The sequence below is a fragment of the Sphingomonas faeni genome (assembly GCF_040407505.1).
Classification (GTDB): domain Bacteria; phylum Pseudomonadota; class Alphaproteobacteria; order Sphingomonadales; family Sphingomonadaceae; genus Sphingomonas; species Sphingomonas faeni_E.
Map to the genome: position 1 here is coordinate 111481 of NZ_JAPZPQ010000006.1, position 55848 is coordinate 167328.

Consider the following 55848-nt stretch of genomic DNA (forward strand, 5'->3'; position numbering starts at 1 on the left):
GCGCGTCGCTGCCCTCCGCGAAGTCAATCGCAACGGCCAGTGGGTCTCGTCGCCGGTGCAGGCCGCGACCACGCAGAAGCTCGAGGACATCATCCTGACCAAGGCCCGCGACCTGCGCCGCGCCTCGATCGCGGGCTGAGGACTGATATAATGGCGTCGCGTTTCAATGCGTTGAAGGCGGACGCGGCGTGGCAGAAGGTCTGGGACGAGCGCAAGACGTTCGCCGCGGACGACCTGTCGACCAAGCCGCGCTCGTACGTGCTCGAGATGTTCCCCTATCCGTCGGGGCGCATCCACATGGGGCATGTCCGGAACTACACGATGGGCGACGTGCTCGCGCGGTTCCGTCGGATGAAGGGCATGGAAGTGCTCCATCCGATGGGCTGGGACGCGTTCGGCATGCCCGCGGAAAACGCGGCGATGGAAAAGGGCGTGCATCCGGGCAACTGGACGCGCGCCAACATCGCGACGATGAAGGCGCAGCTGAAGCGCCTCGGTTTCGCGCTCGACTGGACGCGCGAGCTGGCGACGTGCGAGCCTGAATATTATGGCCACGAGCAGGCGCTGTTCCTCGACCTGTTCGCGGCAGGTCTCGTCTACCGCAAGGAATCGGCGGTAAACTGGGATCCGGTCGACATGACCGTGCTCGCCAACGAGCAGGTGATCGACGGTCGTGGCTGGCGCTCCGGTGCACTGGTCGAGCGGCGCAAGCTGTCGCAGTGGTTCCTGAAGATCACCGACTTCGCCGACGAGCTGGTCGACGGTCTCGGGGCGCTCGAGCATTGGCCCGACAAGGTCAAGCTGATGCAGGAAAACTGGATCGGCCGCAGCCAAGGCCTGCAGTTCAAGTTCGACCTCACTGCTCCCCTCCCGCTTGCGGGAGGGGTCGGGGGAGGGCCTGACACGAACGCGGCGGCAGCGTCCGAGGATGCCTCCCCTCCCCTAACCCCTCCCGCAAGCGGAAGGGGAATAGAGAGCGTCGAGGTCTTCACGACGCGTCCCGACACGATGTTCGGCTCCAGCTTCGTCGCCGTCGCCGCAGATCACCCGATCGCGCGCGCGATCGCCGAGACGAACCCCGACGCCGCGGCCTTCATCGAACTCTGCAAGCGTGGCGGCACCACCGCGGCCGAACTCGACACGCAGGAAAAGCTCGGCTTCGACACCGGCATCCGCGCGGTCCATCCGCTCGACAAGACGTGGGAACTCCCGGTCTACATCGCGAACTTCGTGCTGATGGAATACGGCACCGGCGCGGTGTTCGGCGTCCCGGCGCACGACCAGCGCGATCTCGATTTCGCGCGCAAATACGACCTGCCCGTCAAGCGCGTCGTCAGCGAAGGCGATGACGAAGCCCCCGTGTTCGTCGGCGACACCGCATGGACCGGCGCCGGCACCATCGTGAACTCGCACTTCCTCGACGGCATGGACATCGAAGACGCCAAGCGCGTCGTGATCGAGCGCGCCGAGGGCGAAGGCTGGGGCAAGGGCACGACCGTGTTCCGCCTGCGCGACTGGGGCGTCAGCCGCCAGCGTTACTGGGGCACGCCGATCCCGATCATCCACTGCGACGCGTGCGGCGCGGTACCGGTGCCGAAGGATCAGCTGCCGATCGTCCTGCCCGAGGACGTCAGCTTCGACATCCCCGGCAACCCGCTCGATCGCCATCCGACCTGGAAGCACATCGCCTGCCCGTCCTGCGGTGCGAACGCGCGCCGCGAGACCGATACGCTCGACACGTTCGTCGATTCGTCGTGGTATTTCATCCGCTTCGCCAGCCAGCCGAACGCGAAACCGTTCGACCGGACGGGCGCGGAGAAGTGGCTGCCGGTCAACCAGTATATCGGCGGTGTCGAGCACGCGATCCTGCATTTGCTATACGCCCGCTTCTGGACGCGCGCGCTGAAGCATATCGGCATGCTCGACATCGCCGAGCCATTTGCCGGGCTGTTCACGCAAGGCATGGTCACGCACGAGACCTATAGCCGAGGCGACGCCGGTGACGCGCAGCCGGAGGCCGACACCGACAACGACGACGACGATTCGAGCGACGCGCCGGTGAAGACGAAGTGGCTGTCTCCCGACGAGGTCCGCAAGACCGATGCGGGGTATATCGAGATCGCGACCGGAGGCCCCGTGACGGTCGGTCGCGTGACGAAAATGTCGAAGTCGAAGAAGAACACCGTCGATCCCGAGCCGATCGTCGACCAGTACGGCGCCGACGCGGTGCGCTGGTTCGTGCTCTCCGACTCGCCCCCCGAACGCGATCTCCCCTGGAGCGAGTCCGGCATCGAAGGCGCGTGGCGGTTCGTCCAGCGTCTCTGGCGCCTGATCGAGTCCGACGACGCAGCCAAGGCCGAGGGCGACGACATCGCCCTGCGCAAACTCTGCCACCGCACGACCGTCGGTATCGAGAGCGATATCAATGGCTTGCAGTTCAACAAGGCGGTCGCACGGCTCTATTCCCTGTGCAGCGCGATCGAAAAGGCAGCGCCCACCGCAGACCGCGAACAGGCAATCCGCACGCTGCTGCTGCTCGTCAGCCCGATGGTCCCGCACGTCGCCGAGGAAGCCTGGGCGACCGCGGGCAATGACGGTCTGATCGCCGACGCGGCGTGGCCGACCGTCGATCCGGCGATGCTGGTCGACGACGAAGTCACGATCGCGGTGCAGGTCAACGGCAAGCTCCGCGACACGCTCGTCTTCCCCAAGGGCGCAGCCAAGGACGAGGTCGAAGCCGCCGCGCTCGCCTCCGAGAAGATCGTCCGCCTGCTCGAGGGCAAGCCGCCCCGGAAAGTGATCGTCGTGCCCGACCGTCTCGTGAACATCGTCGCATGAAGCGCCTGGCTATCCTGAGCGCGTTGGCGCTCGCCCCCGCGCTATCGGGCTGTGGCCTGCACCCGCTCTACGCAGGCGGCAGCAGCGGTCCGGTCGCGGGCGCGCTCGGCCAGGTCGAGATCGCACCGATCGCGGGCAAGAACGGGTGGCTGATGGCCACCGCGCTGCGCGACCGCCTGCCCTCGAACGGTGCACCCGCGCTCTACCGGATCGACATCCGCCTCGACGACTCGATCAGCGGCCTCGGCGTCCGCACCGACGACAGCGTCTCGCGTGAACGTCGGACGCTGCGCGCGCGCTATCAGCTCGTGCGGATCGGCGACAACTCGGTGCTGCTCGACGCGACCGCCGGCTCCGACGCCGGCATCGACGTCGTCCGCTCCGAATATGCGACGATCGCCGCCGAGAACACCGCGCTCGAACGCCTGTCGCAGATCGTCGCCGACCAGATCGTCGCGCGTGTCGCCCTGTATGCGCGCAACACGCCTGCGGTCGCCGCGGCGCAGGCCACTCCGCCCGCCAAGTGAAGGCCAGCGCCGGCCAGATCCGCGGTGCGCTGGCCAAACCGGGCGGCGACATCCGCCTGTACCTGCTCCACGGCCCCGACGAGGCCGGCGCTAGCGACCTGGCGCGCGTGCTCGCCAAGGCAATGGGCGCGGATGCCGAGCGCGTCGATCTCGACGGCTCGATGCTCAAGGGCGACCCCGGCCGGCTGACCGACGAAGCCGCGTCGCTGTCACTATTTGCGGGTGCAAGGTTCGTCCGCGTCGCGTCAGCCGGCGAGGAAAGCCTCGAAGCTTTCACCAACCTCCTCGCGGCCGAACGCGTCGGCAACCCCGTCGTCGCGATCGCCCCGACCGTCAAATCCACCGCCAAGATCGTCAAGCTCGCGATCGATTCCCCGCGTGCGATGGCGTTCGCCTGCTACGCCCCGACCGCGCAGGACGCCGAACGCCTCGCGACGACGATCGCGAGCGAGAACGGCCTACGCCCCGCCCCCGGCGTCGCCCGCCGCCTGGTCGATACGACGGGAGGCGACCGCGCCGTCATTTCGCGAGAGATCGAGAAGCTGGCACTCTACCTCGACGCCGCGCCCGATCGGCCTGCGGACCTCGATCACCACGCACTCGATGCGGTCGGCGCAGACCTCGGCGATGCGGAGATGAGCCGTGCGATCGATGCCGTCATCGAAGGCCGGGTCGACGATCTCGGCGCCGAACTGGCGGTACTCGAAGAAGCCGGCACCTCGCCGATCCCGTGGCTCCGCCAGCTCGTCCGCCGCCTGATCGCGCTTGCCGACATGCGCGGCGAGATCGACCGCGGCGAAGCGGTCGACGCGGTGATGAAACGCCACCGCGTGTTCTTCAAGGAAGAGGCCAGCACGGCTAGGTCGCTACGCCGCTGGACCCCGACGATGCTCGCCACCGCGATCCAGCGCGTCCGAACCGCCGAGCGCGCGATCATGGCGTCCGGGAATGCTGGCGGGGTTGTGGCCGAGGCGGCCGTGGTGGCGCTATCGCAAGCGATCGCGCGCCGAAACTAACGCGCACCCGCATTTGCGTCTGCCTCCGCTTGCGCTTCCCTCTTCCCGCCCCCCACCTTCCGTCATCCCGGCGCACGCCGGGACCCATGGATAGGGTGCGATCACTAACGAAGCGGACCGCAACCGTGGGTCCCGGCTTCCGCCGGGATGACGGAGAGTATTGGTCCTCCCTTCACCCTCCACCCCCTCCTATCCCCCGTTCGTCCTGAGCGAAGTCGAAGGATGGTCCAGTACGCAGGTGTTTCGACTTTGCTCAGCACCAACGGGCGGCGTGCGATTGGATCAGGCCGGCGACTTAGATCGCCCCACCCGTCAACCGCTGACAAACCATATCCAGCTGGTCGAGCGTCGAGTAATTCAACGTCAACGTCCCCCCAGTCTCGGTATGCGCAACCCTAACCTGCAACCCGAGCAGATCCGCCAACTGCCGCTCCAACGCAGCAATATCCGCATCAGGCACCCGAGGCTCGGACGACCCACCACCACTCCGGCTCCGCCCAGGCTTCGCATCGCGCGCCAGCTTCTCGGTCTCACGCACCGACAGCCCACGCGACACGACCTGATCCGCGAGTGACTCCACATCCGGCGATCCGAGCAACGCCCGAGCATGCCCCATCGACAGCGATCCATCGACCACCTGCGACTGCACCTGTGCCGGCAGCTCCAGCAACCGCAGCAGGTTCGCGACATGGCTGCGCGACTTGTGGACGATCTTGGCAAGCACCTCCTGCGTGTGGCCATATTCGCCCGCCAGCCGCTGATAGGCTTGAGCCTCTTCGATCGCGTTGAGATCCTCGCGCTGGATGTTCTCGATCAGCGCGATCTCGAGCGTCTCGGCATCATCGAAGTCGCGGACGACGACCGGCACCTCGTGCAGCCGCGCACGCTGTGCAGCCCGCCAACGCCGCTCACCCGCGACGATCTGGAAATCATGCCCATGCGGCCGCACGACGATCGGCTGGATCAGCCCGCGCGACGCGATCGACGCCGCCAGCTCGTCGAGCATAGCCTCGTCGAAATGCCGCCGCGGCTGATCCGGATGCGGCGACAGCGAACTGACCGGCAGCATACGCACGCCCGACGATTGCTGCGCCGCACCATCGGTCGACACCGGCGTCTCGCGCGCCATCTCGCCAAGCAGGGCGTTGAGGCCCCTGCCCAATCCCGGCCGACCGCGTTTGTTACCGTCGCTCATGCCGCAACCTGCGCAGTTGCCGCAAGCCGCCCGATCAACTCACGCGCCAACGCGATATACGCCTGCGAACCCGAACACCGATGATCGTAGATCAACGCCGGCAACCCGTGGCTCGGCGCCTCCGACAGCCGCACGTTGCGCGGGATCACCGTCTCGAACACCACTTTGCCAAGAACCGCGCGAACGTCTGCCGAGACCTGGTCCGTCAGCCGGTTGCGCCGATCGAACATCGTCAGCGCCACCCCCAGAATCGACAGGCCCGGATTGAACCGCTGGCGGATCCGCTCGACCGTACTCAACAACTGCGACAACCCCTCAAGCGCGAAAAACTCGCATTGCAGCGGCACGAGCAGCGAGTCCGCCGCGACCATCGCGTTGATCGTCAGCAGCCCGAGCGACGGCGGGCAATCGATCAGCGCGATGTCCCACGGCCCCTGCGCCGCCTTCACCGCGCGATCGAGCCGGTGCGTGCGCGCATCGAAGTCGACCAGCTCGATCTCCGCGCCCGACAGGTCGACCGTCGCCGGAACGATATCGAGCCGCGGCACGCGCGTATGCACCACTGCTTCCTCGATCGACGTCTCGCCGACCAGCACGTCATAGCTCGACCGCTCGCGCTGCGAATGGCCGATGCCGAGGCCGGTCGATGCGTTGCCCTGCGGATCGAGATCGATCAGCAGCACGCGCATCCCCGTGGCGGCCAGCGCGGTCGCGAGGTTGATGGCGCTGGTGGTCTTGCCCACCCCGCCCTTCTGATTGGCGACCGCGATGGTGATCATCGCGCGCTTACCCGATCCAGAACCACGATCGACGACTCCGGGTTCGTGACGCTTTGTTCCACGTGGAACATAAACCGCCAATGCTGCTTGAGCGCGGCCAGCTCCTCCTCGTCGAAACGCCCCCGAGGAAGCAACCACCGCGTTTCCGTTGTGGCGCAGTGCGCCGCGCCACGCAAAAGGTTTTGCAGCGACGCGACCGCACGAGCGGAAATGATCGACGCGTCGGCCGTGGCATTCTCGACTTTGGAGGCATGAACGCGGACCTGCTCGCCAAGCCCAAGCCGAGCGACACACAGCTGGAGGAAGTCCGCACGCCGGCGCCGGGGCTCGACCAGATCGACCGGCCCCTCGCGAACCAGCGCGACGACCATACCAGGAAACCCCCCGCCGGTGCCGATATCAAGCCAATGCTTCGCGGAGGTATCTGCCCCTGCGAGCGCGACGAGCTGGAGCGAGTCGACCACGTGTCGATCCCAGATCGTCGGGATCGTCGACGGCGCAATCAGATTCTGATGCGGCGCTTCCTCGACGACCATTGCCACGAACGCGCTCAGGCGCTCGGTCGCCTCCGCCCCGAACCGCTCGGTCGTCCAGCTCTGCGCTTCGTCTTCGGTCATGCTGGCACTCGTTTCGTATGCAATAATACCGCGGACAAAGCCGCCGGGGTGATCCCCCGCACCCGCGCCGCCGCCGCAAGCGAGGTCGGCCGCGCCGCGCTCAGGCGATCGATCATCTCGTTCGAAAGGCCAGGCACGCGGTCATAGGCAAGGTCCTCGGGCAACCGGATCGCCTCGTCGGCCCGCAACCGCGCGACCTCCTGCGCCTGCCGCTCGATATACGGAGCGTAGCGCGCGTCCTCTAACACTTCGTCAACGACCGCAGTCGGGATCCCGACCGCCGCATTCGGTGCGACATGCGAGAGCGTCACGCCCTCAAACCGAAGCCAGTCGAACGCCGTCCGCCGCGCGCCATCTCGACCAATCGCCACACCCTGATCGGCTACATGGGTCGCATTCCGCTCGCAGTCGAGTGCCGAACGGAAACGAGCACGATCCTCGACCAGCGCATGCTGATGTGCCAACCGCTCGGGTCCAAGACACCCCGCCGCCTCCGCAATACCGCCCAACCGAGTCTCGGCATTGTCTGCGCGCAACGACAACCGAAACTCCGCGCGTGCCGTCAGCATCCGATACGGCTCGGTCACCCCTTGCAGCGTCAAATCGTCGATCATCACCCCGAGGTAACTCGAAGCGCGATCTAGGATCACCGGCGCCAGATCGCACGCATACGCCGCGGCGTTGAGCCCAGCGACGAGCCCCTGCCCAGCCGCTTCCTCATACCCCGTCGTGCCGTTGATCTGCCCCGCGCAGAACACCCCCTCGATCGCACCCAGGGCCAACCGCGTATCGAGCGCACGCGGATCGATATAATCATACTCGACCGCATAGCCCGGCATCGTCATCGTCACGCGCTCAAGCCCCGGAATGCTAGCCAGCATCGCCGCCTGAACCTCGACCGGCAGCGACGTCGACAGCCCATTGGGATAAACCGTCGCATCGTCGAGGCCCTCAGGTTCGAGGAAAACCTGATGCCCGTCCCGGTCGCCGAACCGATGCACCTTGTCCTCGATCGACGGACAGTAACGCGGCCCCGCTGCCTCGATCGCACCGGTGAACAGCGGCGACCGGTGGAAAGCGTCGCGGATGATCGCATGCGTCCGATCGGTCGTACGCGTTATGGCACATGCAATCTGCGGCAGCGGACGCGCGCGAGTCATTGGCGACATCGTCCAGGGATCAAGGTCCGACGGCTGCTCGGCAAGCGCGCCCCAGTCGATCGTCCGCCCATCGAGCCGCGGTGGTGTTCCGGTCTTCAATCGCGCCATCGGCAGATCCCGCGCGCGCAACTGGTCGGCGAGTGGCTTGGCGGCCCGTTCGCCGATCCGGCCCCCTTCCTCGCGGTCATCCCCCCGGAATATACGTCCCCCAAGGAACGTCCCGGTCGCCAATACAACCGCTCGTGCTGTGACGATCGAGCCATCCGCCAGCACGACACCCGCCAAGCGATCGCCGTTAAAGTGCAACGCCGTCGCCTCGCCCTCGACGATCGAAAGCCCCTCAGTGGCCGCAAGCATCGCCTGGATCGCACCGGAATAGAGACGCCGATCGGCCTGGACCCGAGGCCCCTGCACCGCCGAACCCTTGCTGCGATTGAGCATCCGATAGTGGATCGCGGCAGCATCGGCCGCGCGGCCGATCAGCCCATCAAACGCGTCAACCTCGCGAACCATGTGCCCCTTACCAAGCCCACCAATCGCCGGATTGCACGACATCGCGCCAATATGCGCAGCGTCGAACGACACGAGCGCGGTACGCGCGCCCCTACGCGCCGCCGCGGCTGCGGCTTCGGTTCCGGCATGGCCACCGCCAACCACCACTACATCGAACATGTCACGGCCGTAGAACGCCACGACCGACGCGTCAAAGATGTTCCACGTGGAACATCACTTCCCGATGCAGAAACGTCCAAACAGCGCGTCGAGCATTTCCCCGGTGGCGTCGAGCCCAAGCACACCAGCAAGAAGCGCGCGAGCCTGTCGAAGGTGTTCCGCGACGATAAGCGCATCAGAGCTTCGATACCGAAGAGCCTCGACTGCCAAACCACACTGCCGACGCTGATGCTGCTTCAATGCGATGTCATCGCCACGCGGCAGCATCGCAACCGCTCGTCGATGCAGTTCATCCCACAGTGAATCGAGCGATCCCTGGTCGTTCTGCGAGACCGCCAATGTCCGGTCAGCGGGCAACTCTCCGCGCCCCGGCAGATCGGCGCGCGCATGAATCCAGATCGCATCGGCGCGGGGCGGCGCGGTATCGGCTAGCCACATCACGATGTCCGCTACGGCGAGCGCATCTTCCGCACGGGTGACGCCGATCGCCTCGATCGGGTCGAGCGTGTCGATCAAACCCGCGGTGTCGGTCAGCACATAGGCGATACCGCTCCGCGTCACCGGCACGTCGATCCGGTCGCGCGTCGTTCCCGAGATCGGCGAAACGATCGCCGCATCGCGCTCGCCGAGCAGGTTGAGCAGCGTCGACTTGCCGCTGTTGGGAGGACCACCGATGACCACGCGCAACCCGTCCTTCAGCCGCTCGACCGGCGGGGCGTCGACCACCGCCTCGATCTGCGCAGCGAGCACGTCGATCTCGGAAACGATCGCGTCGAACGCAGCGGTATCGCTCGCGACGTCATCCTCGTCGGCAAAGTCGAGCACAGCCTCGATCCGCGCAGACAGCATCGCGACCGAGTCCATCCAGCCGCGGACCGCCTGGCTCACCCGCCCCTCCGCCGCCGTCATCGCAGCGACACGCTGGCTCTCGGTCTCGGCTTCGAGAAGATCCGCGAGCCCCTCCGCCTCGGTCAGGTCGATCCGCCCGTTGGTCAAAGCACGGCGCGTGAACTCCCCCGGCTCGGCGTGCCGCAAGCCTGGCATCCCCGACAACGCCCGTTCGACCGCCGCGATCACCGCGCGACCACCGTGGCAGTGAAACTCGGCCAGGTCTTCGCCGGTCGCCGTCGCGGGTCCCGGAAACACGATGACCAGCGCGCGATCGAGCAACGCCCCATCCCTGTCCCGCAGTCCCCGGAGGCTGGCATGGCGCGGCACCGGCAACGGTCCCGCGAGCACCTCGGCCGCGGCAAACGCCTGAGGCCCGCTTACGCGAACGACGGCGATCGCCGCTGGCGGTCGTCCGCTCGATACCGCGAAAATCGTCTTCACGGGAAACTTAGCCGCTTTTCGTCGCGCTGTCGAACAGCCGCTTCCACATCGCCATCCCCGCCTCGCCCATCGGCTGCCAGCCGCGCATCATCGACTCGAGCATTTCCGGCTTCATCTGGCCGTCCGGAATGGCCTCCATCATCATCGCGATATAGCGGTCGTGGATCGGCGTCAGGTCGGGCAGCCCGACCGCGCGGCGCGCTTCCTCGGGGGTGCATTCGATCTCGATATTCATCTTCATGTGACGCACCCTCGATGACGCTTGAGCGGTCCATCGCGGCGCTGCATAGCGGGGAATGTATGCGCGCGATGCCGCCTCGATCGCAACGCCTATCGGTCTGGTCCGCGTGAGCGGCACCGGGGACCGGATCGACGCGATCGAGATCGGCGTGGAGGATGGTTCGACCAGCGATGCCCCCGCGATCCTGGAAGCACTCCGCCAGCTCGACGCGTATTTCGCCGGACGGCTGACCGAGTTCGACCTGCCCCTCGCGCTCTCCCCCACCCCGCGCGGTGCCGACCTTCGCCAGGCGATCGTCGACATCGCCTACGGTACCACGGCCAGCTACGCCGCGCTCGCCAAGGCAATCGGATCGAGCCCGCGCGCGATCGGCCAAGCCTGTGCGCGCAATCCTTTTCCGATCATCGTCCCCTGCCACCGAATCCTTGGAGCCGGCGGCGCGCTTGGTGCGTACTCCGCGGGGGAAGGCCCGATCACCAAATCCCGGCTGCTCGACCACGAGCGGCCGCCAGGAGGACTGTTATGACGAACACTACCAAGATCGCCACGCTCGCGGGCGATGGCGAATTCACCGCGTATCGCGCGACTCCGGCAGGCACGCCAAAGGCCGCGATCATCGTGATCCAGGAGATCTTCGGCGTGAACGCAGGGATCCGCCGCAAGTGCGACACGCTCGCCGAGGCCGGCTATCTCGCGATCGCCCCCGACCTGTTCTGGCGCCTCGAGCCCGGCATCGAACTCGATCCGGACATCAAGCCCGAGTTCGACCGTGCGCTCGAACTGATGGGCCAGTTCGACCAGGACAAGGGCATCGCCGATATCGAAGCGAGCATCCGCGCGGCGCGCAGCGAACTGGGTGACGACGCCAAGGTCGGTGTGGTCGGCTACTGCCTCGGCGGGCGCTTGGCGTTCATGACCGCGGCACGGACCGACGTCGATGCGAGCGTCGGCTATTACGGCGTCGGGATCGACGGCCTGCTCGGCGAAAAGCACGCGATCGCGCACCCGGTGCTGCTGCACGTGCCCGAGGAGGATCACTTCGTCGACAAGGCTGCGCAGGCGGCGATGCACGCGGGGCTCGACGATCACCCCAAGGTGACGATCTACGATTACGCTGGCGAGGACCACGGCTTCGCGACCGAGTTCGGCGAGCGGCGGTCGGATGCGTCGGCCAAGCTGGCGGACGAGCGGACGGCCAAGTTCTTCGCGGAGAATCTGGGCTGACCACACCCTCCCCGTCCCCTTGTTCCGGGGCGAGGCGGTGCTGACGACAGACATGAAAAAGGCCTCGTCGGACGATCCCGGCGAGGCCTTTTCTTATCCCACTCGCACCGCGATCAGCGCAGCAGCGAGATGATCCCGAGCGTCTCGCCGGTGCCGACCCAGCCTTCGTAGATCATCTTCAGCGCGACCACGAGGATCACGGCGAGGCCGATATACGCGATCCAGCGATACTTGTTGATGACGCGCGCGATGTAGTTCGCCGCCAGACCCATCATCGCGACCGACAGCAGCAGGCCGATAACCAGGATGCCGGGATGCTCGCGTGCCGCGCCAGCGACCGCCAGGACGTTGTCGAGGCTCATCGAGACGTCGGCGACGGCGACGGCCCAGGCAGCGCTCGCAAAGCCCTTCGACGACCGAATACCTGAGCGCTCGTCGCCCTGGATTTCCTCGGAGCCCGCGTTCTCCGCGCCCTCGCGGATTTCGCGCCAGAACTTCCAGCTTACCCAGAGCAGCAACAGGCCGCCCGCGAAGATCAGCCCGACGATGCCCATCAGCCATGTCACGATCAACGCGAAGAAGATGCGCAGCACGAGCGCGGCGCCGATGCCGATCAGGATGACCTTCTTGCGCTGGTCGGTCGGCAGCCCGGCGGCGAGTGCGCCGACGACGATCGCGTTGTCGCCGGCGAGGACGAGGTCGATCATGAGGACCGATCCGAATGCGGCGAGCGCCTTCGGGTCGCCCAGGTTGGAGAAGTCTGCGACGATGTGCTGCCAGATTTCCAGCGGCGAGCCGGGGCCCGCGGTGCTCGATGCGGCGGCGGCCAGCATGGCGATGATACTCAAGATGTCAGCTCCCGGTGACGTGGCCACGCCGCGGGCGGAGTGGCGGTTTTCATAGTGATTAATAGCAAAGCGGCACGCGAAAGCCATGCTCTCGCGTGCCGCCTTGGGTGTTCTTGGCGGACATGGGCAAAGCCCATGTCGTCGGTCGGGAGGCTTGCGCTCCCGCCGGCCGAACCGGTGCGAGTCCTGCGCCAGCTTGGCGCAGGACTCGCACTCGGTTATTGATTCATGCTGTCGAAGAAATTCTCGTTGGTCTTCGAATCCTTCATCTTGTCGAGCAGGAACTCCATCGCGTCGATCGTGCCCATCTGCATCAGGATGCGGCGCAGGACCCACATCTTGCTGAGCTTGGCCTTGTCGACCAGCAGCTCTTCCTTGCGCGTGCCCGACTTGCCGACGTCCAGCGCCGGGAAGATGCGCTTGTCCGCGACCTTGCGATCCAGCACGATTTCCGAGTTGCCGGTGCCCTTGAACTCCTCGAAGATCACCTCGTCCATGCGGCTGCCCGTATCGATCAGCGCGGTGGCGATGATCGAGAGCGAACCGCCCTCCTCGATGTTGCGCGCAGCACCGAAGAAGCGCTTGGGACGCTGCAGCGCGTTCGCGTCGACACCGCCGGTCAGGACCTTGCCCGACGACGGCACGACGGTGTTGTAGGCACGACCCAGACGCGTGATCGAGTCGAGCAGGATCACCACGTCCTTCTTGTGCTCGACCAGGCGCTTGGCCTTTTCGATCACCATTTCTGCGACTTGCACGTGGCGCTGTGCGGGTTCGTCGAAGGTCGAGCTGACCACCTCGCCCTTCACGCTGCGCTGCATGTCGGTGACTTCCTCGGGGCGCTCGTCGATCAGCAGGACAATCAGGAACACCTCGGGGTGGTTGTCGGTGATCGCCTTGGCCATGTTCTGCAACATGACCGTCTTGCCGACGCGCGGCGGCGCGACGATCAGCGTGCGCTGGCCCTTGCCCTGCGGCGAGACGATGTCGATGACCCGCGCGCTCTTGTCCTTGACGGTCGGATCGGCGGGATCGAGCGTCAGCTTGCTCTCGGGATAGAGCGGCGTGAGGTTGTCGAAATTGACGCGGTGGCGGACGACGTCGGGGTCGTCGAAATTGACGGCCGTGAGCTTCACCAGCGAGAAATAGCGTTCGCCATCCTTCGGCCCGCGAATCTCGCCCTCGACCGTGTCACCGGTGCGCAGGCCGAACTTCCGGACCTGGTTCGGCGAGATGTAGATGTCGTCCGGACCGGCGAGATAGTTCGATTCCGGCGAGCGCAGGAAGCCGAAGCCGTCGGGCAGCACCTCGATCGTGCCGAGCCCCATGATCTGGTCGCCATTGTCCGCCTGAACCTTCAGGATCGCGAACAGCAGGTCCTGCTTGCGCAGCGTCGAGGCGCTCTCGACCCCCAGTTCCTCGGCCAGCTGGACCAGCTCGGCGGGTTTCTTTTTCTTCAGGTCTTTGAGATGCATGGGGATTTCCGGATAGCAATCAACGGGAGAACGCTCGGTCGGCGGTGCGCTTGGGAAGCGGAACTGGGCGAGACGAGTCTACTGGAACCCACGACCGGGCAGGACGCCAGGAGGCCGTGTTGGGAGAAGGGGTTAGAATTGGGGGGCGGGTTAGTCAAGCGGGAGTGCGTACCCCGCTCTCGCCGTTCCCCTGCGAACGCAGGGGCCCAGGATCACGAACGCGATCGCCTGTAACCCTGGGCTCCTGCGTTCGCAGGAGAACACGCGTTCAGAACGGCTTAACGATCACCAGCACGACGATCAGCGTCACCGCCAGCGCAGGCACCTCGTTGAGCATCCGCAACTGCTTCCCCGCCAGCGTCGGCTTCCCCGCGGCGAGCTTCTTCGCATAGCCGACCGCCCAGCCGTGATATCCCGTCAGCAGGAACACCAGCGCAAGCTTCAGGTGCAGCCACCCAAGCCCCGGCGCGCCATCCGCCAGCCCGAGGTTCAGCGCCAACGCGATCCCCAGCACCCACACGACGATCATCGCCGGCGTCAGGATGATGTGGCGGATCTTGCTCTCGCGCTCGACCCAGTTCGCCGCCTCGGTCGTGTTACCGGCCGCTAGCGCCTCCTGATGATACACGAGATAGCGGGGCAGCATGAACAGCCCCGCCATCCAGAAGATCACGAAGATCAGATGCGCCGCCTTCACCCAGTCATACGCAGCGCCAAGAAAACCGCTCATGTCGTGCTCCTTACGCGGGCGATCAGCTGCTCGACATGCGCGATCGGCGTGTCGGGCAGGATCCCGTGGCCCAGGTTAAAGACGTGCGGACGCTCGACGAACGCCGCGAGGATCCGGTCGATCGCCGCATCGAGATCCGCCCCGCCCGCGATCAACGCCAGCGGATCGAGATTGCCCTGCGCCGGCATGTCCGCAGGTAGCGACGCATGTGCCCAGACCGGATCGACGGTCTCGTCCAGCCCGATCGCGTCGACGCCCGTCTCGCGCGCATAGGCGGGCAACTTGCCCCCGGCCCCCTTCGGAAAGCCGATGATCGGCACGCCGGGGCAGCGCGCGTGGAGCCGCTCGACGATCGACGCGGTCGGCGCGATCACCCAGCGCTCGAACTGCGCGGGCGAGAGCGACCCTGACCAGCTGTCGAACAGCTGCACCACGTCGACGCCCGCCTGGACCTGTCGCGCGAGATACTCGACCGTATTGTCGGCGATCGCATCGATGATCGCACCGAACGCCTCGGGATCGCGATACGCGAAACGCCGCGTCTCGGACTGATCCTTCGAGCCCTTCCCCGCCACCATATACGTCGCGACCGTCCAGGGAGACCCCGCAAAGCCCAGGAACGTCGTCTCGGGAGGCAAGGCAGCGGCGACCTTCGCGACGGTGCCGTAGACCGGCTCCAGCCGCCCCATCACCGGCTGCAACCGATCGAGCGCATGGTCGACCAGCGCCGGCTCGAGCCGAGGCCCCTCGCCGACCCCGAAGCTCAGATCCTGCCCGAGCGCCCACGGGATCATCAGGATGTCCGAGAACAGGATGGATCCGTCGAACCCGAACCGGCGGATCGGCTGGAGCGTGACTTCGGCCGCCGCGTCAGGATCGGTGGCGAGCGCGAGGAACCCGCCCTTCTCCGCGCGGAGTTCGCGATACTCGGGGAGATACCGCCCCGCCTGCCGCATGAGCCATAGCGGCGGCACGGCCTGACGCTCTCCGCGAAGAGTCGCCAGGAGAGGCTTGAAGGTCGGCGAGTTGGGAGTCGGATCGGTCAGCGGAGCACCCTTCTTCTACTATAAGAAGATTCAAGAAATAGGTTGTTGCAGTGGTTGGGCGGTTGAACCCGGGACTTATGCGGTGATCCCCGAATTGCCAACAGCTTGACCCTCGCGCACCGCCACAAACGCGCTGATTCGATTCAAGGCTCCCCGTTACCCACAGCCTGTGGATAAAATACGGCCCTGTGCGCGGCGGTGTGGATAGAATCGGTGTTATCCACGGCGCACCGTCGCTTGGCGAGGCGGGCGAGTTACGCTAGCCGTTCTCCCCATGTTATCCACAGATTCACGCCCAGCCAGCCTCCCGCTGGGGATAAAACGCCAATGATGCGGCTCCACCTACATTTGTTGTCAGATTCGACCGGCGAGACGCTGGAGAACATCGCGAAGGCGGCGCTGGCGCAATATGACGACGTCGAGACGGTCCGCCATTTCTGGCCGATGGTCCGCACCGAGGCGCATCTCGAGCGCATCCTCCAGGAAATCGCGCAGAATCCGGGGCTGGTAGTATTCACCCTGGTGAACCCGGCGACGCGGCGGATCCTCGAGCAGCGGTGCCTCGCGCTGGGGCTGCCCGCGGTAGCCCCGCTCGACCCCGTGAATGACGCACTTTCCGGGTTACTGGGACAGCAGGCGAAGGCGCGACCGGGCCGTCAGCATGTCCTAGATGCGGCCTATTTCGCGCGCGTCGACGCTATCCAGTGGACGATCGCCCATGACGACGGGATCGCCTCGGAAGAATGGGAGGAGGCCGATATCGTCCTGGCGGGCGTGTCGCGTTCGTCGAAGACGCCGACCTCGATCTACCTCGCCAACCGCGGCTACAAGACCGCGAACATCCCGATCGTCGTGGAAAGTCCACCACCGCTGAACCTCTACAAGCTCGCCAACCCGCTGATCGTCGGCCTCACGACCAGTGCCGACCGCCTGATCCAGGTCCGCCGCAACCGCCTGCTGTCGCTCAACCAGCAGCCCGACACGTCCTATGTCGAGGAGGAAGCGGTGATGCGCGAACTCGCCTTTGCGCGCCGCATGTTCGCCGACAATGGCTGGCCGGTGATCGACGTTACGCGCCGCTCGATCGAGGAAACCGCGGCGGCAATCATCGCCTTGTGCAACCAGCGCCGCGCCGACGCGGCTCCGAAGGTCGAGTCATGAGCCTGATCCTCGCCTCGCAAAGCGCCTCGCGTCGCGCGATGCTGACCGCCGCCGGTGTGCCGTTCGAGGCGACGTTCGCCGGCGTCGACGAGGATGCGGCGAAGGCTGCGCTCCGCGACCTGTCCCCGCGCGATCTCGCCGATGCGCTGGCCGAACTGAAGGCGCTCAAGGTTTCCGCGAGAATGCCAAGCTATCTCGTCCTTGGCAGTGACTCGCTGGTCGCGCTGGAAGACGGCACCATCCTCGACAAGCCCGTCGACCGTGCCGACGCGGCGACGCATCTGCGGCTGATGTCCGGCAAGCGCCACGACCTCTGGAGCGCCGCGGTCATCGCCGAGAACGGCAAGGCGATATGGCGCCACGTCGAGCGCGCGAAGATGCACGTCCGCCCGCTGTCCGACGCGTTCATCGAGACGTACCTCGATGCGGAATGGCCTGCGATCGCGGGCTGCGTCGGCTGCTACCGCATTGAAGGCCCCGGCGCGCAACTCTTCGCCAGGATCGAGGGGAGCCAGTTCACGGTACTCGGCATGCCGCTACTCAACGTCCTCGACTTCCTCCGCGTGCGAGGCGAATTGCCAGCGTAATCTAAAAACGGGAGGGCGCACGTAATCCTCCCCCGCCAGGGGGAGGTGGCTGGCTCTTGCCAGACGGAGGGGGGGCATCCGACACGTTTGTTCCGTGTCCTCCCCCTCCGTCACCTTCGGCGCCACCTCCCCCTTGCGAGGGAGGATTGAGTAGGTGCTGCACATGGCAATCCGCCCGCGCTAGACTAAATCTTGTTCACCCGCGAAGGCGGGTGCCCAGACTGGATCCCCGCCCCCGCGGGGAAACACGGAGCCTCGAATGACCCGTCCCTACGCAGAAGTGATCGGCGATCCGATCGCGCAGTCGAAATCACCGCTGATCCACGGCTTCTGGCTAGACGCGCTCGGGATCGACGCGGAATACCGCCACAAGCTCGTCACCCCGGACGCCCTCCCCGTCTATTTCGCCGAACGCAAAGCCGACCCCGCCTGGCGCGGGTGCAACATCACGATGCCGCACAAGCTCGCCGCGCTCGACCACGTCTCCGACCCCGGCAACGTCCGCGGGACGATCGGCGCGATCAACACCGTGTTCCGCAACCAGGCGGGCGACTGCATCGGCACCAACACCGACGCCGCCGGTTTCTGGGCACCGATCGACGACCTCGATATCGCCGGCCAGCCCGTCACGGTGATCGGCGCCGGCGGTGCCGCCCGCGCGATCCTGTTCGCACTGTCGCGGATGGGTGTCGGCCCCGTCACGATACTCAACCGCAATCCGCTCAAGGGCGCAGCGCTGCTGTCGACCTTCGGCCTCAAGGGTCAGGCGCTCCCGATCGGCCCCGCCGCCCCGCCATCGCGCCTGCTCGTCAACGCCAGCGTACTCGGCATGGCCGGCCAGCCACCGCTCGATATCGATCTCGGCGCGCTCGAACCCGACTCGCTGGTCTACGACATCGTCTATTCCCCGCTCGAAACCGACCTCCTGAAAGCGGCGCGCGCGCGCGATCTCGAAACCGTCGACGGCCTGGAGATGCTGATCGGCCAAGCGGCAGTCGCGTTCGAGATATTGTTCCACGTGGAACCACCACGCGATCGCGACGACGAACTTCGCGCGTTGCTGACGAAATGATCATCGGCCTCACTGGGTCGATCGGCATGGGCAAATCCACCGTCGCCGCGATGTTCGCCGACGAGGGCGTCCCCGTGTTTGACGCCGACGCGACCGTCCACCGCTTGACAGGTGTCGGCGGGCGACTAGTCCCCGCGATCGAAGCCGCCTTCCCCGGCACTACAACCAACGGCGCAGTCGACCGCGCGAAGCTCGGCGCAGCGGTGTTCGGCGACGACGCCGCGATCAAGCGACTCGAAGCGATCGTCCACCCCGCCGTCGGCAAAGAACGCGCCGCCTTCCTCGCCAAGCACACGGGCAAGCGAGTCGTGTTCGACGTCCCCCTGCTGTTCGAGACCGGCGGCGATCGCAACGTCGACGTCATCGTCGTCGTCTCCGCCGCCCCCGACGTCCAGCGCGCCCGCGTCCTTGCCCGCCCCGGCATGACCGCGGAGAAGTTCGCGTCGATCCTCGCCCGCCAGACTCCGGACGCCGAAAAACGCGCCCGCGCGGATCACGTCATCCACACCGACACCAGCTTCGACGCAACACGCGCGCAAGTCCGGGCGGTGCTTGCATCCTTGGAAATCTGAGCCGATACCACCTAGATGCGTGAGATCGTCTTCGATACCGAAACCACCGGGCTCAGTTTTTCCGGCGGCGACCGCATGGTCGAAATCGGCTGCGTCGAGATGCTCAACCGGGTCGAGACCGGCCGCACCTTCCACGCCTATTACCACCCCGAGCGCGACATGCCGGTCGAGGCGTTCAACGTCCACGGGCTGAGCGCGCAGTTCCTCTCCGACAAGCCGAAGTTCGCCGACGCGGTCGAGGATTTGCTCGAATTCGTCGGCGACGCGCCGATGATCGCGCACAATGCCGGCTTCGACTTCTCGTTCCTCAACGGCGAGCTGACCAAGTGCGGGCGCCAGATCATCCACATGAAGCGGATGGTCGACACGCTGCAGATCGCGCGCAGCCGTCACCCCGGCGCCAAGCATTCGCTCGACGCTCTGTGCTCGCGGTTCGGAATCGATCGCAGCCACCGCGTCCTGCACGGCGCGCTACTCGACGCGCAGTTGCTCGCGCAGGTCTATGTCGAGCTGATGGGCGGTCGCCAGATCGGCCTCGGCCTGCTGAGCGATACCGGGAGCACCGCGTCGACTCCGATTGTCGCACAGGCGCCTCGGGTCGTTCGCCCGCCCCGCGTTTTCGCGGTGAGCGAGGGAGACCTTGCGGCCCATGCTGCGTTTATGAGGGGGATCAAGGATCCGATCTGGGGGGCCGTGGCGTCCGGATGACGCTGGCAGGGTGGAGCCAATAGGACCGCCTCGAACTACGTAACGCCGACAAGGAGACGACAATGGATATCCGGATTTCTGGTCATCAGGTTGACACTGGCGAAGCACTCAACAGCCACGTGGAAGACCGACTCCAGGGTATCGCCGACAAGTATTTCTCGCGCGCCATCTCGGCGGAAGTCACGTTCGGCAAGGGCCCGCACGACGCCGGCTTCAAATGCGACATCGTCTCGCACGTGATGAAGGGCCTCGTGATCAAGGGCCACGGCGACGCCTATGACGCGCGCGCCGCGTTCGATGCCGCCGCCGCCAAGATCGAGACTCAACTCCGCCGTTACATGCGCCGCCTGAAGGATCGCCACGCCGGCGAAGCGGTCGCGATCGCCGAGAGCAACGGCTACGACAATGCTGGCTACACGCTGTTCCAGGAGAGCATCGAGGAAGACGATGTCGCGGACGCACCGCTGATCATCGCCGAAACGCGCGTCGATATCCCCGAGGCCAGCGTGTCCGACGCAGTGATGATGCTCGATCTGCGCAACACCGCCGCGTTGCTGTTCATGAATGCGGGCACCGGCGCGCACAACATGGTCTATCGTCGCGGCGATGGCACGATCGGCTGGGTCGAGCCACAGCGAGCAGCGGCCACCCCGGCCCAATAAAGAAGGGTCCATAAAGGCGCGGGTCTCAAGGCCGCGCCTTTACGCCCCCGCGCAACCCGCTAAGGCGGACGCGCGCGGGGGCGCTTGAGACATTGAACACAATGACCGATTTTAGTGACATGCTGCGTCCCGACGCAGTGCAGACAGGCGTCATCGCCAAAAACAAGAAGGCAGTGTTCCAACATCTCGCCACGGTTGCGTCTGAGATACTCTATGCAGACCCCAAGATGATCGCCGACCGGCTGGCAGCGCGCGAGAAGCTCGGCTCGACCGGGTTCGGCGGCGGCGTCGCGATCCCGCACGCCAAGCTCGAAGGGCTCGCGCAGGTAACGGGCGTGTTCGCGCGGCTGGCAGAGCCTGTCGACTTCCAGGCGGTTGATGATCTCCCCGTCGATCTCGTCTTCATGCTGCTCTCCCCCACAGACGCTGGCGCGGTCCATCTGAAGGCCCTCGCCCGCGTCTCACGTCGGTTGCGCGACAAGGCGTTCCTCGAGAAACTGCGCGGCGGCGGTTCGCCCGACGCGGTCTACGCGCTGTTCACCGCCGACGAGGTCCGCGATGCAGCCTGAGTCGACCCCTAGCTCGGCAGGCGCAGACGCGCATTTCCGCGCACTGGAGTCGCTCTACGCGCAAGCCCCGATCAACCGCTTCTTCGACTCCTCGCTGGAAATCCCCGAAGCCGGCGTCGCGCGCATCCACTTCACGATCGACGAGCGCCACTATCACGCAGGCGGCGCGGCGCATGGCACCAGCTATTTCAAAATGCTCGACGATGCCGCCTTCTATGCCTGCAACAGCCTGGTGACCGACCGTTTCCTGCTCACCACCGCCTTCAACCTGCTCCTCACCCGCCCCCTCAAGGCTGGTCCGGTGATCGCCGAGGGACGCTGGATCAGCGGCAAGCGACGCGTGTTCGTGGCGGACGCGCGCCTGATCGATGCCGACGGCGAAGAGGCGGCAAGAGGCACCGGCACCTTCATGCGCTCGCGAATCGCACTTGCCGGCCTCCCCGGATACCGCAGCGCAGCATGAGCGGGCGTCTCCCCAGCGGCGTGCTTGTCAGCGCGCTGCTGCGGCGCGTCAACGACGCGGGCGGTTTCGGCGCGGTAATGGCAAAAGGCGATCCGCAAGGCGGCGCGATCCTGGTCATCGCGATCGACAAGGGCGCCCCTCCCCGCCTGCTGGAACGCGGCATCGGACCCGACGGACGGACCGCGCTGATCGACTCCACCCCGCTCGAAGACCTCGACGGGTATTGGCGTCGTCGCCGCGCAAGCGACCCGGATCTATGGGTAATCGAGGTGGACATCGCAGCGGCGGAACGGTTCGCCGCTGAAACGATCCTCGACGATTGACTCGAAAGCCCCCCCAATAGAGGGGAATTGCAACATTGATTGGCGTTGTGCTGGGACGGGTGCGATCCGGATCAGTTACGCAGTCGGGGGGATGCCTGGACGATCGGCTCGTACGATTGCTTCCGCGGTCCAACCGCATCTGAATAAGTTTGAATGACGATTCTTCAGCGGGCTGCGACGATCGCAGTCATGACCTTCTCTCTCGCCGGCCTGCTCGGCAACAGCGCTCCCGGTCAGGCAACCGGTATCGATCGCTCGACCACCAATCTCACTGCTCTCAATCTAAACGCGCTCTCGCCGCAGAATGTTCCGCAGATCGCTCCAGTTGCCACGCCAGTCGCACCTGTCGAGACGAACGCCGAGAACACCGCAGTCAGCCCTGTCGTCGCAGAAGCCGAAGAATTCGACACGCTCGCCCAGGCCGTTGCCGCGCAGGATAGCGCCGCCGCCGACGAAGCGCTCCAGTGCCTTGCCGGCGCGATCTACTTCGAATCCAAGGGTGAGCCGCTGACCGGCCAGCTCGCGGTCGCCGAAGTCATCATCAATCGCGCCAAGTCGGGTCGTTTCCCCGCCAACGTCTGCGCCGTCGTCAAGCAGCGCGGCCAGTTCAGCTTCGTTCGCGGTGGCCAGATCCCCAACATCAACGCCGGCACCGCCTACCGCACCGCGGTCGCAGTCGCCAAGGTTGCCCTCGCCGACGCGTGGAACAGCCCGGCCAACAAGGCGCTCTACTTCAACACCCCCGATCGCCGCCCCAGCGTCCGCGCGATCAAGGTCGCCTCGATCGGCAACCACATCTTCTATCGCTGATATCCCCGGATATCGCTGAAGTCCGCCCCCGTCCCGCACCCAGCGGGGCGGGGTTTTTTATATCCGCTGACGTCTCAGCCTACCGCAGCACTCGTGCCGCCAACCCCGAACAGTCCGCATCGCTAGCCGTCGGTCCCTGCTTGCCGGTGATCGCCCGGCCGATCGCCTTGAAGATATTGCCCACGGATTTCACCTCCGGCGGGATCGTCACATTCGGCTGCTGGATCGTCCCGGTCATGTACGCCGACCCCGGCAGTTGGAGCAACGCATGCTGCTTCGGCGACCCACTCAGCCGAATGTTGAGCGCTTCGGACGGAAACACCACGCTCCCCTGCCCGCGCAACTGGCTGGCGGTGGTATCGACGATCATCGGATCGACCCGCCCTCGCCCCCGCGTCACGGCGAGTTTCACCACCACACAGCGCAGCCCCGCGCGCTCGCCATCTTTCGCCAGCAACGCCCGCGCCGCATCGAACCCCAGCGCCGCAGCGATCCCCTGCGGCAACTGCCCGTCCCGCGCGACGAACCCGATGCTGCCATCGGCATTCCCTACCGCAGCCCGGATCGTCTCGCCCGGCCCCTTCAGCCGCACCCGCGCGCTCACATTGCCGCTGAAGTCGCCGCGCCCGCCTGCCAGCGCCTGAACGCTGCTGCCCCGCAACCTCAGGTCGATCGCGACGGTCGGCGTCTTGCGATCGCCCCGTTGGTCGACGGTGACCTTGCCGGTGACGGTCCCCTGCGGCAGCCTCGCGACGAGCTGGTCCAGCGTCAGCAACTGGTGATCGATCGCGATCGTCCCCTTGGCCGACACGATCGGCGACGTCCCCTTGGCCGCGACGATATGCTGGATGCGGAACCCGAACTCGGCATCGGTCGTGTCGATCTTGCCGATGTCGATCCGCGTATTCGGCACCAGTCTCGGCCCGATCGCACGCTCCAGCGCCGCGCCCTTAGCCTGCGCCTCGTCCGACGACAGGTCCGCGAAGTCGAACTGGCGCGACACGATATCGCCGTTCACCTTGCTTCGTCCGTCCCGCTTGTCGACCGTCACATAACCTGCAAAATCCGACCGCCCGACCACGCCCTTCAGCTGCGTGATGGTCCATTTCGGCGCATCGTGACGGACGTGCGCGCTGAACGACACCGGCTGCGTCCGGAACAGCCCCGCCTCGATCACCGCGTCGATCAGCTTCAGGTCGGTCGCGCGCGCCGTCACGTCGAGCGTCATCGCGTCGGTATCGAGCGGCCGGTCCATCACGCCCTTCGCCGAGATCGACAGTCTGTCGCCGTCGATCGATGCGGTGAACGGCCACGGCTTGCCCTGCGATCGCTCGATCGACGGCCCCGAGACCGCGATCCGCACCGCCGCCCCACGCACGGTGCCGGTGCCGTTCGCGCGGATGCCCGCAACCGGATCAGACGAGAACCGCGCGGTGATCTGACGCCCCTGCTTGGCATCGCGGTAGGAGATCACACTGTTGCGGATGACAAGCCCTTGCAGGTCGTTCGAACTACCGCCGCTCTTGGCCTTGCCCGGCCGATCCCAGTTGGTCCGCCCCTGCTTGTCACGCACCAGCGCCAGGTACAGCCCGGACGCCTTCACGTCGCGCGGCCCGAACCCGCCCTTCAACAGCGACAGCGCGGAGAACGTCGCCTCCGCCTCGCGCAACCGCACGAAATCGCCCGTCCCGGCCCAGGCTGCCTGCGGAATACGCACCTGCGTGATGCGGATCGTCGGCGAGAAACCGAACCCGTCGACGCGCTCGATCCCGCCGATCGTCACCGGTCGCCCGAAGCGCGCGGTCAATTGCCGCTCGATCACGCCTTTCAGCGATCCCCAGGGGAATACGGCGAGCCCGATTATGACCGTGGCCATCACGGCCACGACGACGATGCCGGTGACTTTCACCCAGCGCTTGGCGACCCATGTTCTCATCTACTGCGGCGACGCGTCGAAACGGGAAACGTTCCGCAAGCGTCAGGACCGCTGCCGCAGAATGACCGCGGCGCGTCTGGCTCGCTAGACCCGCACGCTCTTCGGCGCCAACCTGCGGATATCGAGGACATCGACCTGCGCGAGCATCACCGCGCCCAGCGTCTTGTCCCCGGTCTCGACCAATATCCCCTCGTGCGTCGCGCGCACCGTCCGCCACGACACCTCGCGCACCGTCAGCGTCTTGCCTATCCGCTTCACCGCAGCAACGCGCCCGTCATCCGCGATCGCCAGCGCGCCCTGCCCGTCCGCACCGACAACGGCACCCGCTACCGCAAACCCGCGAAGCTGTGCCTGCGCCGCGTCCGCCGCCTCTTCCGGTGTCTCGATCTTCACGACCCGTCTCATCCGCACGACCACCCATCCCAAGGCGGCGAGCAGCAGCACAACGACGGCCACGATGCCGCCGACGATGGCAGGCGTCATCGCGGCCCTGCGAGCGCGTCCAGCATCGGTCGGATTCCGCGCAGGTCATACCCGGCGTCCTCGGCCTGCGCGAGCAGCAGGTTCGGGTTCCGCCCCGCCTTCGCCGCTGCGAGCGCCCACAGATTGCAACTCCGGGTCCCCGACCGGCAATAGGCCAGCACGGGCCCGTCCGAGTCGGTCAGCGCCTGAGTCATCGCGTCGATCTGCGGATGCGAGAACCCCGCATGCGTCACCGGGATCGAGACGTATTTCAGCTCGGCCGCTTCCGCCGCCGCGCGGATCGCATCACCCGAAGGCTGCCCCGCATCCTCGTCGTCGGGCCGATTATTGACGATCGTCTTGAACCCCGCCGCAGCGATTTCCGCGACTTGCTCGACCGCGATCTGTGGCGCGACCGAAATACTTTCGTTTATTTGCCGTATCATGCGGACTCGCGGATGACCTGGAGGAAGGCATCCCCATAGGCGTCGAGCTTGCGCGCGCCAATGCCTGATAACAGGCTCAACTCGGCACGCGACGCCGGCCGCTGCCGCGCAATGTCACGCAACACCGAATCGTGGAAGATCACATACGGCGGAACGCCCGCTTCCTTCGCCAGATCGCGCCGCCGCACGCGCAACGCCTCGAACAGCGGATCGTCCACGGGGTTCGGCGTGGCGCCAACCGCCCCCTTGCGCCGCCGCTCGCGCTTGGGCGGCACGACGATCGACACCGCCGCCTCGCCCTTGAGGATAGCCTTCGCCGCCGGCCCGAACTCGAGGCCCCCATGCGGATTGGTGCGCAACGCATCCTTCAGCATCAGCGCCCGCGACACCGGCTTCAACAACGCCACCTCGTCGCCCTCGACGATCCCGTACACCGACAGCGCCTCATGCCCGTTCATCAGACTGCGCTCCGACGACACCCCGGTCAGGATGCCCTCGATATACCCCACGCCGAACATCTGCCCGGTGCGGAACACTGCCGACAGGAATTTCCGCGCCGTCTCGGTCGCGTCGACCGCATCGACATTGCCCAGGCAATTGTCGCAATTCCCGCAATCCTCGAGCCGCTCCTCGCCGAAATGCTTGAGCAGGATCCGCCGCCGACACCCGGCCGTCTCGACCAGCCCGCCCATCGCGGTCAGCCGCTGCCGTTCGCCCGCCTGCCGCTCGGGCTCGACCTCGCCGATCCGCTGCCGAGCACGCGCGAAATCCTCCGCGCCCCAGAACAGATGCGCGATCGCCGGGTCGCCGTCACGCCCCGCGCGGCCCGTCTCCTGATAATAGGCCTCGATCGATTTCGGCAGCCCGGCATGCGCCACGAACCGCACGTCGGGCTTGTCGATCCCCATCCCGAACGCGACCGTGGCGCAGATCACCATGTCCTCGCTCGCGACGAAATCCGCCTGGTTCTTCGCGCGCACCTGCGGATCGAGCCCCGCATGATACGCCCGCGTCGGCCGCCCGCTCCGCCCCAGCGCTTCCGCCAGCTTCTCGGTAGCCGCACGCGTTTGCGCGTACACAATGCCCGGCCCCGGAATCTTCTCCAGGATGTCCGCGATCTGCCGGTTGACGTTGTCGCGCCCCGAAATCGCATAGCGGATGTTCGGCCGGTCGAACCCCGACACGATCAAACCCTCCTGCGAAATCCCCAACTGCTCGAGAATATCCGCGCGCGTATGCGCGTCCGCCGTCGCCGTCAGCGCGAGGCGCGGCACGTCCGGAAAGCTGTCGAGCAGAGGCCGCAGCAACCGATAGTCCGGCCGGAAATCATGCCCCCACTCGCTGACGCAATGCGCCTCGTCGATCGCGAACAAGCTGAGCTTGGCTTGCGACAGCAGATTGCGAAAGCTCTCGTTCGAAGCCCGCTCCGGCGCAACGTAAAGCAGGTCCAGATCGCCCGCGCGGAACCGCGCGATCGTCTCTTCGCGATTGGTATCGACCGACGTCAACGTCGCCGCCTTGATCCCGACCGCGGTGGCGGCCCGCAACTGGTCATGCATCAGCGCAATCAGCGGAGAGACAACGACACACGTCCCCTCCAGCATCGTCGCCGGCAACTGATAGCACAGCGACTTGCCCGCCCCCGTCGGCATGACCGCCAATGTCCGCTGCCCCGCGAGCACCCGGTCGACGACATCGCGCTGCACGCCACGAAAATCAGGAAAGCCGAAGATGCGCTGGAGATCGGGAAGAGGGTCGAGTGCCATTGCCATGCGATCTAGGCGTCGCGCAGTCGCCCGTCGAGGGGCGAGCCTGCATTGGTTATCCAATCATTACCGATCATAAATTCGTTGCGAATACGATATGACGCGGCAAGATCGCGGCGCCTGACGCCGGAGACCTCACGATGATCGCCAATATCCTTAGAACCGGCGTGGCCGCATCGGTGCTCGTGAGCAGCGTCGCGCTAGCCGGCGACACGGTCACGACCAGCCGCGACGTCCCGGTCGGCGGGATGATCGCCGCAACGATCGACGGCAAGCCCGTCACCCTGCGCGTCGATCCCGCCGCGCCCGGCTTGGTCTTCGTCACGACCGCGGTCGCCGAGCGACTTGCGCTGAAGGGCGGCGCGTTGGGCCTCGGCTATTCGGTCGGCGGGCAAGGCGCGATGCAGGCGACGACGGTCCGCCCGATGACGTTCGGGACCAATGCGGTAAAGCGGCGGATCGGCTTTCCGAGCCGTAAGCACGAGACCAAGGGGAAGGCTGCCGACCCGCGCTGGGTCGGGCGGCCTTATGCCGATGTGGGCGACGGCAGCATCGGCCCGGCGTCGCTGCCCGAACCCGTCGTGCGCATCCTCCTGAACGCGCCGCGTGCCGGCGAGCGGACCGTCGCTTTGCCGATGATCGACGGCGGCGGCCTGCTAGGCAAGCTCTCCGGGACCTTCGCGCAGATCATGATAGGCGGCCAGCCGATCCGGGTCCGCTTCGATCCCTATCATCCACGCACGACCGTCACCGCCAACGCCGCCACGCTGATCGCGCAGGCGCAGCGCGGCACGCTGGCCGGCCTCACCGCACCGGTCGAGATCGCCTTCGGTATCGCCCGACCCGTCCGCACGATGACGCTCGCTACCCCGCTCCTCGTCGGCCCGCTCGCGCTATCGTCGCTCGGCGTCCGCACCACCGACGTCGGCAACGCCGCCGCGATCCCCGATGCCGACGCGCCACCACCCGACCCCGACGAGATCGTCGTCACCGCCAAGGGCAAGCGTGATTTCAAACGCGATCGCCTGACGATCGGCGCCGACCTGCTCGACCGCTGCTCCGCCATCGTCTTCGACAAACCCGCCAAGCAGATCCGCCTGACCTGCGGGTAGACTCGGTCGATATCCGGCCAGTCTATCGCGGTCCGATCATGGACCGCGACCCTCCGTGCCTGCATTCTCCCACGTTCAATCCGGGGGGAGACGCGCATGGAACTGAATATCAGGCTGGCCGAGCTGCAAAAGCGGACGATCGAACACCGCGAAGTCCTGCTGACCGAAGAGGCGGCGAAGACCGCGCTCGTCATGCCGTTCCTCCAGTCGCTCGGCTACGACGTCTTCAACCCGTCCGAGGTCGTCCCCGAATTCACCGCGGACGTCGGCACCAAGAAGGGCGAGAAGGTCGACTACGCGATTTGCGCGGGCGGGAAGGTGTCGATCCTGATCGAGTGCAAGCCATCCTCGGTCCAGCTCAACGTCAACCACGCCGGGCAGCTGTTCCGCTATTTCAGCGTCACCGACGCGCGTCTCGCGGTGCTCACCAACGGCGTCGTCTACCAATTCTATTCGGACATTGAGCGCCCGAACAAGATGGACGACAAGCCGTTCTTCACCTTCACGATGGACGCGATCAAGCCCGGCGACATTCGCACGCTCGAGAAGTTCACGAAGGCCGCGTTCGACATCGACAAGATCGTCCAGGAGGCCGGCAACCTCAAGACGCAGTCGCTGATCCGCCTCGAACTCGAAAAGGAGTTCGCCGAGCCGTCCGACGAGTTCGTCCGGATGATGGCGCAGCGCGTCCATGGCGGGCGCCTGACGCCGGCGATCAAGGACGGATTCGCCAAGCTGCTCGCGCCGGCGATCGCCGCGCTGATCCGCGATTTCGTCAACGAACGGCTGTCGTCGGCGCTGAAGGCATCGAGCCCGGTGGAGGACCTGCCGCCAGGCGCGTCCGACGACCCCTCCGACGGCGACGGCATCGTCACTACGCCGGAGGAGATTTCCGGCTTCCACATCATCCAGGCGATCGCGTCGCGGCTCGTCGACCCAAAACGCGTGATCGTCCGCGATGCGAAGTCGTACTGCGCGATTTTGCTGGACGACAACAATCGCAAGACGGTCGCGCGAATGCATTTCAACGGCATTACGACCAAGTATCTCGGCATGTTCGCAGGCAAGGACGAGACGCGGCATTTGCTGTCCGACCTGACCCACATCTACCAATATTCGGAAGCGATCGAGGCAAGGTTGCGCGAGTTGGATCCCTCGATCCCGGCGTAGGGCGCGCTCTTAGTCCCCGCTCTCCTTCCGTTCCCCCGCGAAAGCGGGGGCCCAGGATCAAGCAGCGCTACCGCCCGTGTTTCTTGGCCCCCCGCGTTCGCAAGGGAACGGAAGCGTTAGCGCACTCCGCGCTGCTCGCCGTTAATGCTCCACCCGGCACCCAACCACCACCCACCCCGGCGAAGGCCGGGGCCCAATTGGAAAGGTGGCAATGACGACGCGCTGTCATCGGTTAGCAACGTCCCCCAATTGGGCCCCGGCCTTCGCCGGGGTGGCGTTTGACGGGGGAACACCCGAGTTCCAAGACGCTGTCGCCAATCTTGTTTCCCCGCGAAGGCGGGGACCCAGGCTGGGCTCCCGCCTTCGCGGGAGAACAAGGAGGGGTAAGCTACCGGTGAAACGCGGCGGCCCCGGTGTTTACGAGCCAAATGCCGCAAGCATCTGACGTTACGTAGGGCGTGCCGAGCATTCCTCACCGACTACCCCAACCCCTACTCCGCCGCCAGCGCCCCATCATCGTCCCCGGCCCGCTCCTGCGCCTGCCGGTTCCACATTTCCGCATACACGCCGCCCTGCCGCAGCAGGTCCGCATGCGTGCCCTTCTCGACGATCCGCCCCGCCTCCAGCACGACGATCTGGTCCGCATGCACCACCGTCGACAACCGGTGGGCGATCACGATCGTCGTGCGCCCGCGCTCGATCGCCTCCAGCGTGTCGAGGATTTCCGCCTCGGTCCGGCTATCCAGCGCCGACGTAGCCTCGTCTAGGATCAGGATCGGCGGGTTCTTCAGCAGCGTCCGCGCGATCGCCACGCGCTGCTTCTCGCCGCCCGACAGCTTCAACCCACGCTCGCCGACCCGCGTCTCATACCCCAGCGGCTGACGCTCGATGAACCCGGCGATCGCCGCGCCCTTGGCGGCAACCTCGACCTCAGGCATCTCCGCACCCTCACGCCCATAGGCGATGTTGTACCCGATCGTGTCGTTGAACAGCACCGTATCCTGCGGCACGATCCCGATCGCAGCCCGCAGCGAAGCCTGCCGCACCTGCGCGATATCCTGCCCATCGACGGTAATCCGCCCGCCCGTCAGGTCATAAAACCGATACAGCAACCGCGCGAGCGTCGACTTGCCCGCCCCCGACGGCCCAACGACGGCCAGCGTGGATCCGGCAGGCACGTCCAGCTCCAGGTCGCGCAGGATCGGCCGTCCGGCGTCATAGCCGAACGACACGTTCTCGAACCGCACATGCCCCGCGCTCACCGCCAGCGCAGGCGCACCCGGCGCATCGACGACCGTGGCAGGCGTATCGATCAGGTCGAACATCGCCGCCATGTCGAGCGCACCCTGCCGGATCGTGCGATACACCATCCCCAGCAGGTCGAGCGGCCGGAACAGCTGCGCCAGTAGCGTCGACACGAACACGACGTCGCCCGCCGACGCCTCGCCGCGGCTCCACCGCCACACGACGAAGCCCATGCCGCCCGCCAGCATCACGTTGGTGATCAGCGCCTGGCCGAGGTTCAGCCACGCGAGCGAATTCTCGCTCTTCACCGCGGCCTCGGAATACGCCGTGATCGCGCTGTCGTAGCGCCGCGCCTCGCGCTCCTCCGCGCCAAAATACTTCACCGTCTCGAAGTTCAGCAGCGAATCCACAGCATGCGCGACCGCCCCGGTATCGAGGTCGTTCATCCGCGCCCGCAGCGCATTGCGCCAGTCGGTCACCATCCGCGTGAAAACGATGTAGCCGACCACCATCACCACCGTCGCGACGACCAGTGGCCAGCCGAACTTGGTCCAGAACAGCCCCAGCACCAGCACCAGTTCGAACACCGTCGGCGCGATGTTGAACAGCAGGAAGTACAGCATCGTGTCGATGCTCTTGGTCCCGCGCTCGACCACCTTGGTGACCGCACCCGTCCGCCGAGACAGATGGAAATCGAGGCTCAGCGCATGCAGATGGCGAAACACCTGCGCCGCGAGCCGCCGCGACGCGTCCTGCCCGACGCGTTCGAACACCGCGTTGCGCAGATTGTCGAACAAAGTCGTCCCGAACCGCGACGCGGCATACCCGACCACCAGCAGCACGACGAGCGATAGCGCCCCGCGATCGTTCCCCGCCATCCGGTCGACCGCGTATTTCAGCGTGAACGCCGCGCCGAAAACCTGGATCAGCTTCGAGGCGATCACGAGCAGCATCGCGACGACGATCCGCGCCTTCAGCTTGGGCTGCCCCGCCGGCCATAGGAACGGCAGAAAGCGCCGGAGCGTCGGCAGCAAGGGCTGGTCCGCGCGGGTGGAGGTGTAGGTATCGGGTGGCATGGATCGATGCGATGTAGGCGCAGTCAAGCCCCGGCGAAAGCAGTTGGGGGAACAATCCTGCCACTTCGTCGCTTTTGTTATCGTGCCCGATGTCGGCCACCGCGATCCACTGGAGAATGAAATGGAACCGCTGTTCTACGTCATGGCCATCATGGGCTGCGGTGACGGCAATGTGAACTGCACCGAGGCACGGGTCATTTCGGCGCGCTACGAGACGATGGCCCAGTGCCGCGCAGCGCTCCCGGACCAGTTGGCGCAGAACACCGATGTTCCGTATCCGATGATCGGCGCGAACTGCCGTGCGCAGGGCCAGTTGATGGCGAAGGCCGGCAAGGCTAAGCCACAGGGCTAGACTGTTTCCCCGCGAAGGCGGGGACCCAGACTGGACTCCCGCTTTCGCGGGAGAACAAACTAGACGCCGGTAGTCAGCGAGGCCGCGTCCACAACCGCGAATCGCGCACCGTCCGCGGATACAGCGTGTCCCGCCGAGCCGCCTTCCGCGCCGCGGTCACGATAAACCCCAGCTTCTGCATCCCCGACGTCGTCACCCGGTGATCCCACGCGTGCTCCCCGCGCGCCGCCACAGTCCGCCCGATCGCCCCATAAATCCCCGCCGCCGACAACACAGCCCAGGCAGACCGGAACGACAACGCCGGCGTCCCCTCCCGCGCACTAGCCTCAAACGCCGCAGCCCGATCCGCCATCCGCTTCGTCAACACCGCGAGGCGCGAGCGAAACGGCGGCTTCATGTGCTGACCCGGCGGAAAGTCCATCTCGACTAGCCACTCCTCGGGCAGATAGCACCGCCCGACCCGGTCATCCTCCTCGACATCGCGCGCGATATTGGCGAGCTGGAACGCCATCCCCAGGTCGCACGCACGGTCGAGCGTATCCTCGTCGTCGGGATCGACCCCCATCGCGATCGCCATCATGCACCCGACGACGCCCGCGACATGGTAGCAATATTTATAAAGGTCGTTCTCCGACCGCGGCCGCCACTCGCGCGCATCCAGCGCAAACCCCTCGACCAGATCGCGCGCAAACCGCTTCGGCAGGCGAGTTTCAGCCGCGAAGATCCTGAGCGCATCGAACGCCGGCTCGCCGACAACGTCGCCCGCCAGCGCCTGCTCGGTCATCGCCGACAACGCCACCAGCCGCGCCGGCGCATCCTCGACCACGGTCATCCCGTGCCCATGATCCTGCCCATCGGCGATATCGTCGCACCGCCGGCACCACGCATACAGCAGCCACGCTCGCTCCCGCGTCGGCTTGTCGAACAACAGGCTCGCCGCAGCAAAACTCTTCGACCCGCGCGAGATCGACTCATGCGCGGTAGCAACGATCGCCTCGCGCGAGGGCAGGGCATTAGTCACGAGATCATCCCGCCAACTACCACCCCGGCGAAGGCCGGGGCCCAATTGGAAAGGTTGAAGTAACTGTGCGCAACGCAAACCAATTCACGGCCCTCAATTGGGCCCCGGCGTCCGCCGGGGTGGAGCAGGGTGTCGGGGTGTGGTTCGAAGCTCACAAATCCGACGCGTTCATCCGCACGATCGGCTGCGTCGGCACATGGCTCGCCATCCGGTCGAGCAGCACATCCAGCGTATCCGCCACAATCAGCAGGTCCCGGTGCTGCGGCCGCAGGAAGCCAACCTCGCCCATCTTCTCCCAGAACGTGATCAGGTGATCGTAATACCCAGCGGTATTCAGCAACCCGACCGGATCCGCATGATACCCAAGCTGCGCCCAGCTCAGCGCCTCCCACAGCTCGTCCATCGTCCCCGTCCCGCCCGGGATCGTCACGAACCCGTCGGAGAGATCGGTGAACATCTGCTTCCGCTGATGCATGCCGCTAACGACGTGCAACTCGGTAAGCCCGCGATGCGCGACCTCCGCATCGACTAGCGCCTGAGGAATGACCCCGATAACCTCGCCGCCGCCCTCCAGCGTCCCATCCGCGACCGCACCCATCAGTCCGGTCCGCCCGCCGCCATAAACGAGGCCGATCCCCCGCTCGGCAAAAGCCAATCCCAGCGCCCGAGCGCCCTCGATATAGACAGGATCAGCCGGCGTCGCCGACCCGCAATACACAGCAAGACGTTTCATGTGCCCGCGTTAGGGGATGTGATACCCCGTCACAAGCAGGTACCCGGCTTGGGTATTTGGGTGCCGCCGCGATGGCGGCACCCGCATACTATCTCAGCACTGGCTCCGACAAAAATCACCGGCCTTCTCGGCGGCAAAATTGCAGACCGTGCTCGCAGGCCAAGGCAGGAGGCTACATGCGGCCTGGGCGGCCTGCTGCGCGATAGAGCAGGCCGTCGTGCAGGCGTTGCCGTTGTTTGCCTCCAGGGGCGTTTCGCCGACCTCGACCGTCTGTCCGTCGAAGTTCTTGCCAATGATGTCGCGGATCTTCTGCTGCTCGTCGCTGCTAATACCGTTCCAGTCCACGCTCTTGACAGTAATGGCCATGATGCATCCCCTCTTTTGCTGACCGAAATCCGGTCTAAAGGGATGCTAGAATGATGGCTGCCGGCATCTACACTCGATGCCGCCATTACGGAGTTAGTCACGACCTTCCGAGGAAGTATCGTCAAATAACAGATGTCAATCGCACCGTTTTGGATAACTCTATCAGACGATAAAAGCTTGTTGAGCCTATTGTCCGCCGAGCATCAGTGCCGCCGTAGCCTTCGCACTTCCCACGACCCCCGGAATACCAGCACCCGGATGAGTCCCAGCCCCCACGAAGTACAAATTCGGAATATGCTCGTCGCGGTTGTGCACCCGGAAATACGCGCTCTGCGTCAGCACCGGCTCCAGCGAGAACGCCGATCCCAGATGCGCGTTCAGATCCTCCGCGAAATCCTTCGGCGCATACGAGAACTTCGTCACGATCCGCTCATGGATGTCCGGGATCAACCGTCGCCCGATCTCGTCGAGGATGCGCTTCTCCAGGATCGGCGCGATCTCGTCCCAATCGACCGGGAACTTGCCCAGATGCGGCACCGGCGCCAGCGCGTAAAACGTCGAATGCCCCTCCGGCGCCAGCGAAGGATCGGTCACGGTCGGGTGATGCAGGTACAGCGAGAAATCCTCGCTCAGCACGCCGTGGTCGTAAATGTCCTCGAGCAGCCCCTTATAGCGTGGCCCGAACAGGATCATGTGGTGCGGAATACCCGGCCACGTGCCCTTGATCCCGAAATGCACCACGAACAGCGACGGCGAATATTTCTTCCGCTCGAGCGACCCCGTCTTCCGCTTCGCACTGCGCGACGTCGCCAGCAGATCGCGATAGGTGTGCATGATGTCGCTGTTCGCCGCGATCGCATCCGCCTGACCCGACCACCCGCTCGCCGTCGTCACGCCGGTCGCACGATCGCCCAGCGTCTCGATCGATGTCACCGGATCGTCGAGCCGCAGCACGCCGCCCAGCCGCTCGAACTGAGTCACCAGCGCGGCCACCAGTCGATTGGTCCCGCCACGCGCGAACCACACCCCGCCATCACGCTCCAGCTTGTGGATCAGCGCATAGATCGCGCTCGTCGTCATCGGGTTGCCGCCGACCAGCAACGTGTGGAACGACAACGCCTCGCGCAGCTTCTCCGACTTCACGAAGCTCGACACAATCGAATAGACCGACCGCCAAGCCTGGTATTTTGCCAGCGCCGGCGCCGCCTTGATCATCGACCCGAAGTCGAGGAACGCGACATGGCCGAGCTTCTCATAGCCCTCGTGGAACACCCCCGCCGAATATTGCAGGAACTTCTCGTATCCCGCCCAGTCGCCGGGATGCAGCTTCTCGATCTCGGCGCGCATCTGCACGTCGTCGTTGGTATAGTCGAAATTCGTCCCATCGGGCCAGTTCAGCCGGTAGAACGGCAGCACCGGATCGAGCGTCACGTCCTCGCTCATGTCGCGCCCGGTCAGCGCCCACAGCTCGCGCAAACAATCCGGATCGGTGATGACCGTCGGCCCAGCATCGAACGTGAACCCGTCGCGTTCCCAGAAATACCCGCGCCCGCCCGGCTTGTCGCGGCTTTCGACGATCGTCGTCTGCACGCCCGCGGATTGCAGCCGGATCGCGAGCGCCAGCCCGCCGAAACCTGCGCCGATGACTATTGCGGTCTTCATGATGACATACTGCCTGCGATGGCGCGGACGGCGCGCACGATGGGGACGGGGGGCTTGCCGGTCAGAACGCGCGCCTTGTCGGAAAGCGTCGAGCGTCCGGCGTAGAAACGGCCGATGAGCGAGGGGGAGAGGCGGTAGAAGCGCTCGAGTATGCGGTAGCGTTCCTCCGGCTCGGCGGCGCGGAACAACATCGTGTCGAGCATCCGGTAGAAGCCGCGTGACTTCCACGTCGCCCGCGCCATCGCATGCGTCGCGTCGTGAAGCTTCGCGCCCGAGAAATCGCTCAAGCCTGCCAGCATCGCCGCAGTCCGAACCGCGTCCGGCAGCGAGTACCCCGTAGTCGGATGAAACATCCCCGCGCGCATGCCGGCCTTGGCCACCCGGGCGCCGCCCGACCGCCAATACGCCTCGAAATCGCCCCCCATCGCGACTGGAAGCACGCCGGACTCTTCGCGCACGACGCTCTCGACCGACCAGCCGCGCGCCGTGACATAGTCATCGATCCGCGTGCCGATCACTGGCACATCGAGATCGGGCGTGTCGCTGTAATAGGTGTCCTCGACGAACATCCGGTCCGCGCTGAACGGCAGGCAGTACACGAACCGATACCCGTCGATCTGCGGAATCGTCGCGTCCATCACCATCGGTCGCGGGCTTTCGTGCGGCACGACCAGTGCCAGTTCGCGCCCGAGAAACTTCTGCCACGCCAGGTCGAGCAGCGACAGGTCGCCCGCCCCCCGCGCGTCGATCACGCCAGTCGCCTCGATCCGGTCGCCATCGGCCAGCACCACAGCCGTCGCACTAGCCCCCGACACTTTCCGCCCGAGCATCAACGCATCCGCAGGCAGCACGCGCCGCACCTCGCGATCGAGCCGCGTGCTCTCGATCGAATAATAGGTCGCATCGATCGTCCGTTCGTGCGCCGGAAAGCGAACGTCGTATCCGCGCCAAGCATGCACCACGAGCGGCGCGACGATCCAGCGATCGCCTTGCGCCACGTCGCTGCCGAAGAACGACCAGAGATGATTGCCGCCGACGACTGGCGCAGCGTCGATCAGCCGCACGTCCAACGCCGGATGCTTTGCTTTCAGCGCCAGCGCGATCATCCCGCCGGCCAAACCCGCGCCAACGATCGCAACGTCGCAGGAGATCGTCGATGCCATGCCTCCGACTAGCGCAAAGCGGAGGACACGAAAACAACCTTTCCGAACCAATCGCCTGCGAAGACAACCTGCGTTGCCGGAGGTGGGGGGAGGGGCAGGGCTCCCTTAGTATCCTCCCCCGCCAGGGGGAGGTGGCTGGCCCTAGCCAGACGGAGGGGGAGGAAAGGGAAACATGGGTTCCGCATCCTCCCCCTCCGTCACCTCCGGCGACACCTCCCCCTGGCGGGGGAGGATCAAACGATCGAAAATCGCAACGTCTGAACCGTGCGAACCATACGAAGAGAAAAAGCTCAACCTGCCCCCCTCCCTGAAAGGGAGGGGCTGGGGGTGGGTAGGCTTCCGCAAGTCCGAACGCGCGTATCTAAGGTTTGACTGGCTTCCGCATACCGGAACGCGAGCGCTCAAGCTGGCCGACCCACCCCCGACCCCTCCCTTCCAGGGAGGGGAGAGTGCGCGGCGACGGATACCCTTCCACCAAGATCGCTCTTAGACAGCACGAATGCCCACATCCGCCCCCACGCTAACCACCGACCGGCTAACCCTAACCGCCCACGCCGCCACCGACCTCGAAGACTGCGCCGCAATGTGGACCGACCCGCGCGTGTACACGATGATCGGCGGCCAGCCCCGATCGCGCGAGGACGTCTGGATCCGCCTGCTCCGCTCGATCGGCCAATGGGCGCTGTTCGGCTACGGCAGCTGGATCACCCGAGACACCGCCACAGGTCACCTCATCGGCGAACTCGGCCTCATCGAGGCACGCAGAGCCATCGACCCCTCGATCGACGCAACGCCAGAAACAGGCTGGACCCTAGCCGGTGACGCGCAAGGCAAGGGCTACGCCTCCGAAGCGCTCGCCGCGATCCTCGCCTGGACCGACGCGCGCATCCCCGCGACGACCTGCATCATAGACCCCGCCAACGCCCCCTCGATCCGCCTCGCGGAACGGCTAGGCTACCGCCTGCGCACCACGGGCACGTACCGAGACGCCCCGATCCTGATCTTCGACCGAGCCGCGGCGTCGCAAAGTCCCGGCGCTATTTCTGCGCCGTAACCACCGGAGTCTGCACCGACGCGATCGGCATGGGATCGCCCGCCCGGTCGTAGAACGCCATCAACACCAGCCCCAACGCCAATATACTCCCCGCGATCACATAGATCAGGCTCTTGTGATCCCTGCCGAAATGGGCGCTGGTATTCGTGCCGGTATCCCCGCGCGCGGCGTTTTGATGTGCCATGCATCTCTCTCCGTATTGGCAGGTCGTCCTGCTCTGGAGAGGGAGGCTATCAGGTTTCGCCGCACTGCATAGAGGCTATTGCAACCGCATCGAACGCGTCGGGACTACACCCTCCGACCTACGCCAATCCCGGCGCGATCGGCCAGTAGGTCGCATACCGCTCATGCGCGACGCGGAAATACGGCACCATCCGCACCGGCTGCCGGTCCGCCGCGAGGGTCGTGAACTCCAGCGGCCTCTCCCCCGCGCGCATGCCCCGCGCGATCGTGTCGGGATCGCCCGCCAGCGTCGGCGGCGTGAACGGCGCGGCATTATACTCGCCATATTTGCGCTCGTTGACGATGATGTCCGATCCCGGCGCCAGCCCCTCGCGCCCGAAGCTCCCCGCCATCACCAGCGGCCCGTAAGTGAACGCGACGATATCCGGCGCGGCCGGCGACCGCTCGACCCCGGCGCGCATATCCAGCCGCATCTCCACCGTGTCGCCGTCGCGCCACCCCCGCGCCAATTCCAGATACCGCCCCGGACTGGTCGACCGCACCGCCTCGACCCCGTTCACCAGCACCACCGCAGTCCGGCTCCACCCCGGATGGCGCAGCTTCAGCGTCAGCTCGGCCGGCCGCTTCAGAGTCCAGCGCAGCGTCGTCGTCGCCGTGTCGGGGAACGCCGTCACCTGCGTCAACACCGCGTCCTTGTCCTTCCAGCGCACGGCGGAGGGCACGAACAAATTCACGTACAGCGCGCGGTCGTCGTGGAAATAGATCGAGTCGCGGTATTTGACGTGGTTCTCCATCCCCGTGCCGGTGCAGCACCAGAACGAGTTCTCGGGCGTGTGATACAGCTTCATGTAGCCCGGCCGCGCACCCTGGAAGTACGTCGCCATGCCGCTGTCCGGGTCCTGCGACGCAAGGATCCCGTTATACAGCGTCCGCTCGTAGTAATCGGCATAGCCCGCCTGCGGATCGTGCAGGAACAGCGCCCGCGTCAGCTTCAGCATGTTGTGCTGGCAACACGTCTCCGATCCCTTCGCCGACAGGACGTGCTCGGCGAAATCGGCGACCGGAAAGAAATGCTCGTTGTCGCCGTGCCCGCCGGTCGCGAACGACCGCGTCAGCGCCACCGTCTTCCAGAAGAATTCGGACGCCTCGCGGTATTCGGGCTTCCCCGTCACCTCCCACACCCGCTGGAAGCCGATGATCTTCGGCACCTGCGTATTGGCATGCAGCCCGTCGAGATGGTCGCGGCTCTTCGCGAGTGGCGCAAGGATCGCCTTGTGCGAGAACCGCTCCGCCATCGTCCGATACTCGGCGGTCCCGGTCATCGTGTAGAGGTCGGCAAACACCTCGTTCATGCCGCCATGCTCGGTATCCAGCATGGTCTCGAACTGCGCATCGCTCAGCGGCCGGCTCGCGACCACCGCCCAGTCGGCCAGCCGCAGCAGCACCGCACGCGCCGTGTCGCTGTCCGCCAGCAGCGTCGCATCGCGCAGGCCCGCATACACCTTGTGCAGCGTGTACCACGGCACGCCGGTGATCGGATCGCCGCGCAGATGCGCCGCCACCAGCGCCGGCCCGTCCGGGAACGCACAGACCAGCCCGGTCCCCGACGCCGCTTGGCACGCCGCCAGTTCGCGCGCGATATGGTCGATCCGCGCCTTGAACCGCCGGTCGCCGGTCGATCGATAGGCCAGCGCACACGCCGACAGATAATGTCCCAGCGTATGCCCGTGGCAGTTGATGTCCGCCCACAGCGGATCCGATTCCCAGCCGCCATAGACCGGTGCCTTCGGTGCCAGCCCGGCATTCACCCGGAAATTGTGGAGCATCCGGTCGGGTTGCAGCGCGAGCAGATACGCCTCGGTCTTGCGCTGCGCATGCAGGAACGGCCCCTCGCCGAGCGTGACGTCGGCCAGGTCGAACGCTTGCAATGTCGCGGTCGGCACCGTCGCCGGCACCACCTCTGGCGGCACGAACGCGAACGCCTGAGGTCCGATCGACAGGGAGCCCATTGTCATCGCCCCGGTCGCGACACCCGTCAGGAATTTCCGGCGGGATTGGCCCCCGCGGCATAGCTCGACCATAACGACACCCTCTTATGTTCTCATTATTTGTCTGAGTAGCAGGCGTGTCGTGCAGGCGAAAGAGGCAGAGGGTCAGGGTACCCGGTGCGCGCACACATAGCTGGCGAACCGGGACACGAGCCGCGTGGCCTGCATCGCACCCATCGTCGCCGAGGTCTGGCACGCCAGCCCGTCGCGGTGGGCGCAACGCCGGTCCGCGGTATTGACGGCAGCCAGCCGCGCGCGGTCCAGCCGCGACAGGCTCCGCTCGAACCCGTCCTGGAGATAATCGAGGTCGCCGGGGGTAATCGTCCGTACATGGCGTGCCGGGCACAGCCTGTCGGTACGCCGCCCCAGCGCCTCGAACCCTGCACGGGTCGCGGGGGGCATACCGGAATACCCGGTTACGGTCAGGGTCAACGCGAGCAGAACCATCAACGACTCCATCATGCTGTAATCGCCCGAGACTATCACGCGCCTGCGACGACGTCTCGCGGCCTCCCTGGTCGAGGCGATCCGATCGCGGCGATCACCGGCGCTGTGGTAATTCCGCTACGGGTGCTGTTGATTCCGATCAACATCGGCGCGCCGGGTCTGGTACTGACGATCACGACGGCTATGGGGTAACCATCGCATGAGATGGGGAGGTTTTCCCCTGGTTCATGTGGCGGGGCGCACGGGGCGGCTGGCTGATCACGGCGAGCCATCATCGGCGACATCACGAACGACACGGGTGCAACTATGGCCTATATTTCCGCTTCTGGGATCGGCTCTGCGGCACCGACAAGCAACGTGGCGATCTTGCCAGCGCGCCTGCGAAAGCGGCTGCTCGTCGTGGCGGCAGCAACGACGTGGGCGATGCTGTCGGCGGCGGCGCCCGTCACGCGGCTCGACGTCCAGGTCGACAATCTCCGCTCGTCGAAGGGGATGATCCGGATCTGCCTCACCGCGGACCCCGACAATTTCCCCGCCTGCGTCGACGATGCCAAGGCACTGACGCGCACGCTGCCCGCCAGTGTCCACGCCACCAGCTTTTCGGGCCTGCCGCAGCGCGGCTATGCGCTCGCGATCATCCATGACGAGAACAGCAACGCGAAGCTCGACACGATCGCCGGCATCCCGCGCGAGGGCTATGGGTTCTCGCGCAATGCCGCCGTCCGCTTCGGCCCGCCGCGTTTCGATGCCGCCCGGTTCATGCTTGCCGGTGATGCCGAAATGCAACAGGTAAAAATGCGTTACATCTTCTGACCGATCGCAGCGGACCGAAAACGGTTTTACCGCGTTGCGACGTGGAACCTTTTTCTCCGGAGCATTTCCTTGCGCGCATTCACCCTTCTCATGTCTGCCGCAATTGCGGTGCTCGCGACCGCCACCCCGGCGCTCGCCCAGACCGATCCGAACCCGTCGCCGACGATTACCGACCCTCGCGACAACAACCGCATCACCATTGCGCTGGGCGCGGTGTCGATGCCCGATTACGAGGGTGCGGACAGCAATTCCTTCACCCCCGCCGGCGCGATCGTCGGCACGGTGCGCGGGCATGACTTCTTCCTCCGCGGCACGCAGCTCTATTTTAACCTGATCCCGAACACGGGCGAAGTCGGCATCAACTACGAAGTCGGCGTCATCGGCGGTATCCGCCGCGATCGCACCGGCGACATCGACAACCGCCAAGTCCGCGCACTCGGCAAGATCGATACCGCGTATGAGCTCGGCGGCTATGTCGGCATCGGCAAGACCGGCGTCATCACCAGCGACTACGACACGATCACCGCGCGCGTCGCGTACGTCCACGACGTCTCAGGCACCTATGACAGCTACGTCATCACCCCACAGGTGAACTACACCACGCCGCTGTCGGTCCGCACGCTCGTCTCGCTCGGCGTGTCGGCGGACTATGCCGGCAAGGGCTTCGGTCGCACCTACGCGGCCGTGACGCCGATCGGCTCGCTGAACAGCGGCCTGCGCACCTACGATATCAACGACAGCGGCTTCCGTCGCGCGAACGCCTCGCTGTTCGTCGTGCAGAGCCTCTCGGGCGATCTGCGCCACGGCTTCGGCGTCGGTGCCGGCGTGCTCTACGGTCGCATGCTCGGCAAGTACAAGAACACGCCGATCGTCGCCGACGTCGGCGATGCGGACCAGTGGCTCTACGCCCTCGGCCTGACCTACACATTCTAAGCTATCGATTTCGGCGGATCCGGCTCGGCCCGATCCGCCGAACGCGTTACCTTTTCTCTCTCTCCGGTAGGGAGAGAAAAGAGGGCCTGCCGGGCGTTTTCCCGGAGGACCAAGAAAAGGTGAAGCCGGCATCCAGCCGCCACCAAAACCCCAATCATCGCAAGCAGGTAAGCCTCTCTGCCGGGTCGTGAAATTTATTTCATCGCACCCCCTTGAACCGTGCATCCATTCTTCATTCAGATACGTTCCTCGCCACGGACGGCTTTTTTTATGTCCGTAATTGAGCGCGTTACGAGCAGGATTCGAGCAATCGACCTGATCGGGGCCTGCCCCGTTGCGCGACTGCCGCAGAGCATTTCGACGTCCGCAACAGCAAGGGGAGGACCCTGATATGACCGAGAGCGTGCACCTGATCGAAGCCCTCGATGCGCGAGTGGAACGCCGCAGCGAGCGACGTGAATTCTTCAAGACCGCGCTGGGCGCCGCTGCGATGACCGCAGCCGGTGCGACCGCGCTGTCCTTCTCCAGCTCGGCGTCGGCACAGGCCATCACCGATGCGGACGTCCTGAACTTCGCACTCAACCTCGAATATCTCGAGGCGCAGTTCTACTCCTACGCCGCCTACAACACCGGCCTCGACAACAGCCTGCTCAGCGGCACCGGCACGCAGGGTGCGGTCCGCGGTGGCCGTCAGGTCAATTTCACCGACCCGATCGTGCGTCAGTACGCACGTGAGATCGCGCAGGACGAGATCGCACACGTCAAGTTCCTCCGCACCGCACTCGGCACCGCCGCCGTTGCGCAGCCCGTGATCGACGTCAGCGTCTCGCCGACCAGCGCCTTCTCGCTCGCGGCACAGGCTGCTGGCCTCGTCCCCGCCGGCACCGCGTTCGATCCCTACGCATCGGACGAAGCGTTCCTGCTCGGTGCGTTCATCTTCGAAGACGTCGGCGTGACCGCGTACAAGGGCGCTGCCCCGCTGCTCACCAGCAAGGCCTATCTCGAAGCCGCTGCCGGCCTGCTCGCGGTCGAGGCGTATCACGCTGCGATCGTCCGCACGACGCTGTACGGCAAGGGCATCGCGACCCCGTCGCTCCGCACCTCGGCCGACGCGATCTCGCGTGCTCGCGACAGCCTCGACGGCGGTGGCGCCAACACGACGATCTTCGGTACCAACGACATCGATCAGGGCATCTCGTCGTACCAGGCGACGCCGATCAACCTGTCGGCGACGCAGGCCGCCGTCACCGTGTCGAACATCGTTCCCCTCGACGCAGATGGTGTCGCCTACAGCCGCTCGGCCAGCCAGGTGCTCAACATCGTCTATCTCAACAGCGGTGCGGCATCGGCCGGCGGGTTCTACCCGAACGGCATGAACGGCACCATCAGAACGAGCATCGCGGCAGCCTGATCGCATCGGCCTCGCCCAACGCTCTTCTTTGCTATTCAGGGGATTAACCCAATGACCGATCTCTCTACCAAGCTCGAAATGTTCGACGCGATCGCAAGTCGGCGCAACGAACGCCGTAACTTTCTGCGCTTCGCCGGCGGTTCCGCACTCGCCATCGGCGGCGCCACGCTTCTCTCGGCATGCGGCAGCGATGATGCCGATCTCGCGCCGACCCCGACTCCGGGACCGGCGCCTGTTGCGGCACTCAACGACGCCGACGTGCTCAACGTCGCACTGAACCTCGAATATCTCGAAGCGCAGTTCTACGCGTTCGCGGCATTCGGCGTCGGCCTGAACGCCAATCTGCTGACCGGCATCGGTACGCAGGGTGCCGTCACCGGCGGTGCACAGGTGCCGTTCCAGGACACCGTGGTGCGTGAATACGCGCGCGAAATCGCGATCGACGAAGTCGCTCACGTCGCGTTCCTGCGTCGCGCACTGGGCAACGCTGCCGTCGCGCAGCCAGCGATCGACATCTCGGTCGGCACGGCTGCCGCTCCGGGCGCGTTCACGGCCGCCGCCCGCGCAGCCGGCGTCATCGGCGCAACGGGTGTGTTCAACCCCTATGCCGACGACAACAGCTTCCTGCTCGGCGCGTACATCTTCGAGGACGTCGGTGTGTCGGCCTACAAGGGCGCAGCACCGCTGATCGCCAACAGGACCTATCTCGAGGCGGCCGCCGGCATCCTCGCGGCAGAGGCGTATCACGCAGGCCTGATCCGCACGATCCTGTATCGCAAGGGTCTGCAGACGCCGAACCCGATCCCATCGCTCATCACCGCCGCCAACCAGATCAGCGACGCCCGCGACAGCCTCGACGGCACCGTCACGAACACGTCGACGGGCGTGATCGGCGACGACGACCAGGGCATCACCGGGTCGGATCCGACGATCTCGAATATCGTGCCCACCGACGCCAACGGCCTGGCCTACAGCCGCTCGGTCGCTCAGGTGCACAACATCGTCTACCTGACCAACACCGCAAAGATCGGCGGGGGCTTCTTCCCCAACGGCACGAACAACCGTCTCGACTCGCTGCGTACCAGCGGCGCCAACGCGTGATTGCGACGATCGTCTAAAACATAAACCTGGGGTCGCGGCGCATGGGAGCACCGCGACCCTTGTTTGGGGAACGACCATGAAAAACCTAACGAAGCTCACCATGCTCGCCGGTCTCGCCACCGCGGGCATTTTTGCCGTTCCGGCCGCCGCGCAGGACATGACGACGGACAGCGACCGCAATCCGTTCTCGGGCGTCTATATCGGCGCAGCCGGCGGCTATGACGTCCAGGGCAACGACGTCGGCTCGTCGATCCTGTTCGACCGCAACAACGACGGCAATTTCAGCGACAGCGTCAACACCATCACCGGCGCCAACGCCTTCTCGCCGGGCTTCTGCAACGGCTCGGCCCGCACCGCCGTGCCGGCCTATGGTTGCCGCAACGACGATGACGGTTGGTCGTATTACGGCCGCGCAGGCTTCGACGTGCAGCGCGGTCCGTTCGTGGTCGGCATCGTCGGCGAATTCGGCAAGTCCGAGATCACCGACAGCGTAGCCGCCTTCTCGACCACGCCCGCCAGCTACACGATGGCGCGCAAGCTCAAGTGGGAAGGCTCGGCCCGCCTCCGCGCCGGTCTCGCCGCCAACAAGACCTTGTTCTACGCCACCGGCGGCGCCGGCTATGCCAAGATCGACAACCTGTTCTTCACCACCAACACCGCCAACGCGTTCGCAGCCACCGGCTCGGACAAGCGCTGGGGCTATGTCGGCGGCGGCGGCATCGAGCAGAAGCTGACGAAGAACATCTCGATCGGCATGGAATACACCTACCACCAGTACAAGGACGACGACGCCCGCGTCCTGGTCACCGCCGGCACCGCGCTCGCCGGCAGCCCGGTATTGCTCGCGAACAACCCGTTCGTCCTCGCCCCCAACACCGCGGGCACCACCTTCCGCCGCAGCGACGAGAACTTCCGCTGGCACTCGCTGCGCGGCACGGTGAACTTCCGGTTTTAAGGCGCAGGGCGGCCTGCACCAAGCTGGTGCAGGACTCGCCCAAGCCCGGCCAGCGCAGCAAAGCACGCCACAAGGCGTAGCTCAGCTACGGCTGACGGCGCGCGGAGTTAGAGAAAGGCCGTTGCCCCAATTAGGGCAGCGGCCTTTTCTCGTTCAGCAAGCGCGCTCACCATCAAAAACCCAACATCGACACTGCTACCACCCCGGCGAAGGCCGGGGCCCAATTGGAAAGGTGGACATAACGAAGCACATCGCGTCGTTATTACCGTCTCCCAATTGGGCCCCGGCCTCCGCCGGGGTGGAGCATTATCGAGCGTTGCGATGATCATTGAACTTCGCACACCAAGCACCCGAGCGCCCAATTTCCCCATTGCACCCCACCCCAACCCCCCTATGCTCACCCCACCCCGGGGGAGCGCTTATCCGCGCTTGAGAGGAAGGCAGGAGCCTTCGACCCGCTGAACCTGATCCGGTTGATACCGGCGGAGGGAGGGAGCGGTCGCCACAGAACCGCAAGCCTTGCTCCGAGACCCGTAGGAGCAAGCGCATGGCCGATTTCGAAGCACGCACCCCGACAGCAGACATCGGCGTCACCACCGGCCCGATCCGAGGCTCGCGAAAGATCCACGTCGCGGTCCCGTCCAGCCCGGACGTCCGCGTCGCCATGCGCGAAATCGTCCTCGACCCAAGCTGCAGCGAGCCCCCCCTACGCGTCTACGACACCAGCGGCCCCTACACGGACCCCCGCGCGAAAATCGACATCAACGCCGGCCTCCCCCAACTCCGCCGCGCCTGGATCGAAGCCCGAGGCGACGTGGAATCCTACGAAGCCCGAGAACTCCGCCCCGAAGACAACGGCCAACTCGGCCCCGATCGCTCCGGCGGAGTCCCCCAATTCCCCGCCACCATCAAGCGCCCCCTCCGCGCCAAAGCCGGCGCCAACGTCAGCCAGATGCACTACGCCCGCCGAGGCATCATCACCCCAGAAATGGAATACGTCGCCACCCGAGAAAATCTCGGCCGCGCCATGCTGAAAGACTATAAGCGAGACGGCGAATCCTTCGGCGCGCAGATCCCCGACTTCGTAACCCCCGAATTCGTCCGCGACGAGATCGCCCGCGGCCGCGCGATCATCCCCAACAACATCAACCACCCCGAATCCGAGCCGATGGCGATCGGCCGCAACTTCCTCGTCAAGATCAACGCCAACATCGGCAACTCCGCCGTCGCCAGCAACGTCGCCGCCGAAGTCGACAAGCTCGTCTGGTCGATCCGCTGGGGTGCCGACACTGTGATGGACCTCAGCACCGGCCGCAACATCCACGACACCCGCGAATGGATCCTCCGCAACTCGCCCGTCCCGATCGGCACCGTCCCGATCTACCAGGCGCTCGAAAAGGTCGGCGGCGTCGCCGAAGACCTCACTTGGGAGATCTTCCGCGACACGCTCATCGAGCAGGCCGAACAAGGCGTCGATTACTTCACGATCCACGCCGGCGTGCGCCTCGCCTACATCCCGATGACCGCGAAACGCGTCACCGGCATCGTCTCGCGCGGCGGCTCGATCATGGCGAAATGGTGCCTCAGCCACCACAAGGAGAGCTTCCTCTACGAGCGCTTCGACGAGATCACCGAGATCATGAAGGCGTACGACATCGCCTACAGCCTTGGCGACGGCCTGCGCCCCGGCAGCATCGCCGACGCCAACGACGAAGCGCAGTTCAGCGAACTCTACACGCTCGGCGAACTCACCCACCGCGCATGGAAAAGCGACGTCCAGGTCATGATCGAAGGCCCCGGCCACGTGCCGATGCACAAGATCAAGGAGAACATGGACAAGCAACTCGAAGTCTGCGGCGAAGCACCCTTCTACACGCTGGGGCCCCTGACCACGGACATAGCCCCCGGCTACGACCACATCACCAGCGGCATCGGCGCCGCGATGATCGGCTGGTACGGCACCGCGATGCTCTGCTACGTCACGCCGAAGGAGCATCTCGGCCTCCCCGACCGCGACGACGTCAAGGTCGGCGTAGTCACCTACAAACTAGCCGCCCACGCCGCCGACCTCGCCAAAGGCCACCCCGCCGCCCAGATGCGCGACGACGCACTCAGCCGCGCAAGGTTCGAGTTCCGCTGGAGAGACCAGTTCAACCTCTCCCTCGACCCCGACACCGCCGAGCAATACCACGACCAGACGCTTCCCGCAGAAGGCGCCAAGACCGCGCATTTCTGCAGCATGTGCGGCCCGAAGTTCTGCTCGATGAAGATCACGCAAGAAGTTCGAGACTTCGCGGCAAAGCAGAACGCGCCAGCGGATACGTTCCTGTCCGCAGACGTCGACCAAACCGACACCAACCGAGCGATCTTCGCAAAGGGCTCCCACGCGGATGCGGAGATAGGAATGGCGGCGATGAGCGAAGTCTTCAGGGAGCATGGCGGTGAAATTTATCTTCCCGCTGCAAGATAGATTAGAGTGGTTAGCCCTCGGATGTAAGGGTAGAAGAGCGCTGGTCCGCTGTGTGGTAGCCGGCCGGAAGCGGAGTTGCTTTCGGCCAATACCCGAAGCCCTTTAGGCTTACGAACCGTTTAGATCGCCAAATATTAGTACCAAAAACTTTTACTTTGTCGGTGCCCGGAAAGCTGAATCCTTGCTGCTCGAGTTTGCGCAACAATTCGGTGCGGGATAGCGGCTTACCGGCCTCGCGGATTGTCATTTCGGCAGCTTCAAACAGAGCCGCTAGATTTGGAGTCCTCACCTTCCTCCCCCGTGAGGGGAGTGGAGGCGTCAAATCGAACTCATAATTGGGCAGAGTCGCTGGGGCCGAGGCAGGCACCACCTCTTCATAATTAGTAATGAATGCATCGACCGCTGCCAGTTGCCGCCTTAGGCGCTCCCGGCGCTCGTATGCTTGACGTAACAGGTCGTCCATAGCCTGAACCCTTAATTCCTAAAATCTAATAAAGTCTTAAAAGTCCAACGAAGCAAGAACATTTGGACTCCGAGTGTTGAAGTGAGTGCTAATCATGCTATGTCACGATTGGGCAATCAGCGAATCGGAGACCTGAAAATTTATTGTGGATCCCGGCAGGGCCGGATGACGAAGAGGGCCGACCTTTCGGCCGGCCTCCCCGATGCCTCGACGTCGGAACGACGCGAAACCTTCGCTGTGCAAAGCTGGAATCGCACGCTCCGACAGAAGGGTCAACCTTCAAGAAGACGTTTCATGGCAGATTCCCTATGCGTGATGACGGAAAGACCTACATCTTTCGGCAGTGCATCACGCTTCGCAACGGGACCCGTATATGCAAACCCAATGGGCGAGCCTTTCGGATTCCCGTGAGCGAAAAAAGCTGAACATCGGCCGGTGAGTTCGCTCATCGGCCGTATGGGTAGGCTGGCAACTGCTGATTGGAACGCTCCATAGGAGCTTTTAACATGGGTCAAGGTTACAACTTCGAGCAGCTTAAAGCTGAAATGATCGCGCGGAGCCGGGAGCAGGCTTGGGATCAAGCTAAACTTGAATGGGATTTAGAGGACGTGTTCCGTGTCGCCGAGGAGAGAGACTGTCTTTGCGGCCATAATCCCATTTTGCAAATTTGCACTCTGCGGAACCAACTGACTCAACAAACTGCTGAAGTAGGGAATGTATGCGTCGAACGCTTCCTAGGAATGCGTTCCAAGCGCATTTTCTCGGCCATCAAGCGCATTCGTGACGATGAAAATCGCTCGCTTAACAAGGCGACGATAGAGATGTTCCGCAAGCTAAAGGTCGTGAGTTATCAGGATGCAGACGAGTATTTGGTATTTTATCGTCGCCGCAAAAACATCACGGATGAGCAGCGTGAACTTAGGCGGGATGTGAACGCAGCCGTCCTCACATATGTAAATCATCGAGCTATACGCTCAGCTATGATTTTCAAAACGTTAGGCGGGCGGGCGGCAACGAAGGGCGCTCCGTCAGCGTCGTTATAGGGATTAATCAGGTGCCGGTATCAATAATGATACCGGCACGACAACACCTCAAGCGCCTGCGCATCACCCGATCCACGAACCCGGTATACCAGTCGGTGCTCGCCCGTTATCCGTCGCGACCACCAGCCCGTGAGGTTCTGCCGCAAAGGCTCCGGTCGTCCCGTCCCCCTGAACGGATCGCGCGCGCACTCGGTGATCAGTGCGTTGATCCGTTCCAGAACCTTGGCATCGGTGCGCTGCCAATCGACATAATCGCGCCACGCATCGCCGCGAAAGACGATCATCATGGCCAGATCAGTTCATGCTCCTCGCCGCGGCCAGCATCGAGTTCGGCGATGCCATCGAGCAGATGTTTCGCATTCGCCGGCGACGCTAACAAATGCAGCGTCTCCTCCATCCCGGCCCATTCGCTCGCCGAGATCAGCACGACGTTCTCACCGCGTTGCCGCGTGATCATCACAGGCGCACGATCCGCCGCGACCTTGTCGATCACGGACTTCAGGTTCTCGCGTGCTTCGGAATAGGTGACGGTCTGCATGGGTGAAAGATGGACAGTGTTCTGTCCAATGTCAATTGAGATGGTCGCAATCCTGAAGGATGCCCCCGCGCCACACCGGCCACCCAAAAAGTCCAACACGCAGCGATATTGCTGTCCTACACGCCCGCACCCTGATCCGTTTCGCGCATGAAGACCAAGCCCACGCGCACCGCGCATCCACCGCTCGACGTCGTGCTCGACATCGCGCCCGTTCCCGCCCCAGACTCGGCAAACGCGCTGACCGTCATCGCGGCCCAGGCCGGAACCGTGTTCGAGGTCCAGGAGGCGCCGGTAGTCGAGGACTTCGATCTCGCCGACTATGACTGGGTCCCGGTCCGGCGGAAGGCGCGGCGCGATGGCTGGACGGTTGCCGCGCAGGAGAGCTTCATCGGCGTGCTCGCGGATACCGGTTCGGTCACGCAGGCGGCGATCGAGGTCAACATGTCGGCCACCTCCTGCTATCGCCTGCGTCGTTCGGCCGATGGTCGTGCCTTCGCGGCGGCCTGGGATGCCGCGGTGCAGACCGCGTCGCTGCGGCTGGTCGACCTCGCCTTCGACCGCGCCGTCAACGGATCGCCCGAGCCGGTGTTCGACCGCGAAGGCAGGCGCGTCGGACAGCGCATCCGCTACAACGATCGCCTGCTGATGTTCCTCCTGCGCGCACACCAGCCCGACCGCTATCGCACCCCCGGCCAAGGCGCCAGCGTACCTGTTATGCCAGCCTTGTCGGCGCCGCCCATCGAAACCGCGCTCGCCGCACTCGCGCCGCCGCTACCGCCCGAGCCGCATCTGCTGATGGCACCGGACGACCTCGCGATCGCGCTCCAGGTCGCCGATATCCGCAGCGAACCAGCCACTCACCTTCCCCATCCTGCAGCCGATACGTCGCCGCTAGGTGCGGCGTTCGAGGCGCAACTCGCCGCCGCCAAGGCCACGATCCCGGACCGCCGCCGCTTCGATGACACCGTCGACGACGATGACGCAGACGCGTTCCAGGTGTGACTTTATCGTAACCTTTGGAGCAGGCCTGACGTTCGGCCGCTCCCGAAACCTATCGCTTCCGAACGAACTCCGCGCGCAGCACCAGCCCCTTGATCCCTTCGTACCGGCAGTCGATCTCCTGCGCGTCGCCGGTCAGCCGGATCGACTTGATCAGCGTGCCGCGCTTCAACGTCTGCCCCGCGCCCTTCACGGTCAGGTCCTTGATCAACGTCACCTGGTCGCCGTCCGCGAGCACGTTACCGACCGAATCGCGCACCACCACCGCGCCGTCATCCGCCGCCACCGCGGTCGCCGCACCGCCCGCGACCCACTCGCCGGTCGCTTCGTCATAGACATATTCGTCGCTCATTAGTCAGTCTCCGGCAGCGCCCAGTCGATCGGCGCGCGCCCATGGGTTTCGAGAAAGTCGTTGGCCCGGCTGAACGGCCGCGATCCGAAGAACCCGGTCCGCGCCGCCAGCGGCGACGGGTGCGCGGACTGGATCACCAGATGCCGCCCGCCCTTGCTCACATCATCGACGAACGCCGCCTTCTTCTGCGCATACGCCCCCCACAGCAGGAACACGACCGGTTTGTCCTGCGCGTTCACCGCCGCGATCACGGCATCAGTAAACCGCTCCCACCCGCGCTTCTGGTGCGACGCAGCCTCGCCCATCCGCACGCTCAGCACCGCGTTCAGCAACAGCACGCCCTGCGCGGCCCAATGCTCGAGCATGCCGTGGCGTGCCCGCGGGATCCCGAGATCCGCCTCCAGCTCCTTGTAGATGTTCACCAGGCTAGGCGGCGTCCGCACCCCCTCCCGCACCGAGAAGCTCAGCCCGTGCGCCTGCCCCTCGCCATGATACGGATCCTGCCCGAGGATCACGACGCGCACCTGATCGAGCGGCGTCAACTCCAACGCGCGAAACCGGTCCGCATCCTCCGGAAACACCCGAGCCCCCGCCGCCCGCTCGCCCTCCAGAAACGCATCGAGCGCCCGCATATACGGCGCCTCGAACTCGGTGGCGAGCGCCTGCCAGCTTGCGGGGAGAGGATGATCGATCATCCCCGCCGCATGTCGGACAGGGCAGGGGAGTGTCAATCGCCCCTCCTGTTGTTCCCCCGCGAAGGCGGGGGCCCAGGATCACAAACGACACCGCCCGAGATCCTGGACCCCCGCCTCCGCGGGGGAACCGGATCACCAAAGGCTCGCACAACCCGAACCGCTCTCTTATATGCGCCGCCATGACCGAGATCATCGTCGCCGCGCTGCAGCTGGGCTTCACGCCCAACATCGACCGCAACATCGCCAACGTGTCGCGCCTCGTCCACGAGGCCGCCGCGAAGGGCGCGCAGGTCATCCTGCCGCCAGAACTGTTCGAGGGCGAGTATTTCTGCCGCGTCGAGGACGAGGGCCTGTTCGCCAACGCCGCCCCGGTAGGCGAGCACAAGGCAGTGCTCGCGATGCAGGCGCTCGCCGAAGCGCTAAAGGTCACCATCCCGACCAGCTTCTTCGAGGCGGACGGCCCGCACCATTACAACAGCCTCGCCATGATCGGCCCCGACGGCAACGTGCAGGGCGTCTACCGCAAGAGCCACATCCCCGACGGCCCCGGCTACGAGGAGAAGTTCTACTTCCGCCCCGGCAACACCGGCTTCAAGGTCTGGCCCCACGCGTCGGACGCCGGGCGGACAACGCTAGGCGTCGGCGTCTGCTGGGACCAATGGTACCCGGAAACGGCGCGCGCGATGATGCTGATGGGTGCGGAAATCCTGTTCTACCCGACCGCGATCGGCAGCGAGCCGCACGACACCTCGCTCGACACCGCCCGTCTCTGGCGCCGCGCCATGGTCGGCCACGCGGTCAGCAACGTCGTGCCTATCGTGGCCGCCAACCGAGTCGGCGTCGAGCACGGCCAGACCTTCTACGGCACCAGCTTCATCGCCGACGAGCGTGGCGACATTCTCGCGGAACTAGGCCGCGACGACGAGGGCGTGATCACCGCGACGATCGACCTCGACATCGTCAAGCGCCACCGCGCCGCGTTCGGCTTCTTCCGCGACCGCCGCCCGGACCTGTACGGCCGGCTGGTCCAGGATATCTAAAACCTCTAATCCTCCCCCGACAGGGGGAGGTGGCTGGCGCTTGCCAGACGGAGGGGGAGGTAAAGGTCGCCGAGGTTCCGTGTCCTCCCCCTCCGTCACCTTCGGCGCCACCTCCCCCTGGCGGGGGAGGATCAGCTCAGAACTAGGCCATCCCGGCGAGCAGCGCCCCCACCAATGCAGCCGCCCCCGCAACCCACAGCAACCAACGCCGCCCGGTCAACGCGGTGATCGACGCCAGCGCGATCGCCACCTGGATCGCGGTCACTGCCAGTGCCAGCTTCGTATGCGGCCGCAGCGCCTCATCCGACTCCGCGTTCGCCATCGCCGATTGCCGGTCGAGCGTTTGCGCCTTAGCCTTCAGCGTCGTCCCGCGCGCCTTATACCGCGCGATATCGGCGCGATGCGCCGCCATCTGCGTCGCATCCGACCCGAGTGGAGCGAGATCGACCGCCATCTCGACCAGATGCCGCTTCAGGTCCTCCGCCTGGTAATAGCCCCACGCATCCGACGCTTGAGCCTTGATGAGCACCGCCTCGTTCTTGTGGAGCAGCGCCTCGTTCTGCGTATGCCCGCCGAGGAAGCTGGTTACCGCCGCCAGCGTCGCCAGGATCGCAGTGAACAGCGCGATCCGCTGGTCGAATGCCTCACCCTTGGCTGCGCGTTCCTCCGACAGTTGCTCATGCAACCCGCGCACTTCAAAATCATCGTCCATGCTGGTCGCTTTGGCAGCTCGCGCGTGACTGGACCCTGATGATCGAGTGACATATCCGTCAGCGCGCCATGATCCATACTCGTTTGATACTGCTCGCTTTCGCGCTCCTCGCCGGCTGCGCAACGCCGTCCGTGAGGACATTTCCCCTTAGTGATCACTTCAACGGCGAACGCTTCTTCAACCCCGACGGCGTGCAGGGCAGCACCGGCGAGCAAAAGCAGGGCCCGGTCGCGCTGCTTCGCAACCTCGTGAAGCCACCCTACCGCAGCTGGCCCGAAGTCCCCGTCACCCCGACGCGGCCCCCGGCGCGTGTCGAGGGCCAGACGATGCGCGTCACCTGGATCGGCCATTCGACCGTGCTGGTGCAGACCCAGGGGCTCAACATCCTGACCGATCCGATGTGGCTCGAACGCTCGTCCCCGGTCCAGTTCGTCGGCGTGAAGCGAGTCCGCGAACCCGGCGTGCGTCTCGCCGACCTGCCGAAGATCGACCTGATCCTGCTCAGCCACGACCACCGCGACCACCTCGACATGACCGCGATGAGACGGCTCTGGCGCCGCGACAAGCCACTGATCGTGACCGGCCTCGGCAACGACCAGATCCTAGCGCGCAGCGGCATTCATGCGGTTGCGCGCGACTGGGGCGGGCGAGTGGCGTTGCGTCCCGGCATCGAGGTGATCGTCAACCGCGCGCACCATTGGAGCGAATATGACCCCGGCGACCGCGACAAGACGCTCTGGGCTGGCTTCACCGTGACGCTGCCCGGTGGGAACCTCTATTTCGCGGGCGACACCGGCCCCGGCGACATGCGCTGGGCAACCGAAGCGCGCGCAGCCGGCCCGGTCCGCCTCGCGATCCTGCCGATCGGCGCCTATCATTTCGCGGGGCACGAGACCGACAACCACATCGGCCCGGACCAGGCGGTGACCGCGTTCGAACAGCTCGGCGCGGCCTATGCGATCGGCGTCCACTGGGGCACGTTCGAGCTGACGTCAGAGGGTATCAACGAACCGCCCGAGCACCTCCGCGCCGCACTGATCCGCGAACACATCCCGATCAACCGCTTCCGTACACCAGAGGCCGGCGAGCCCTGGGTGATCGAGTAGTAGCGGGGCAATCCTCCCCCGCCAGGGGGAGGTGTCGCCGAAGGTGACGGAGGGGGCGGACACGGAGCAAACGTGATCGCCTACCGCCCCCTCCGTCTGGCAAGGGCCAGCCACCTCCCCCTTGCGGGGGAGGATCGAGCGGTCGAATACCGCCCTCCCGTCATCCTGACGAAAGTCAGGACCCAGAGCCAAACAGGACCGCGTCTCGTTACCCTGGGTCCTGACTTTCGTCAGGATGGCGGGGGAGGCGTTTCAAACCGCCCCGCGCAATTCCAGCGCCCGCTTGAACACCGCGTCGAACATCTCCGCCGTCAGTACGCCCGTATTCACGTTGTACCGCGAGCAATG

59 protein-coding genes, 1 pseudogene and 1 riboswitch (2 of these 61 cut by a window edge) are annotated in these 55848 nt (G+C 65.4%); of the genes and pseudogenes, 31 read left to right on the top strand and 29 right to left on the bottom strand.

Annotated features, from left to right (window positions below; genetic code table 11):
- The 4 genes in view from O6X71_RS16995 to holA are tightly spaced (at most 11 nt apart) and all read left to right on the top strand, a layout consistent with a single transcriptional unit that may run on beyond the window.
- Window positions 1-139, top strand: partial view of a DUF3576 domain-containing protein gene (locus O6X71_RS16995; RefSeq protein WP_056053843.1) — the 3' end only. It extends 293 nt beyond the left edge of the window; only the last 139 of its 432 coding nucleotides appear in the window; its start codon lies beyond the left edge, outside the window; its stop codon occupies window positions 137-139.
- Window positions 140-150: 11 nt separating this feature from the next.
- Entirely contained in the window at window positions 151-2838 is a 2688-nt protein-coding gene (gene leuS / locus O6X71_RS17000; protein ID WP_353466928.1) for a leucine--tRNA ligase, read from the top strand.
- On the top strand, window positions 2835-3365 hold the full coding sequence (gene lptE / locus O6X71_RS17005; RefSeq protein WP_353466930.1) for an LPS assembly lipoprotein LptE: 531 nt from the start codon (window positions 2835-2837) through the stop codon (window positions 3363-3365). Before leuS ends, lptE begins: the two co-directional genes overlap by 4 nt.
- Window positions 3362-4381 carry a DNA polymerase III subunit delta gene (gene holA, locus O6X71_RS17010; protein WP_353466931.1) on the top strand — a complete coding sequence of 340 codons (1020 nt, stop codon included), beginning with the start codon at window positions 3362-3364 and terminating at the stop codon, window positions 4379-4381. The genes lptE and holA overlap by 4 nt, the downstream gene beginning before the upstream one ends.
- A 295-nt stretch (window positions 4382-4676) precedes the next feature.
- Here holA and O6X71_RS17015 read toward each other — a convergent pair whose 3' ends face one another.
- The 6 genes from O6X71_RS17015 to O6X71_RS17040 are packed head-to-tail and all read right to left on the bottom strand — an operon-like array spanning window position 4677 to window position 10377.
- Entirely contained in the window at window positions 4677-5576 is a 900-nt protein-coding gene (locus O6X71_RS17015) for a ParB/RepB/Spo0J family partition protein (RefSeq protein WP_353466932.1), read from the bottom strand.
- Entirely contained in the window at window positions 5573-6355 is a 783-nt protein-coding gene (locus O6X71_RS17020) for a ParA family protein (RefSeq protein WP_353466933.1), read from the bottom strand. The genes O6X71_RS17015 and O6X71_RS17020 overlap by 4 nt, the downstream gene beginning before the upstream one ends.
- Entirely contained in the window at window positions 6352-6972 is a 621-nt protein-coding gene (gene rsmG / locus O6X71_RS17025) for a 16S rRNA (guanine(527)-N(7))-methyltransferase RsmG (protein WP_353466934.1), read from the bottom strand. The genes O6X71_RS17020 and rsmG overlap by 4 nt, the downstream gene beginning before the upstream one ends.
- Window positions 6969-8804: a tRNA uridine-5-carboxymethylaminomethyl(34) synthesis enzyme MnmG gene (mnmG, locus tag O6X71_RS17030; protein ID WP_353466935.1), complete on the bottom strand. Its 1836-nt coding sequence runs from the start codon at window positions 8802-8804 to the stop codon at window positions 6969-6971. The genes rsmG and mnmG overlap by 4 nt, the downstream gene beginning before the upstream one ends.
- Window positions 8805-8858: 54 nt before the next feature.
- A complete protein-coding gene (gene mnmE, locus O6X71_RS17035; protein WP_353466936.1) occupies window positions 8859-10136 on the bottom strand; it encodes a tRNA uridine-5-carboxymethylaminomethyl(34) synthesis GTPase MnmE in 1278 nt (425 codons plus the stop codon).
- A 7-nt stretch (window positions 10137-10143) separates the two neighbouring features.
- Window positions 10144-10377, bottom strand: coding sequence for a DUF6489 family protein (locus O6X71_RS17040; RefSeq protein WP_056053820.1), 234 nt, complete (start codon window positions 10375-10377; stop codon window positions 10144-10146).
- A 55-nt stretch (window positions 10378-10432) separates the two neighbouring features.
- On the opposite strand from O6X71_RS17040, the gene O6X71_RS17045 reads away from it, so the two are divergent.
- A complete protein-coding gene (locus tag O6X71_RS17045) occupies window positions 10433-10903 on the top strand; it encodes a methylated-DNA--[protein]-cysteine S-methyltransferase (RefSeq protein WP_353466937.1) in 471 nt (156 codons plus the stop codon).
- Entirely contained in the window at window positions 10900-11601 is a 702-nt protein-coding gene (locus O6X71_RS17050; protein WP_353466938.1) for a dienelactone hydrolase family protein, read from the top strand. Before O6X71_RS17045 ends, O6X71_RS17050 begins: the two co-directional genes overlap by 4 nt.
- Before the next feature lie 113 nt (window positions 11602-11714).
- Here O6X71_RS17050 and O6X71_RS17055 read toward each other — a convergent pair whose 3' ends face one another.
- The 4 genes from O6X71_RS17055 to hemE form a co-directional block, all read right to left on the bottom strand.
- Window positions 11715-12434, bottom strand: a complete 720-nt coding sequence (locus O6X71_RS17055; protein ID WP_353467026.1) for a TerC family protein — start codon at window positions 12432-12434, stop codon at window positions 11715-11717.
- A 233-nt stretch (window positions 12435-12667) separates the two neighbouring features.
- On the bottom strand, window positions 12668-13924 hold the full coding sequence (rho, locus tag O6X71_RS17060) for a transcription termination factor Rho (RefSeq protein WP_031395107.1): 1257 nt from the start codon (window positions 13922-13924) through the stop codon (window positions 12668-12670).
- Window positions 13925-14192: 268 nt separating this feature from the next.
- The gene (locus O6X71_RS17065; RefSeq protein WP_353466939.1) at window positions 14193-14654 is read right to left on the bottom strand and encodes a CopD family protein; all 462 of its coding nucleotides are present in this window, start codon (window positions 14652-14654) and stop codon (window positions 14193-14195) included.
- Entirely contained in the window at window positions 14651-15700 is a 1050-nt protein-coding gene (gene hemE, locus O6X71_RS17070; protein ID WP_353467027.1) for a uroporphyrinogen decarboxylase, read from the bottom strand. The genes O6X71_RS17065 and hemE overlap by 4 nt, the downstream gene beginning before the upstream one ends.
- Before the next feature lie 327 nt (window positions 15701-16027).
- Here hemE and O6X71_RS17075 point away from each other — a divergent pair, with 327 nt between their 5' ends.
- The 10 genes from O6X71_RS17075 (at window position 16028) to O6X71_RS17120 (ending at window position 22627) form a co-directional block, all read left to right on the top strand.
- Entirely contained in the window at window positions 16028-16861 is an 834-nt protein-coding gene (locus O6X71_RS17075; RefSeq protein ID WP_093398203.1) for a pyruvate, water dikinase regulatory protein, read from the top strand.
- A complete protein-coding gene (locus tag O6X71_RS17080; protein ID WP_353466940.1) occupies window positions 16858-17448 on the top strand; it encodes a Maf family protein in 591 nt (196 codons plus the stop codon). The genes O6X71_RS17075 and O6X71_RS17080 overlap by 4 nt, the downstream gene beginning before the upstream one ends.
- 259 nt (window positions 17449-17707) lie before the next feature.
- A complete protein-coding gene (locus O6X71_RS17085; protein WP_353466941.1) occupies window positions 17708-18520 on the top strand; it encodes a shikimate dehydrogenase family protein in 813 nt (270 codons plus the stop codon).
- Window positions 18517-19092 carry a dephospho-CoA kinase gene (gene coaE / locus O6X71_RS17090; protein WP_353466942.1) on the top strand — a complete coding sequence of 192 codons (576 nt, stop codon included), beginning with the start codon at window positions 18517-18519 and terminating at the stop codon, window positions 19090-19092. The genes O6X71_RS17085 and coaE overlap by 4 nt, the downstream gene beginning before the upstream one ends.
- 15 nt (window positions 19093-19107) lie before the next feature.
- Window positions 19108-19800 carry a DNA polymerase III subunit epsilon gene (dnaQ, locus tag O6X71_RS17095; RefSeq protein WP_353466943.1) on the top strand — a complete coding sequence of 231 codons (693 nt, stop codon included), beginning with the start codon at window positions 19108-19110 and terminating at the stop codon, window positions 19798-19800.
- Window positions 19801-19862: 62 nt separating this feature from the next.
- Window positions 19863-20462 carry a ribosome hibernation-promoting factor, HPF/YfiA family gene (gene hpf, locus O6X71_RS17100; RefSeq protein WP_056064359.1) on the top strand — a complete coding sequence of 200 codons (600 nt, stop codon included), beginning with the start codon at window positions 19863-19865 and terminating at the stop codon, window positions 20460-20462.
- Window positions 20463-20563: 101 nt separating this feature from the next.
- A complete protein-coding gene (locus tag O6X71_RS17105; protein WP_353466945.1) occupies window positions 20564-21031 on the top strand; it encodes a PTS sugar transporter subunit IIA in 468 nt (155 codons plus the stop codon).
- Window positions 21021-21494, top strand: a complete 474-nt coding sequence (locus tag O6X71_RS17110; protein WP_353466946.1) for a PaaI family thioesterase — start codon at window positions 21021-21023, stop codon at window positions 21492-21494. The genes O6X71_RS17105 and O6X71_RS17110 overlap by 11 nt, the downstream gene beginning before the upstream one ends.
- Entirely contained in the window at window positions 21491-21817 is a 327-nt protein-coding gene (locus tag O6X71_RS17115) for a DUF1491 family protein (RefSeq protein WP_192238451.1), read from the top strand. Before O6X71_RS17110 ends, O6X71_RS17115 begins: the two co-directional genes overlap by 4 nt.
- 153 nt (window positions 21818-21970) lie before the next feature.
- Window positions 21971-22627, top strand: coding sequence for a cell wall hydrolase (locus O6X71_RS17120; protein ID WP_353466947.1), 657 nt, complete (start codon window positions 21971-21973; stop codon window positions 22625-22627).
- Window positions 22628-22706: 79 nt separating this feature from the next.
- On the opposite strand, the gene O6X71_RS17125 is transcribed toward O6X71_RS17120, so the two are convergent.
- From O6X71_RS17125 to recQ, 4 genes are all read right to left on the bottom strand, one after another.
- On the bottom strand, window positions 22707-24563 hold the full coding sequence (locus tag O6X71_RS17125) for an AsmA family protein (RefSeq protein WP_353466948.1): 1857 nt from the start codon (window positions 24561-24563) through the stop codon (window positions 22707-22709).
- An 84-nt stretch (window positions 24564-24647) separates the two neighbouring features.
- Window positions 24648-25046 carry a hypothetical protein gene (locus tag O6X71_RS17130; RefSeq protein WP_353466949.1) on the bottom strand — a complete coding sequence of 133 codons (399 nt, stop codon included), beginning with the start codon at window positions 25044-25046 and terminating at the stop codon, window positions 24648-24650.
- On the bottom strand, window positions 25043-25471 hold the full coding sequence (locus O6X71_RS17135; protein WP_353466950.1) for a TIGR01244 family sulfur transferase: 429 nt from the start codon (window positions 25469-25471) through the stop codon (window positions 25043-25045). Before O6X71_RS17135 ends, O6X71_RS17130 begins: the two co-directional genes overlap by 4 nt.
- Entirely contained in the window at window positions 25468-27237 is a 1770-nt protein-coding gene (gene recQ / locus O6X71_RS17140) for a DNA helicase RecQ (RefSeq protein WP_353466951.1), read from the bottom strand. Before recQ ends, O6X71_RS17135 begins: the two co-directional genes overlap by 4 nt.
- A 140-nt stretch (window positions 27238-27377) precedes the next feature.
- Between recQ and O6X71_RS17145 the strand changes: the two genes are divergently transcribed.
- Both O6X71_RS17145 and O6X71_RS17150 read left to right on the top strand, forming a co-directional pair.
- On the top strand, window positions 27378-28349 hold the full coding sequence (locus tag O6X71_RS17145) for a hypothetical protein (RefSeq protein WP_353466952.1): 972 nt from the start codon (window positions 27378-27380) through the stop codon (window positions 28347-28349).
- A gap of 96 nt (window positions 28350-28445) precedes the next feature.
- Entirely contained in the window at window positions 28446-29519 is a 1074-nt protein-coding gene (locus tag O6X71_RS17150) for a type I restriction endonuclease (protein ID WP_353466953.1), read from the top strand.
- Window positions 29520-30010: 491 nt separating this feature from the next.
- Here O6X71_RS17150 and O6X71_RS17155 read toward each other — a convergent pair whose 3' ends face one another.
- Window positions 30011-31840 carry an ABCB family ABC transporter ATP-binding protein/permease gene (locus tag O6X71_RS17155; RefSeq protein ID WP_353466954.1) on the bottom strand — a complete coding sequence of 610 codons (1830 nt, stop codon included), beginning with the start codon at window positions 31838-31840 and terminating at the stop codon, window positions 30011-30013.
- A 121-nt stretch (window positions 31841-31961) separates the two neighbouring features.
- Between O6X71_RS17155 and O6X71_RS17160 the strand changes: the two genes are divergently transcribed.
- A complete protein-coding gene (locus O6X71_RS17160; RefSeq protein ID WP_353466955.1) occupies window positions 31962-32192 on the top strand; it encodes a hypothetical protein in 231 nt (76 codons plus the stop codon).
- Between the two features lie 73 nt (window positions 32193-32265).
- Here the strand turns inward: O6X71_RS17160 and O6X71_RS17165 are convergent, their stop codons facing one another.
- The 5 genes from O6X71_RS17165 to crtY form a co-directional block, all read right to left on the bottom strand.
- Window positions 32266-33213: a phytoene/squalene synthase family protein gene (locus O6X71_RS17165; RefSeq protein ID WP_353466956.1), complete on the bottom strand. Its 948-nt coding sequence runs from the start codon at window positions 33211-33213 to the stop codon at window positions 32266-32268.
- Between the two features lie 151 nt (window positions 33214-33364).
- Window positions 33365-33946, bottom strand: a complete 582-nt coding sequence (locus O6X71_RS17170) for a TIGR00730 family Rossman fold protein (RefSeq protein WP_353466957.1) — start codon at window positions 33944-33946, stop codon at window positions 33365-33367.
- 93 nt (window positions 33947-34039) lie between these two features.
- Entirely contained in the window at window positions 34040-34312 is a 273-nt protein-coding gene (locus O6X71_RS17175; protein ID WP_353466959.1) for a hypothetical protein, read from the bottom strand.
- Window positions 34313-34498: 186 nt separating this feature from the next.
- On the bottom strand, window positions 34499-35974 hold the full coding sequence (locus tag O6X71_RS17180) for a phytoene desaturase (RefSeq protein WP_353466960.1): 1476 nt from the start codon (window positions 35972-35974) through the stop codon (window positions 34499-34501).
- A complete protein-coding gene (crtY, locus tag O6X71_RS17185) occupies window positions 35971-37137 on the bottom strand; it encodes a lycopene beta-cyclase CrtY (RefSeq protein ID WP_353466961.1) in 1167 nt (388 codons plus the stop codon). The genes O6X71_RS17180 and crtY overlap by 4 nt, the downstream gene beginning before the upstream one ends.
- Before the next feature lie 499 nt (window positions 37138-37636).
- Between crtY and O6X71_RS17190 the strand changes: the two genes are divergently transcribed.
- The gene (locus O6X71_RS17190; protein ID WP_353466962.1) at window positions 37637-38191 is read left to right on the top strand and encodes a GNAT family N-acetyltransferase; all 555 of its coding nucleotides are present in this window, start codon (window positions 37637-37639) and stop codon (window positions 38189-38191) included.
- On the opposite strand, the gene O6X71_RS17195 is transcribed toward O6X71_RS17190, so the two are convergent.
- The 3 genes from O6X71_RS17195 to O6X71_RS17205 form a co-directional block, all read right to left on the bottom strand.
- Window positions 38175-38375, bottom strand: coding sequence for a hypothetical protein (locus O6X71_RS17195; protein ID WP_353466963.1), 201 nt, complete (start codon window positions 38373-38375; stop codon window positions 38175-38177). The genes O6X71_RS17190 and O6X71_RS17195 overlap by 17 nt on opposite strands.
- 118 nt (window positions 38376-38493) lie before the next feature.
- On the bottom strand, window positions 38494-40389 hold the full coding sequence (locus tag O6X71_RS17200) for a glycoside hydrolase family 127 protein (RefSeq protein ID WP_353466964.1): 1896 nt from the start codon (window positions 40387-40389) through the stop codon (window positions 38494-38496).
- A 138-nt stretch (window positions 40390-40527) separates the two neighbouring features.
- Window positions 40528-40869 carry a hypothetical protein gene (locus O6X71_RS17205; protein ID WP_353466965.1) on the bottom strand — a complete coding sequence of 114 codons (342 nt, stop codon included), beginning with the start codon at window positions 40867-40869 and terminating at the stop codon, window positions 40528-40530.
- A 227-nt stretch (window positions 40870-41096) separates the two neighbouring features.
- Here O6X71_RS17205 and O6X71_RS20980 point away from each other — a divergent pair.
- The 8 genes and pseudogenes from O6X71_RS20980 to O6X71_RS17245 form a co-directional block, all read left to right on the top strand.
- Window positions 41097-41162: pseudogene (locus O6X71_RS20980) on the top strand (hypothetical protein); the annotation flags it as partial.
- Between the two features lie 64 nt (window positions 41163-41226).
- On the top strand, window positions 41227-41682 hold the full coding sequence (locus tag O6X71_RS17215; protein WP_435368507.1) for a DUF2141 domain-containing protein: 456 nt from the start codon (window positions 41227-41229) through the stop codon (window positions 41680-41682).
- Between the two features lie 90 nt (window positions 41683-41772).
- Complete coding sequence (locus tag O6X71_RS17220) at window positions 41773-42615, top strand: MipA/OmpV family protein (RefSeq protein WP_353466966.1); 843 nt, start codon at window positions 41773-41775, stop codon at window positions 42613-42615.
- Window positions 42616-43006: 391 nt separating this feature from the next.
- Window positions 43007-44026, top strand: a complete 1020-nt coding sequence (locus O6X71_RS17225) for a ferritin-like domain-containing protein (protein WP_353466967.1) — start codon at window positions 43007-43009, stop codon at window positions 44024-44026.
- Window positions 44027-44077: 51 nt separating this feature from the next.
- Complete coding sequence (locus tag O6X71_RS17230) at window positions 44078-45127, top strand: ferritin-like domain-containing protein (protein WP_353466968.1); 1050 nt, start codon at window positions 44078-44080, stop codon at window positions 45125-45127.
- A 76-nt stretch (window positions 45128-45203) separates the two neighbouring features.
- Window positions 45204-46082, top strand: coding sequence for an outer membrane protein (locus O6X71_RS17235; protein WP_353466969.1), 879 nt, complete (start codon window positions 45204-45206; stop codon window positions 46080-46082).
- Between the two features lie 398 nt (window positions 46083-46480).
- A riboswitch (TPP riboswitch) is annotated at window positions 46481-46590 on the top strand.
- Window positions 46591-46629: 39 nt separating this feature from the next.
- Entirely contained in the window at window positions 46630-48552 is a 1923-nt protein-coding gene (thiC, locus tag O6X71_RS17240; RefSeq protein ID WP_353466970.1) for a phosphomethylpyrimidine synthase ThiC, read from the top strand.
- Between the two features lie 969 nt (window positions 48553-49521).
- Entirely contained in the window at window positions 49522-50058 is a 537-nt protein-coding gene (locus tag O6X71_RS17245) for a hypothetical protein (protein ID WP_353466971.1), read from the top strand.
- 20 nt (window positions 50059-50078) lie between these two features.
- On the opposite strand, the gene O6X71_RS17250 is transcribed toward O6X71_RS17245, so the two are convergent.
- Together O6X71_RS17250 and O6X71_RS17255 are read right to left on the bottom strand one after the other, a co-directional pair.
- On the bottom strand, window positions 50079-50342 hold the full coding sequence (locus O6X71_RS17250) for a Txe/YoeB family addiction module toxin (protein WP_435368508.1): 264 nt from the start codon (window positions 50340-50342) through the stop codon (window positions 50079-50081).
- On the bottom strand, window positions 50342-50596 hold the full coding sequence (locus tag O6X71_RS17255; RefSeq protein ID WP_353466973.1) for a type II toxin-antitoxin system Phd/YefM family antitoxin: 255 nt from the start codon (window positions 50594-50596) through the stop codon (window positions 50342-50344). Before O6X71_RS17255 ends, O6X71_RS17250 begins: the two co-directional genes overlap by 1 nt.
- Before the next feature lie 147 nt (window positions 50597-50743).
- Between O6X71_RS17255 and O6X71_RS17260 the strand changes: the two genes are divergently transcribed.
- Complete coding sequence (locus O6X71_RS17260) at window positions 50744-51598, top strand: hypothetical protein (RefSeq protein ID WP_353466974.1); 855 nt, start codon at window positions 50744-50746, stop codon at window positions 51596-51598.
- 49 nt (window positions 51599-51647) lie between these two features.
- Here the strand turns inward: O6X71_RS17260 and O6X71_RS17265 are convergent, their stop codons facing one another.
- A complete protein-coding gene (locus tag O6X71_RS17265; RefSeq protein WP_093398329.1) occupies window positions 51648-51947 on the bottom strand; it encodes an alkylphosphonate utilization protein in 300 nt (99 codons plus the stop codon).
- On the bottom strand, window positions 51947-52642 hold the full coding sequence (gene ung, locus O6X71_RS17270; RefSeq protein WP_353466975.1) for a uracil-DNA glycosylase: 696 nt from the start codon (window positions 52640-52642) through the stop codon (window positions 51947-51949). Before ung ends, O6X71_RS17265 begins: the two co-directional genes overlap by 1 nt.
- A gap of 179 nt (window positions 52643-52821) precedes the next feature.
- Here ung and aguB point away from each other — a divergent pair, with 179 nt between their 5' ends.
- Window positions 52822-53682, top strand: coding sequence for an N-carbamoylputrescine amidase (gene aguB, locus O6X71_RS17275; protein ID WP_353466976.1), 861 nt, complete (start codon window positions 52822-52824; stop codon window positions 53680-53682).
- 142 nt (window positions 53683-53824) lie between these two features.
- On the opposite strand, the gene O6X71_RS17280 is transcribed toward aguB, so the two are convergent.
- Window positions 53825-54394 carry a DUF4337 domain-containing protein gene (locus O6X71_RS17280; RefSeq protein WP_353466977.1) on the bottom strand — a complete coding sequence of 190 codons (570 nt, stop codon included), beginning with the start codon at window positions 54392-54394 and terminating at the stop codon, window positions 53825-53827.
- A 68-nt stretch (window positions 54395-54462) separates the two neighbouring features.
- Between O6X71_RS17280 and O6X71_RS17285 the strand changes: the two genes are divergently transcribed.
- Window positions 54463-55500, top strand: coding sequence for an MBL fold metallo-hydrolase (locus O6X71_RS17285; protein WP_353466978.1), 1038 nt, complete (start codon window positions 54463-54465; stop codon window positions 55498-55500).
- Between the two features lie 252 nt (window positions 55501-55752).
- Here O6X71_RS17285 and O6X71_RS17290 read toward each other — a convergent pair whose 3' ends face one another.
- Window positions 55753-55848, bottom strand: partial view of a uracil-DNA glycosylase gene (locus tag O6X71_RS17290; RefSeq protein WP_353466979.1) — the end only. It continues 639 nt past the right edge of the window; only the last 96 of its 735 coding nucleotides appear in the window; the start codon falls outside the window, past its right edge; its stop codon occupies window positions 55753-55755.

Bases quoted from the DNA above. Each gene is read 5' to 3' on its own strand.
- hpf (WP_056064359.1), top strand. From the start codon at position 19,863: ATGGATATCCGGATTTCTGGTCATCAGGTTGACACTGGCGAAGCACTC.
- O6X71_RS17150 (WP_353466953.1), top strand. From the start codon at position 28,446: ATGGAACTGAATATCAGGCTGGCCGAGCTGCAAAAGCGGACGATCGAA.
- O6X71_RS17285 (WP_353466978.1), top strand. From the start codon at position 54,463: ATGATCCATACTCGTTTGATACTGCTCGCTTTCGCGCTCCTCGCCGGC.
- O6X71_RS17125 (WP_353466948.1), bottom strand. From the start codon at position 24,563: ATGAGAACATGGGTCGCCAAGCGCTGGGTGAAAGTCACCGGCATCGTC.
- O6X71_RS17200 (WP_353466964.1), bottom strand. From the start codon at position 40,389: ATGACAATGGGCTCCCTGTCGATCGGACCTCAGGCGTTCGCGTTCGTG.
- crtY (WP_353466961.1), bottom strand. From the start codon at position 37,137: ATGGCATCGACGATCTCCTGCGACGTTGCGATCGTTGGCGCGGGTTTG.
- O6X71_RS17120 (WP_353466947.1), top strand. From the start codon at position 21,971: ATGACGATTCTTCAGCGGGCTGCGACGATCGCAGTCATGACCTTCTCT.
- O6X71_RS17170 (WP_353466957.1), bottom strand. From the start codon at position 33,946: ATGAAACGTCTTGCTGTGTATTGCGGGTCGGCGACGCCGGCTGATCCT.
- O6X71_RS17015 (WP_353466932.1), bottom strand. From the start codon at position 5,576: ATGAGCGACGGTAACAAACGCGGTCGGCCGGGATTGGGCAGGGGCCTC.
- O6X71_RS17110 (WP_353466946.1), top strand. From the start codon at position 21,021: ATGCAGCCTGAGTCGACCCCTAGCTCGGCAGGCGCAGACGCGCATTTC.
- O6X71_RS17180 (WP_353466960.1), bottom strand. From the start codon at position 35,974: ATGAAGACCGCAATAGTCATCGGCGCAGGTTTCGGCGGGCTGGCGCTC.
- O6X71_RS17230 (WP_353466968.1), top strand. From the start codon at position 44,078: ATGACCGATCTCTCTACCAAGCTCGAAATGTTCGACGCGATCGCAAGT.
- O6X71_RS17250 (WP_435368508.1), bottom strand. From the start codon at position 50,342: ATGATCGTCTTTCGCGGCGATGCGTGGCGCGATTATGTCGATTGGCAG.
- mnmG (WP_353466935.1), bottom strand. From the start codon at position 8,804: ATGTTCGATGTAGTGGTGGTTGGCGGTGGCCATGCCGGAACCGAAGCC.
- O6X71_RS17225 (WP_353466967.1), top strand. From the start codon at position 43,007: ATGACCGAGAGCGTGCACCTGATCGAAGCCCTCGATGCGCGAGTGGAA.
- O6X71_RS17155 (WP_353466954.1), bottom strand. From the start codon at position 31,840: ATGCCACCCGATACCTACACCTCCACCCGCGCGGACCAGCCCTTGCTG.
- O6X71_RS17080 (WP_353466940.1), top strand. From the start codon at position 16,858: ATGAGCCTGATCCTCGCCTCGCAAAGCGCCTCGCGTCGCGCGATGCTG.
- O6X71_RS17175 (WP_353466959.1), bottom strand. From the start codon at position 34,312: ATGGCCATTACTGTCAAGAGCGTGGACTGGAACGGTATTAGCAGCGAC.
- rsmG (WP_353466934.1), bottom strand. From the start codon at position 6,972: ATGACCGAAGACGAAGCGCAGAGCTGGACGACCGAGCGGTTCGGGGCG.
- lptE (WP_353466930.1), top strand. From the start codon at position 2,835: ATGAAGCGCCTGGCTATCCTGAGCGCGTTGGCGCTCGCCCCCGCGCTA.
- O6X71_RS17145 (WP_353466952.1), top strand. From the start codon at position 27,378: ATGATCGCCAATATCCTTAGAACCGGCGTGGCCGCATCGGTGCTCGTG.
- O6X71_RS17135 (WP_353466950.1), bottom strand. From the start codon at position 25,471: ATGATACGGCAAATAAACGAAAGTATTTCGGTCGCGCCACAGATCGCG.
- O6X71_RS17265 (WP_093398329.1), bottom strand. From the start codon at position 51,947: ATGAGCGACGAATATGTCTATGACGAAGCGACCGGCGAGTGGGTCGCG.
- O6X71_RS17085 (WP_353466941.1), top strand. From the start codon at position 17,708: ATGACCCGTCCCTACGCAGAAGTGATCGGCGATCCGATCGCGCAGTCG.
- O6X71_RS17105 (WP_353466945.1), top strand. From the start codon at position 20,564: ATGACCGATTTTAGTGACATGCTGCGTCCCGACGCAGTGCAGACAGGC.
- O6X71_RS17195 (WP_353466963.1), bottom strand. From the start codon at position 38,375: ATGGCACATCAAAACGCCGCGCGCGGGGATACCGGCACGAATACCAGC.
- O6X71_RS17220 (WP_353466966.1), top strand. From the start codon at position 41,773: ATGTCTGCCGCAATTGCGGTGCTCGCGACCGCCACCCCGGCGCTCGCC.
- O6X71_RS17235 (WP_353466969.1), top strand. From the start codon at position 45,204: ATGAAAAACCTAACGAAGCTCACCATGCTCGCCGGTCTCGCCACCGCG.
- O6X71_RS17260 (WP_353466974.1), top strand. From the start codon at position 50,744: ATGAAGACCAAGCCCACGCGCACCGCGCATCCACCGCTCGACGTCGTG.
- thiC (WP_353466970.1), top strand. From the start codon at position 46,630: ATGGCCGATTTCGAAGCACGCACCCCGACAGCAGACATCGGCGTCACC.
- coaE (WP_353466942.1), top strand. From the start codon at position 18,517: ATGATCATCGGCCTCACTGGGTCGATCGGCATGGGCAAATCCACCGTC.
- O6X71_RS17055 (WP_353467026.1), bottom strand. From the start codon at position 12,434: ATGCTGGCCGCCGCCGCATCGAGCACCGCGGGCCCCGGCTCGCCGCTG.
- O6X71_RS17050 (WP_353466938.1), top strand. From the start codon at position 10,900: ATGACGAACACTACCAAGATCGCCACGCTCGCGGGCGATGGCGAATTC.
- leuS (WP_353466928.1), top strand. From the start codon at position 151: ATGGCGTCGCGTTTCAATGCGTTGAAGGCGGACGCGGCGTGGCAGAAG.
- ung (WP_353466975.1), bottom strand. From the start codon at position 52,642: ATGATCGATCATCCTCTCCCCGCAAGCTGGCAGGCGCTCGCCACCGAG.
- O6X71_RS17245 (WP_353466971.1), top strand. From the start codon at position 49,522: ATGGGTCAAGGTTACAACTTCGAGCAGCTTAAAGCTGAAATGATCGCG.
- O6X71_RS17160 (WP_353466955.1), top strand. From the start codon at position 31,962: ATGGAACCGCTGTTCTACGTCATGGCCATCATGGGCTGCGGTGACGGC.
- O6X71_RS17065 (WP_353466939.1), bottom strand. From the start codon at position 14,654: ATGAGCGGTTTTCTTGGCGCTGCGTATGACTGGGTGAAGGCGGCGCAT.
- O6X71_RS17280 (WP_353466977.1), bottom strand. From the start codon at position 54,394: ATGGACGATGATTTTGAAGTGCGCGGGTTGCATGAGCAACTGTCGGAG.
- O6X71_RS17255 (WP_353466973.1), bottom strand. From the start codon at position 50,596: ATGCAGACCGTCACCTATTCCGAAGCACGCGAGAACCTGAAGTCCGTG.
- O6X71_RS17075 (WP_093398203.1), top strand. From the start codon at position 16,028: ATGATGCGGCTCCACCTACATTTGTTGTCAGATTCGACCGGCGAGACG.
- O6X71_RS17205 (WP_353466965.1), bottom strand. From the start codon at position 40,869: ATGGTTCTGCTCGCGTTGACCCTGACCGTAACCGGGTATTCCGGTATG.
- O6X71_RS17130 (WP_353466949.1), bottom strand. From the start codon at position 25,046: ATGACGCCTGCCATCGTCGGCGGCATCGTGGCCGTCGTTGTGCTGCTG.
- dnaQ (WP_353466943.1), top strand. From the start codon at position 19,108: ATGCGTGAGATCGTCTTCGATACCGAAACCACCGGGCTCAGTTTTTCC.
- O6X71_RS17190 (WP_353466962.1), top strand. From the start codon at position 37,637: ATGCCCACATCCGCCCCCACGCTAACCACCGACCGGCTAACCCTAACC.
- O6X71_RS17020 (WP_353466933.1), bottom strand. From the start codon at position 6,355: ATGATCACCATCGCGGTCGCCAATCAGAAGGGCGGGGTGGGCAAGACC.
- O6X71_RS17115 (WP_192238451.1), top strand. From the start codon at position 21,491: ATGAGCGGGCGTCTCCCCAGCGGCGTGCTTGTCAGCGCGCTGCTGCGG.
- O6X71_RS17045 (WP_353466937.1), top strand. From the start codon at position 10,433: ATGTATGCGCGCGATGCCGCCTCGATCGCAACGCCTATCGGTCTGGTC.
- aguB (WP_353466976.1), top strand. From the start codon at position 52,822: ATGACCGAGATCATCGTCGCCGCGCTGCAGCTGGGCTTCACGCCCAAC.
- O6X71_RS17040 (WP_056053820.1), bottom strand. From the start codon at position 10,377: ATGAAGATGAATATCGAGATCGAATGCACCCCCGAGGAAGCGCGCCGC.
- rho (WP_031395107.1), bottom strand. From the start codon at position 13,924: ATGCATCTCAAAGACCTGAAGAAAAAGAAACCCGCCGAGCTGGTCCAG.
- recQ (WP_353466951.1), bottom strand. From the start codon at position 27,237: ATGGCACTCGACCCTCTTCCCGATCTCCAGCGCATCTTCGGCTTTCCT.